The 57,671-nt window shown below is 41.9% G+C and carries 46 protein-coding genes (3 of these 46 cut by a window edge); 28 read left to right on the top strand and 18 right to left on the bottom strand.

Annotated features, from left to right (window positions below; translation table 11 throughout):
- A protein-coding gene (locus ACHLI0_RS04295) for a TolC family protein (RefSeq protein ID WP_490748527.1) crosses the window boundary here: on the bottom strand, positions 1-14 show its start. 1,306 nt of this gene lie to the left of the window's left edge; only the first 14 of its 1,320 coding nucleotides appear in the window; the start codon lies at positions 12-14; its stop codon lies beyond the left edge, outside the window.
- Positions 1-435 carry the 5' portion of a MarR family winged helix-turn-helix transcriptional regulator gene (locus ACHLI0_RS04300; RefSeq protein WP_072066319.1) on the bottom strand. The gene continues 6 nt to the left of window position 1, outside the view, so 435 of the gene's 441 nt are visible here — the first part of the coding sequence; the start codon lies at positions 433-435; its stop codon lies beyond the left edge, outside the window. The genes ACHLI0_RS04295 and ACHLI0_RS04300 overlap by 20 nt, the downstream gene beginning before the upstream one ends.
- A gap of 201 nt (positions 436-636) precedes the next feature.
- Here ACHLI0_RS04300 and ACHLI0_RS04305 point away from each other — a divergent pair, with 201 nt between their 5' ends.
- Genes ACHLI0_RS04305 through creD form a run of 3 tightly spaced genes read left to right on the top strand, consistent with a single transcriptional unit; the run spans position 637 to position 2,913 of the window.
- The gene (locus ACHLI0_RS04305; protein WP_165360459.1) at positions 637-1,236 is read left to right on the top strand and encodes a hypothetical protein; all 600 of its coding nucleotides are present in this window, start codon (positions 637-639) and stop codon (positions 1,234-1,236) included.
- Positions 1,237-1,533 carry a winged helix-turn-helix domain-containing protein gene (locus tag ACHLI0_RS04310; RefSeq protein WP_008763041.1) on the top strand — a complete coding sequence of 99 codons (297 nt, stop codon included), beginning with the start codon at positions 1,237-1,239 and terminating at the stop codon, positions 1,531-1,533.
- Positions 1,534-1,557: 24 nt separating this feature from the next.
- Positions 1,558-2,913, top strand: a complete 1,356-nt coding sequence (gene creD / locus ACHLI0_RS04315; protein WP_490748528.1) for a cell envelope integrity protein CreD — start codon at positions 1,558-1,560, stop codon at positions 2,911-2,913.
- A gap of 124 nt (positions 2,914-3,037) precedes the next feature.
- Here creD and ACHLI0_RS04320 read toward each other — a convergent pair whose 3' ends face one another.
- Positions 3,038-3,622, bottom strand: coding sequence for a hypothetical protein (locus ACHLI0_RS04320; RefSeq protein ID WP_490748529.1), 585 nt, complete (start codon positions 3,620-3,622; stop codon positions 3,038-3,040).
- Positions 3,622-3,903: a DUF2089 family protein gene (locus ACHLI0_RS04325; RefSeq protein WP_008763038.1), complete on the bottom strand. Its 282-nt coding sequence runs from the start codon at positions 3,901-3,903 to the stop codon at positions 3,622-3,624. The genes ACHLI0_RS04320 and ACHLI0_RS04325 overlap by 1 nt, the downstream gene beginning before the upstream one ends.
- A 203-nt stretch (positions 3,904-4,106) precedes the next feature.
- Between ACHLI0_RS04325 and ACHLI0_RS04330 the strand changes: the two genes are divergently transcribed.
- Complete coding sequence (locus tag ACHLI0_RS04330; RefSeq protein ID WP_490748530.1) at positions 4,107-4,574, top strand: macro domain-containing protein; 468 nt, start codon at positions 4,107-4,109, stop codon at positions 4,572-4,574.
- Between the two features lie 537 nt (positions 4,575-5,111).
- Here the strand turns inward: ACHLI0_RS04330 and ACHLI0_RS04335 are convergent.
- Positions 5,112-5,555, bottom strand: a complete 444-nt coding sequence (locus ACHLI0_RS04335; RefSeq protein ID WP_055218440.1) for a GNAT family N-acetyltransferase — start codon at positions 5,553-5,555, stop codon at positions 5,112-5,114.
- 252 nt (positions 5,556-5,807) lie between these two features.
- On the opposite strand from ACHLI0_RS04335, the gene ACHLI0_RS04340 reads away from it, so the two are divergent.
- Positions 5,808-6,788: a linear amide C-N hydrolase gene (locus ACHLI0_RS04340; RefSeq protein ID WP_490748531.1), complete on the top strand. Its 981-nt coding sequence runs from the start codon at positions 5,808-5,810 to the stop codon at positions 6,786-6,788.
- Between the two features lie 102 nt (positions 6,789-6,890).
- On the opposite strand, the gene ACHLI0_RS04345 is transcribed toward ACHLI0_RS04340, so the two are convergent.
- The gene (locus ACHLI0_RS04345; RefSeq protein ID WP_490748532.1) at positions 6,891-7,706 is read right to left on the bottom strand and encodes an MBL fold metallo-hydrolase; all 816 of its coding nucleotides are present in this window, start codon (positions 7,704-7,706) and stop codon (positions 6,891-6,893) included.
- 244 nt (positions 7,707-7,950) lie between these two features.
- On the opposite strand from ACHLI0_RS04345, the gene ACHLI0_RS04350 reads away from it, so the two are divergent.
- Entirely contained in the window at positions 7,951-10,185 is a 2,235-nt protein-coding gene (locus ACHLI0_RS04350) for a S9 family peptidase (RefSeq protein WP_490748533.1), read from the top strand.
- A gap of 46 nt (positions 10,186-10,231) precedes the next feature.
- Here the strand turns inward: ACHLI0_RS04350 and ACHLI0_RS04355 are convergent, their stop codons facing one another.
- The gene (locus ACHLI0_RS04355; protein ID WP_008763033.1) at positions 10,232-10,579 is read right to left on the bottom strand and encodes a winged helix-turn-helix transcriptional regulator; all 348 of its coding nucleotides are present in this window, start codon (positions 10,577-10,579) and stop codon (positions 10,232-10,234) included.
- A gap of 167 nt (positions 10,580-10,746) precedes the next feature.
- Here ACHLI0_RS04355 and ACHLI0_RS04360 point away from each other — a divergent pair, with 167 nt between their 5' ends.
- Both ACHLI0_RS04360 and ACHLI0_RS04365 read left to right on the top strand, forming a co-directional pair.
- A complete protein-coding gene (locus ACHLI0_RS04360; RefSeq protein WP_008765001.1) occupies positions 10,747-11,274 on the top strand; it encodes a DJ-1/PfpI family protein in 528 nt (175 codons plus the stop codon).
- 457 nt (positions 11,275-11,731) lie between these two features.
- A complete protein-coding gene (locus ACHLI0_RS04365) occupies positions 11,732-14,851 on the top strand; it encodes an ATP-binding protein (protein WP_490748534.1) in 3,120 nt (1,039 codons plus the stop codon).
- A gap of 39 nt (positions 14,852-14,890) precedes the next feature.
- Here ACHLI0_RS04365 and ACHLI0_RS04370 read toward each other — a convergent pair whose 3' ends face one another.
- Genes ACHLI0_RS04370 through ACHLI0_RS04390 form a run of 5 tightly spaced genes read right to left on the bottom strand, consistent with a single transcriptional unit; the run spans position 14,891 to position 22,176 of the window.
- On the bottom strand, positions 14,891-15,691 hold the full coding sequence (locus ACHLI0_RS04370; RefSeq protein ID WP_490748535.1) for a LytR/AlgR family response regulator transcription factor: 801 nt from the start codon (positions 15,689-15,691) through the stop codon (positions 14,891-14,893).
- Positions 15,684-16,739: a sensor histidine kinase gene (locus tag ACHLI0_RS04375; protein ID WP_113748398.1), complete on the bottom strand. Its 1,056-nt coding sequence runs from the start codon at positions 16,737-16,739 to the stop codon at positions 15,684-15,686. The genes ACHLI0_RS04370 and ACHLI0_RS04375 overlap by 8 nt, the downstream gene beginning before the upstream one ends.
- A gap of 16 nt (positions 16,740-16,755) precedes the next feature.
- A complete protein-coding gene (locus ACHLI0_RS04380; RefSeq protein ID WP_490748536.1) occupies positions 16,756-18,060 on the bottom strand; it encodes a TolC family protein in 1,305 nt (434 codons plus the stop codon).
- Between the two features lie 2 nt (positions 18,061-18,062).
- The gene (locus ACHLI0_RS04385; protein WP_490748537.1) at positions 18,063-21,095 is read right to left on the bottom strand and encodes an efflux RND transporter permease subunit; all 3,033 of its coding nucleotides are present in this window, start codon (positions 21,093-21,095) and stop codon (positions 18,063-18,065) included.
- A gap of 10 nt (positions 21,096-21,105) precedes the next feature.
- Complete coding sequence (locus ACHLI0_RS04390; protein ID WP_490748538.1) at positions 21,106-22,176, bottom strand: efflux RND transporter periplasmic adaptor subunit; 1,071 nt, start codon at positions 22,174-22,176, stop codon at positions 21,106-21,108.
- Between the two features lie 195 nt (positions 22,177-22,371).
- Between ACHLI0_RS04390 and ACHLI0_RS04395 the strand changes: the two genes are divergently transcribed.
- The 19 genes from ACHLI0_RS04395 to ACHLI0_RS04485 all read left to right on the top strand — a co-directional run bounded on the left by ACHLI0_RS04395 (position 22,372) and on the right by ACHLI0_RS04485 (position 47,991).
- Complete coding sequence (locus ACHLI0_RS04395; protein WP_490748539.1) at positions 22,372-23,673, top strand: Na+/H+ antiporter NhaC family protein; 1,302 nt, start codon at positions 22,372-22,374, stop codon at positions 23,671-23,673.
- 108 nt (positions 23,674-23,781) lie between these two features.
- On the top strand, positions 23,782-24,336 hold the full coding sequence (locus ACHLI0_RS04400; protein WP_055218463.1) for a 30S ribosomal protein S16: 555 nt from the start codon (positions 23,782-23,784) through the stop codon (positions 24,334-24,336).
- Positions 24,337-24,511: 175 nt separating this feature from the next.
- Positions 24,512-25,507 (top strand): GntR family transcriptional regulator, encoded by a 996-nt coding sequence (locus tag ACHLI0_RS04405; RefSeq protein ID WP_258973032.1) that lies wholly within the window; start codon positions 24,512-24,514, stop codon positions 25,505-25,507.
- 72 nt (positions 25,508-25,579) lie between these two features.
- On the top strand, positions 25,580-27,355 hold the full coding sequence (fucI, locus tag ACHLI0_RS04410; RefSeq protein WP_055218466.1) for an L-fucose isomerase: 1,776 nt from the start codon (positions 25,580-25,582) through the stop codon (positions 27,353-27,355).
- A gap of 109 nt (positions 27,356-27,464) precedes the next feature.
- On the top strand, positions 27,465-28,103 hold the full coding sequence (locus tag ACHLI0_RS04415) for a class II aldolase/adducin family protein (protein WP_008763022.1): 639 nt from the start codon (positions 27,465-27,467) through the stop codon (positions 28,101-28,103).
- A 15-nt stretch (positions 28,104-28,118) separates the two neighbouring features.
- Entirely contained in the window at positions 28,119-29,549 is a 1,431-nt protein-coding gene (locus tag ACHLI0_RS04420) for a rhamnulokinase (RefSeq protein WP_490748540.1), read from the top strand.
- Between the two features lie 7 nt (positions 29,550-29,556).
- A complete protein-coding gene (locus ACHLI0_RS04425) occupies positions 29,557-29,949 on the top strand; it encodes an L-rhamnose mutarotase (protein ID WP_202578493.1) in 393 nt (130 codons plus the stop codon).
- 17 nt (positions 29,950-29,966) lie between these two features.
- Positions 29,967-31,283: an L-fucose:H+ symporter permease gene (gene fucP, locus ACHLI0_RS04430; RefSeq protein WP_490748541.1), complete on the top strand. Its 1,317-nt coding sequence runs from the start codon at positions 29,967-29,969 to the stop codon at positions 31,281-31,283.
- 186 nt (positions 31,284-31,469) lie between these two features.
- A complete protein-coding gene (locus ACHLI0_RS04435; protein WP_055218474.1) occupies positions 31,470-32,021 on the top strand; it encodes an RNA polymerase sigma-70 factor in 552 nt (183 codons plus the stop codon).
- 59 nt (positions 32,022-32,080) lie between these two features.
- Entirely contained in the window at positions 32,081-33,067 is a 987-nt protein-coding gene (locus ACHLI0_RS04440; RefSeq protein WP_490748542.1) for a FecR family protein, read from the top strand.
- A 197-nt stretch (positions 33,068-33,264) separates the two neighbouring features.
- Positions 33,265-36,597, top strand: a complete 3,333-nt coding sequence (locus ACHLI0_RS04445; protein WP_490748543.1) for a TonB-dependent receptor — start codon at positions 33,265-33,267, stop codon at positions 36,595-36,597.
- A 13-nt stretch (positions 36,598-36,610) separates the two neighbouring features.
- Positions 36,611-38,206 (top strand): RagB/SusD family nutrient uptake outer membrane protein, encoded by a 1,596-nt coding sequence (locus tag ACHLI0_RS04450; RefSeq protein ID WP_490748544.1) that lies wholly within the window; start codon positions 36,611-36,613, stop codon positions 38,204-38,206.
- Between the two features lie 23 nt (positions 38,207-38,229).
- Entirely contained in the window at positions 38,230-39,213 is a 984-nt protein-coding gene (locus ACHLI0_RS04455; protein ID WP_490748545.1) for a glycoside hydrolase family 18, read from the top strand.
- An 18-nt stretch (positions 39,214-39,231) separates the two neighbouring features.
- Positions 39,232-40,554: a DUF1735 and LamG domain-containing protein gene (locus ACHLI0_RS04460; protein ID WP_055218482.1), complete on the top strand. Its 1,323-nt coding sequence runs from the start codon at positions 39,232-39,234 to the stop codon at positions 40,552-40,554.
- A 27-nt stretch (positions 40,555-40,581) separates the two neighbouring features.
- A complete protein-coding gene (locus ACHLI0_RS04465) occupies positions 40,582-42,111 on the top strand; it encodes a BT_3987 domain-containing protein (protein ID WP_055218484.1) in 1,530 nt (509 codons plus the stop codon).
- 196 nt (positions 42,112-42,307) lie between these two features.
- The gene (locus tag ACHLI0_RS04470) at positions 42,308-43,228 is read left to right on the top strand and encodes an endo-beta-N-acetylglucosaminidase (protein WP_055218486.1); all 921 of its coding nucleotides are present in this window, start codon (positions 42,308-42,310) and stop codon (positions 43,226-43,228) included.
- A gap of 1,424 nt (positions 43,229-44,652) precedes the next feature.
- On the top strand, positions 44,653-46,353 hold the full coding sequence (locus tag ACHLI0_RS04475; protein ID WP_490749550.1) for a hybrid sensor histidine kinase/response regulator transcription factor: 1,701 nt from the start codon (positions 44,653-44,655) through the stop codon (positions 46,351-46,353).
- Between the two features lie 177 nt (positions 46,354-46,530).
- Entirely contained in the window at positions 46,531-47,187 is a 657-nt protein-coding gene (locus tag ACHLI0_RS04480; RefSeq protein WP_055218491.1) for a DUF4840 domain-containing protein, read from the top strand.
- A 105-nt stretch (positions 47,188-47,292) separates the two neighbouring features.
- Entirely contained in the window at positions 47,293-47,991 is a 699-nt protein-coding gene (locus tag ACHLI0_RS04485) for a DNA alkylation repair protein (protein WP_490748546.1), read from the top strand.
- An 82-nt stretch (positions 47,992-48,073) separates the two neighbouring features.
- Here ACHLI0_RS04485 and ACHLI0_RS04490 read toward each other — a convergent pair whose 3' ends face one another.
- The 4 genes from ACHLI0_RS04490 to ACHLI0_RS04505 are packed head-to-tail and all read right to left on the bottom strand — an operon-like array spanning position 48,074 to position 52,441.
- Entirely contained in the window at positions 48,074-49,423 is a 1,350-nt protein-coding gene (locus tag ACHLI0_RS04490; RefSeq protein WP_490748547.1) for an ABC transporter substrate-binding protein, read from the bottom strand.
- 23 nt (positions 49,424-49,446) lie between these two features.
- On the bottom strand, positions 49,447-50,244 hold the full coding sequence (locus tag ACHLI0_RS04495) for an ABC transporter permease (RefSeq protein WP_055218498.1): 798 nt from the start codon (positions 50,242-50,244) through the stop codon (positions 49,447-49,449).
- Positions 50,238-51,038 (bottom strand): ABC transporter permease, encoded by an 801-nt coding sequence (locus ACHLI0_RS04500; RefSeq protein WP_008762998.1) that lies wholly within the window; start codon positions 51,036-51,038, stop codon positions 50,238-50,240. The genes ACHLI0_RS04495 and ACHLI0_RS04500 overlap by 7 nt, the downstream gene beginning before the upstream one ends.
- Before the next feature lie 11 nt (positions 51,039-51,049).
- The gene (locus ACHLI0_RS04505) at positions 51,050-52,441 is read right to left on the bottom strand and encodes a polyamine ABC transporter ATP-binding protein (protein WP_490748548.1); all 1,392 of its coding nucleotides are present in this window, start codon (positions 52,439-52,441) and stop codon (positions 51,050-51,052) included.
- A 139-nt stretch (positions 52,442-52,580) separates the two neighbouring features.
- Between ACHLI0_RS04505 and ACHLI0_RS04510 the strand changes: the two genes are divergently transcribed.
- Entirely contained in the window at positions 52,581-53,681 is a 1,101-nt protein-coding gene (locus ACHLI0_RS04510; RefSeq protein ID WP_490748549.1) for a redoxin domain-containing protein, read from the top strand.
- Between the two features lie 335 nt (positions 53,682-54,016).
- Here ACHLI0_RS04510 and ACHLI0_RS04515 read toward each other — a convergent pair whose 3' ends face one another.
- Both ACHLI0_RS04515 and ACHLI0_RS04520 read right to left on the bottom strand, forming a co-directional pair.
- Complete coding sequence (locus ACHLI0_RS04515; RefSeq protein WP_008762995.1) at positions 54,017-56,581, bottom strand: glycosyltransferase family 1 protein; 2,565 nt, start codon at positions 56,579-56,581, stop codon at positions 54,017-54,019.
- 38 nt (positions 56,582-56,619) lie between these two features.
- On the bottom strand, positions 56,620-57,671 hold the 3' portion of the coding sequence (locus ACHLI0_RS04520; RefSeq protein ID WP_016267245.1) for a glycogen/starch synthase. The gene runs 610 nt beyond the window's last position; only the last 1,052 of its 1,662 coding nucleotides appear in the window; the start codon falls outside the window, past its right edge; it ends in the stop codon at positions 56,620-56,622.

Raw genomic sequence — 57,671 nt, forward strand, 5'->3', positions numbered from 1 at the left:
GTTTTCAAGAACATCGTATACTCCCTTTAATTCCGATAACATGACTTTAATGCTTTCTATGCCAATCACCTGTTCCGCGTGTACATAAACCTGATCCAGTATGGGACGAATCTGTTCCTTAAACTCCTCTCCTTCCGGAGTCAGATAAACCAGCTTGTTGCGGCGGTCTGCCGGATCTTCCTTCCGGTAGACATACCCTTTCTTCTCCAGATTGTTCATCAGATTGGTCAGACATGCTTTGTCTTTTGCGATACGTTCAGCCAATATTTGCTGGCTAATGCCTTGTTCATGCCATAAACAGCTCAGTACCTGAAGCATTTCGAATGTGATACCTGCGTTGTTCTTTCTCAGTGTCCGCTGCATCGACCTACGGAAAGCCATGCGGGTGCGGAAAACCTGTAGCATGAGTTCTCTAAACTCTGCTCCTTCTCTTATCATAAAAGTGCTTTTTACCTTTTTCGGGCGCAAAGGTATGTATTTCTACCGAATTAGTCAAACGTTTGACTAATTTCATGTAAAACGACTCTATAAATTGTTCCATTCACCCACACTAATCTCTAATTTTCAAAATAAATGAGCAGAATCTTTGTTCATCTGAAATCTTTTATTTTACTTTGCATCACAAAGTACTTTTATATGAATAAAGATAAAGCATTAGAATCAGTAAATGAGATAAAAGAGTTGATGGAAAAGTCCTCCAAGTTTATCTCGATCAGTGGATTAGCGGCTATCATGGCCGGAGTTTACGCACTAGCGGGTACATACATCGCCACATGCCTTGTTACCCCGGACACAACATTAATCACAGCCTTGAAGTTGATGATTATAGTGGCCATCCTTGTATTGGCAGCTGCCGCCGTCACTGCCGGCATACTGTCTTACAACAAATCCAAAAAGCTGCGACAAAAGTTTTTCAGCAAGCTGACCTATCGGGCATTATGGAATTTTTCACTTCCGATGCTGACCGGAGGCGCTTTATGTATTTCTCTGCTGCTGCATGGATATTATGACATTTTATCCTCGGTCATGCTTTTATTCTATGGACTGACTTTGGTCAATGTTTCTAAATTTACCTATGCCAATATAGCTTGGTTGGGATACGCTTTTATCTGTCTGGGAGTCATAGATAGTTTTTGGGAAGGCCACGCCTTACTGTTTTGGACGATAGGTTTCGGTGGATTTCATATCCTCTATGGAATACTGTTCTATTTACATTACGAAAGAAAGCAGTCATAAATGATAGAAGCATTTCAAAATATAAATAAGGCATTCGAGAGCAAGGTCCGGCTAGGGATTATGGCTGTTCTGATGGTCAATGAGGAAGCTGATTTCAATTTTCTGAAAGAACAACTCTCACTGACGGACGGCAACCTTGCCAGCCATACCCGTGCGCTGGAAGAACTCGGCTACATCGAATGCAGCAAAGGCTTTGTAGGACGAAAACCACGAACAGTTTTCCGGGCCACAAAACAAGGCAGAGAAGCCTTCAAATCTCATATAGAAGCCCTGGAGAATTTTCTAAAGTCAACATAATAATTCACTAAACACTATTATCTTATGGACGGTTTCAATGAAAAAACAACTGAGCAAGTGCAGGAACAACAACCGCTGGGATGCCTCCGCCACTTCTCTAAAACAATCAAGGTTATCATTATCGGAGGATTAATCATTCTTCTGATGATACCGATGTTCATGATCGAAGATCTTATTTCCGAGCGGGGACGTACGCAGGAAGAAGCTATTAATGAAGTAAGCGAGAAATGGAGTCTTGCACAAACCATTACCGGTCCCTATCTGAATATCCAGTATCCGGTAACGACAGAGAACAACGGGGAAAAGAAGGTATCAATCAAGGACCTTTTCTTGTTTCCGGACGAACTTCTGGTCAATGGACAATTGAAAACCGAAATACTCAAAAGAAGTATTTATGAAGTGAACGTGTATCAGTCGGAACTGACTTTGAAAGGTTCATTCAGTCCCGAAGAGCTGATAAAAAGCAGGGTGGATATGGAACAACTACAATTTGACAGAGCTGCCATCTGCCTGAACCTGACGGATATGCGGGGCATCAGCGAGCAGATCAGTATCACGCTGGGAGATTCTGTTTACGTCTTTGAACCGGGAATGGACAACAGAGGGATAGGCGCTACGGGAGTACATGCCATTACCGACTTATCCGATCTGAAGAAGAACAAGAAACTGCCTTATGAGATTAAAATCAAGCTGAAAGGTTCGCAGTCCATCAACTTTATCCCACTGGGTAAAACGACCCGTGTCGATTTGAAAGCCAACTGGAATACTCCAAGCTTTACAGGAAACTATTTGCCCAACAACCGTGAGATTACAGAAAAAGAATTCTCGGCACAATGGCAGGTACTGAATCTGAACCGCAACTATTCGCAGGTCCTGGTGAATTACAACAATACCAATATCAAGGATATTGAGAACTCCAGTTTCGGCGTTAACTTCAAGATACCGGTAGAGCAGTATCAGCAGTCCATGCGTTCAGCCAAATATGCTATTCTGATTATCCTACTGACATTCGGTGTCATTTTCTTCACTGAAATCATGAATAAAACCCGTATTCATGCGTTACAGTATTTGCTGGTAGGTTTAGCACTCTGCCTGTTCTATAGTCTGCTGCTCTCCTTCTCCGAACATATCGGCTTTAATCCTGCTTATTTGTTATCTGCGGCACTGACTATTATATTAGTTGGCGGATATATGTTGGGAATCACCAAAAAGAAGAAACCGTCATTGATCATGTCCGGACTATTAAGTGTACTCTACCTTTATATCTTCGTTTTGATTCAACTGGAAACCTTCGCGTTATTAGCAGGCAGTTTGGGACTATTTATCATTTTGGCAATGGTAATGTATTTCTCCAAGAAGATAGACTGGTTTAATGAGTAAAATTAATTATGGTGTAGTAATTACCATGATTGAAAATAGTGTCACTATCCGCTCGTTATAGTGACACTATCACAGAGACATAGTGACACTATCGTGACGGGATAGTGTCACTATATTTAAGCCATTAATACAACCATTCTATCAACAATCGACACAAGACGTCACCACCAATAATTCCTATAAGTGCGACTATCCATAACTTCCATTGTTTCAAGTTACAAGACACTTTTAAAGCATTGAACATCCAAGTCAAAGCAAGTATCAGAAACGGCAACCCCAACAGTGTAAGAATCATTGCCAGGATAAAATAAGGCTGTGCCAGCATTTCTTCGGGAGACATATTCATGTTCATTTGCGACATCATCCGCATGGCCGGCAACAGGCTGATCAGATTCATTCCAAGCAACGGCAGCTGAGCAAACAAAACAGTACCCAGTACATCTATCACACGAATACGGGAATGAGACAGAAAAAGACCTCCCAAATAAAAGAGCAGTGCAGGAATCAGCCACACAATCAGATGCTCCGCCAGATAACACCACCAAGCCGGATTGGGTGCCGGTCCGAAATGAAGCAAACCATGATAATGATACCTCGATATCCAACATAATAAGGTAGATGCTATTAAGCCTAGAAAGCCCCATATCAACGCTTGACCACCTGCAATCCGAATAAACGGATTCGCAATTAATTTTACTTTGTTTTTCATCACATATCCATTTTAGTTAGTTTATCTATTATATCGTCCAACATATTCCGAACTGTAGGGTAGCTGACTCCTATGTTCTTTGCCATATCTTTCAAACTGCCGCTCGACTTTACAAAATCAAGAACAAATTGCTGCTCTTTCTCCGACAAGCGCGCCAATAAAGGCAATTCAAAATTGCCACAAACTTCCGTATTGCATTCTTCACAAAACAACCGTCCTACTTTCAATGGAGCATCACAGGATGGACATTGCAATGGTAACCGTTTCTTTACTTCATTCATATCATCTTCATTTATGATGCAAAAGTAGAAATAAGTTCGAATAAAACAAACTATTATATCAATAATATTAATATAGAATTTAATTTTATTTATTATCGCTTTAATTATAATCAAATTTATATTCATTCAAAGAAGAACTTTCCATTATTATTCACCATATCTCTGTTTTTTTCTATCTTTGCTTTGATTAAAAAGATAAAACGATGGAAATACTATATATAAAAGGAGATGCCACAGCACCGACTGGTTCAGGTGTCAAAGTGATTACTCATATTTGCAACGATATCGGAGGATGGGGAAAAGGGTTTGTACTGGCACTTTCTAAAAAATGGAAAATGCCGGAAGAAGCCTATCGCCAGTGGTACAAATCACAGGAAGAATTTACTTTGGGAGCTGTACAGTTTGTAAATGTTGAAAATGAGTTATATGTCGCCAATATGATAGAACAACATGGCATTTATAAAGACAGTAAAGGACTCCCTCCCATCCGTTATGACGCTGTTCGGCAATGTTTGAAGGAGGTAGCCCTGTTTGCAATTGACCACAAGGCAAGTGTACATATGCCCCGTATTGGCTGTGGACTGGCAGGTGGCAAGTGGGAACTTGTGGAGCAAATCATTAAAGAAGAACTCATCACCAAAGAAATAGCTGTAACCGTATATGATTTATAAATAAAATCAGAGCTATTCGGTGAATAATCCGCTTTTCTTATGAAACACTTGACAAACGGCTTTTAATGTTGTATCTTTGAGGAAAGAAAACTAAAAAAGAATGAGTTTTATTAGAAAAATAGATACATAGCATACACGTAAACTGATATATCTTTATATCAGAGCAACCATAACATGGGGCAATAGTCAGATGATTATTGCCCCATGTTGTTTATATTTCCGCTTAATTTATTTTATATTTTCTTCCAAAACTCAAAAAATAGTTTTTAATAAACTCGGATACCGTTTCTAATAAACGTGCAAAAAATTTATTAGAAACGGTATCCGAGTTTATTAATAACGGGAATAATAAATGTAAGAATAATAGACCTTTCTTTTCAGATGAAGAAACCATCAATATTACGGGTTCTTCTATTGATAATATAAACATACAGTTCTATTATTTCATCCACACAATCGGATAACCTAAATCTCTTTTGATAGCTTCCATACTCTTTCACCAACCGGTCTATATCCATCTCCATCACAAAGCAAATACTAAAATGTCTTTTTCAGATATACCATATCCACCAGTTGCTTGCCGTCTTCGTACATAGGATGGTCGTAATTGTCGGTAAAGAAATTCTTTAGCCGATGGGAAATGGTGAAGCCACAATGTTCGTAGAAAGAAAGCGTAGAAGGTGCATCGCCTGTACCGACCAGCATTTCAGAGCATTTCCCCCGATAATGTTCAAATAAAAATTGAATCAAGCGTTTTCCATATCCCTGCCGCTGGAAAAAAGAGATCGTAGCTATGTTCTTGATTTCATAAATTCCTTCCCCTTCACGGGTTACGACACAGCACGCTTTCAGTCCGTTATCATACAGGACGAACATATCGCCGCGTTCCAGATAGCGGTCGATCATACTCTCCTGTTCATCAGCCAAAAGCAATAGTTCCAGGAACTCTTTTTTATCCGAAATTACTTTTTTTATCTCCATATTTTAAAACTTTGAACCTTTCATCAGTATCTTGCAAAGGTATAAAAATTCACCTGATAAACAATTTTCCGAAAGTATATCTTGAAAAACCGGCTCAGCAATCTCGCGCTATCAATACAAACGCTGAACTTTAAGGGCATATTCTTGTTAACTTCTCACTATCGTGACTGATAGTTCTGTGACAGAATTCCGAACAGGTTACATCTCACAGATGAATAACCAATAATAAACCTATAACTAAAAATCGAAATTATGTGTACGAGAGTCGTTTATTCAGGAAGCAATGGTATGGTAGCAACCGGTCGTTCTATGGACTGGAAAACAGATATGCACAGCAACCTTTGGGTGTTTCCCAGAGGGATGAAACGGAACGGAGAAACCGGAGAGAACTCGCTGGAATGGACCTCCAGATACGGTAGCGTAGTGACTTCCGCTTTCGAGATCGCCAGTACGGACGGTATGAATGAGAAAGGGCTGGTCGCCAATCTGCTTTGGTTGCCCGAAACCGAATACCCCGTAAGAGATAAGAATAAACCGGGACTTGCCATTACAGCCTGGGTGCAATATATGCTGGACAATTTTGCCACCGTAGAAGAAGCCGTAGCATACATTAACGAAGATACCTTTCAGGTCGTTTCGGATATGATGCCGGACGGTTCCCGTTTGGCTACTTTACATTTATCTATTTCGGATGCTACAGGTGACTGTGCCATTTTTGAATATATCGGTGGGAAACTCACGGTATATCACAGTAAGGAATACAAGATTATGACCAACTCCCCTACTTACAACAAGCAGCTGGCACTGAGCGAATACTGGAAATCAATAGGAGGACTGAGCTTTCTGCCCGGTACGAATCGCGCTGCCGACCGCTTTGCCAGAGCCAGCTTCTACATCAACGCATTGCCCGCGACCGATGATGAAAGAATAGCTGTTGCCAGTGTATTCAGTGTTGTACGCAATGCTTCTGTTCCTTACGGGATATCCACTCCCGAAAGTCCCGAGATTTCCACTACGCAATGGAGAACCGTTTCGGAGAGCAAGAACCTGAGATACTTTTTCGAATCAAGTCTGACTCCGAATACCTTTTGGGTAAATCTGCAGGATTTCGATTTATCGGAAGGGGCTCCGGTGTTCAAACTTTCTATTGCCAATGGGGAGATGTATCATGGAAATACAGCCAAGAATTTTAAAACAGCGCCGCCTTTCAAATTTATGGGCGTAAAGGGATAAAATAAAATGATGGCGGTTAAACCGGCTCTTTATTTCATTCTAAAGAAGAATCAAGAAGGCAGCAAATCGCCCATTCTGTTTAATTTCGCTATATCAGCTATATCAGAGAAGTATTTTCTCCAAGTCTTCGGGAACATATACGGTTCCCGAAAACTCCTGAGCAGTTTCTTCCGTATAATTCTTTTTGCGGGTATCCAGCGTCTTATCTTCCGTATGATATAACAAGATATTCTTTACCGCTAATTGTTGGGCCAGCCTGCCTGCATCCAGTGCGGTGCTATGATGTTTTTCGTAAGGTTTAAAACGCTCACGGTCTTTGTACAGACAAAAAGCCTCGCATAGCAACCAATCAGCTCCTTCCACATAAGTACGATTCTGATCATTATACGGTTCGTCTCCAAGACAAACCAAGGATTGTCCATCGGGTAACGAAGCACGGAAACCATACTGTTTTTCTTTGGTTGAGGCAATATCGAAACACTGCAGGTATAAATCTCCAAGCCGGAGGCTGTCGCCATTCTTGACTTCATGAAATTCGATATGCTTATTTATGGCAGTAATGATCGAAGCCGGCAGCGTCATACGGCATATCTGATCCAGCACCAACAAGACTTTGTCATGACTATACACATGAAACTTACCGGTGTAATGTCCGTTTGCAGCTCGTTGCGCAATGATACGTACCATCCAGACAGCTCCCAATATATGATCGGTATGAGCATGAGTTACAAACATTTCATGTATATTATCAATTGGCAGATTCACTTTCTCCAGTTGGTTTAAGATTCCATTACCCCCACCAGCATCCACCAATAGTATTGTTTCTTTTGTCTTGAGGATGAAACAAGTATTATAACATCTCGTCGTGGTTGCATTGCCCGTTCCGAGCATAATCAATTCCGTCTTAGTCACTTCCATTCTATTTTTATTTTATATCATTCCCTATCAATCGGAGAGTGCAAAGATACAAAAAAAGAAATTTCCGAGATACTTATTCACGTACCACACCGCTGACTTCCATTTCAAGAAAGTAATCATTCTCCAATTTAAAGGTGTACTAAAGGACCAAACAATCATCCAAATCAATAGAAAAATAATACAATGCATTTGTTTTCTCTTATTATTATCGTTTACTTTGTTGGCAAAATTTAATCAACGAGCCATGAAAAACCTACTATTAGCAGCCATGCTTTTCTGCACAAACATAGCCATTGCACAAGGTACTATAGAAGATTACCGTCGTGCTTACTCAACAGGAGAAAAATTCAGCGCAAACAAAGTATTCTATTCCAATGTCAATCCGGAGTGGATTGGTGAAACGCATTATTTCTGGTATGTACGAAATACTCCCGAAGGACGTATCTATGTATTAGTGGATGCCGACACTCAAAACAGAAAAGACTTGTTTGACCACAAACTCGTGGCAGCAGCTTTAAGTGAGGCATCGGGACGCAAAATAGAAGCCACTTCCCTTTATCTGGATCGTCTGTCTGTCAACAACGGACTGGATACGCTACGTTTCGTTTTCAACAATCATCGCTGGGTGTATGTCATCGACAAAAATCAGCTGACAGATGAAGGTGCTCTGCCCACTCCACGCAAACAACGCCACTGGATGGAAACAGATGATGAAAAGACGGCTGCTCCCGTCTCCTCTCCTGACAAGAAATATACAGCATTCATTAAGAATCATAATATATATGTAAAAGAAACAGCTACCGGAAAAGAAAAACAGCTAAGTCTGGACGGTACCTTGGGAAATTATTACTCAGCCTATATCCGCTGGTCTCCAGACAGCAAAAAAGTTGCTTCCTGCAAAATTCGTCCCATAGAAAAACGCTATGTATATTATGTGGAATCCTCCCCAAGCGATCAACTTCAACCCAAACTCCATAAACAAGAGTATGCCAAACCGGGCGATGAGCTTCCGTTCAAGATACCCTGCATATACGATGTGGAAACAGGACACAGTGTGATTCCATCGACAGATTTATTCTCTCAACAATATTACATTACGGCCCCCGAATGGAACAGCGACAGTCAAGCCATCACTTTCGAATACAATCAGCGCGGACATCAGGTCTACCGGGTATTGGAATTTTCTGCCGCAACAGGAAAGGTACGCCCGTTAATAGAAGAGACAAGCGACAAATACGTTAATTATTCCCGTCGTTTCCGACATGATTTACAAGATGGAAAACGAATGATATGGATGAGTGAACGCGACAACTGGAACCACCTGTATATGTATGACCGTACTACAGCCCAGCCTATTCGTCAGATAACCAAAGGCGAATGGTACGTACGTGATATCCTCCGGGTAGATGAAACCAACCAACTGATTTATTTCTCGGCAAATGGCGTACAAGCTAAAGAAGATCCCTACCTGATCCGTTATTATCGTATCGGCTTCGACGGTAAGAATCTCACTTGTCTCACTCCGGCAGAAGGAATACATAATGCATGGTTCTCAAAAGATATGCAATATCTGGTTGATGTATATTCTATGGTAGACAAAGCTCCTGTAGCCGTACTCCGGGATGCCAAAAACGGAAAAGTCATCATGCCACTTGAAACGGCTGATATCAGTCGTCTGGAAGCTGAAGGTTGGAAAGCCCCCGAAGTATTCACCGCCAAAGGTCGTGACGGAAAAACGGATATGTGGGGAATCATCATTCGTCCCAGCAACTTTGATCCTGACAAAAAATATCCCGTTTTGGAATATATCTATCAAGGACCGGGCAATCAATACGTACCCAAAACCTTTATTCCTTATAACTACTTTATGAGTGGTATTGCCGAACTCGGTTTTATTGTTGTCATGGTAGATGGTATGGGAACTTCTTTCCGTTCACGTGCTTTCGAAAACGTATGTTACAAGAATCTGAAAGATGCCGGATTGCCCGATCATATTGCCTGGATAAAATCCGCTGCCCAAAAGTACCCTTATATGGACATAGATCGTGTCGGAATTTATGGTTGTTCCGCAGGTGGACAGGAATCAATGACAGCAGTACTGTTTCATCCCGAATTTTATAAAGCAGCATATTCTGCCTGTGGCTGCCACGACAATCGTATGGATAAGATATGGTGGAATGAACAATGGCTGGGTTATCCGGTTGGTGAACAATATAAAGAAGGATCGAATGTTGAGAATGCTCACTTGCTCAGTCGCCCGTTAATGCTGGTAGTAGGTGAAATGGATGATAACGTAGATCCGGCTTCTACCATGCAGGTAGCAAATGCGCTGATCAAAGCCAATAAAGATTTTGAGTTAGTAGTTATTCCCGGTGCTCATCATACCATGGGAGAAAGTTTCGGTGAACATAAACGCTATGACTTCTTCGTGCGCAATCTATTAAATACAACTCCGCCGAAATGGAATGAAATAAAATAGTGAATACTTTATTAGAACAGTATCCACTACTTTATTCATAATCAGGTCAGTTACTTTTTCTATGCTCCAGAATCGTATCCATATTTTCCAAAGCCCAGCCCACTAATCCTTCAATATGCGGAATCAAAGTTCCTCCTGTATCTGTCAGATAATACTCTACACGGGGAGGTACTTCCGCATATATTTTCCGTTCAATCAAACCGTCAGATTCGAGCGTACGAAGAGTAACAGTCAGCATCCGCTGTGAAATATCCTCTATCGTTTTATGAATATCGCTAAAACGCATCGTACCGTTCGCATTCAAAGTAATCAGTACCAGCATCGACCATTTGTCTCCCAAGCGGCTTATGACATCTCTTACGGGGCAATTCCCTGTCGGGTGAAAGTTTTTCATCTTTTTAACGTTTTGTATTATACTGAGTTTCAACAATAGTTACTTCCATGTAACTACCTTATTCTGAGGTACGTTCTTGTATTTCTCAATTAAGGTAGATACATTTGCATCACAAAAGTAATAAACTTACTAAAAATAACTATTGTTTCATTTAAATAATTATGATTATGGCAAAGAAAGTAGCAGTTTTAGCAGTGAATCCGGTAAATGGTTGTGGTTTATTCCAATACTTGGAAGCCTTTTTCGAAAATGGCATTTCCTATAAAGTATTTGCCGTATCAGATACGAAAGAGATCAAAACCAATTCAGGAATGGTCCTAATAGTAGATGATGTGATTGCTAATCTAAAAGGGCATGAAGACGAATTTGATGCACTTGTATTCTCCTGTGGAGATGCAGTACCTGTATTCCAGCAGTATGCAAACCAGCCATACAATGTGGACTTGATGGAAGTCATCAAGACTTTCGGAGAAAAAGGAAAGATGATGATCGGGCACTGTGCCGGTGCAATGATGTTTGACTTTACAGGTATAACAAAAGGTAAAAAAGTCGCTGTCCACCCGCTGGCCAAACCTGCCATTCAAAACGGAATTGCCACGGATGAAAAATCTGAGATAGATGGTAACTTCTTTACTGCACAAGATGAGAATACGATCTGGACAATGCTACCGAAAGTCATAGAAGCATTGAAATAGTCCCGATAGTATATCAAGGATATAAATCTACACATAAAAAGTATTATTCATACAATTGAACAGTGAAATCATCCATTCCTTTAAAACCAACGGCCCGTTCCTCGGTGTGCGACGGGTCCTTGGTTTTAAACCAACGGCTCGTTGGTTTAAAAGGAAAAAATAAGCATCCATACAATATTAATAATCAGCGATTTACGAATTCTGCTTTTAACAAGCAAATAGTACAGCCTCATTCATCAATAAAAACAAACAAATAACAAGCCAATTATTGATAAAAAACAAGCATATCCCTTTTCATGCATCTACCTATCACTCCTCCTCATTTAGAAAAGTCTATTGTCTCCCATTCTTTCCGTATTATTTTTTAATTGGATATTATCGTTTTTCAGATTGTTTTTACTACTTTTGTCCGTATCAAATCAACAAATAATATATCGAACACAAACATCATTCTTCCATGAATATAAGAAAACATCTGCTATTGTTTTTTCTATGCTTCATATCTATTACTCCTATTTTAGCACAAAGAGACCACATAGATATTTCAAACTATATCTTATGCATCAATTCCTATGCAGAATCTTCTCCTTGGAGTAACAGGATGATCTCAACCGTATCGGAATACGTTCAAAAGAACCCTAAACTGGCATTATATGCGGAACATATGACTACTTTAATGATCGATAACGATACGATTTTGGGGGAATTCAAGAATATGATCTCTCAGAAATACGAACATCACCGCCCACGGCTGCTAATATTATTGGGAAGCCCTTCTCTATTACTACGTGACGAATATAGAGAGCTTTGGGGAGACATCCCTATTGTACTCTGTTCGGAAGAAAAGTTCATAGGTCCTAAAGACACCTACATCTACAAACAGCCGATTACACAGGCGGAGCGTATTCCGGTCTCCCAACTTGCCGATCCTTACAATCTGGTGCTTTTATACTCAAACCTTTATTTGCAGGAAAATATCCAACTGATCTCTCACATAATCCCCGATATGAAGAAATTTATGTTTATCGGTGACGAGAGAGAAATCAACCAAACCAATAATCTGGATATACAGATAAAGTTAAAAGCCATAAATCCTGATATTGAATACCAGTACATCACGCCACAAAAAATGACAACAAACCAATTACTGGATTCATTGTATCGTATCGATCCGAACACAACCGGAATTTTATTTGCTTCCTGGTTCTACAAAACTACATTTGCAGGTAACACTTCATTGATCTCCAATGCTCACAAACTTATCGTAACAACTACAGCTCCTATTTTCACCCTCAATATGGCTGACATTACAGAAGAAAACGGTGGTATGATAGGTGGTTATACCTATAACCAAAAGCACTACAGCCAGCAATTAATTCATACTATTTCAGAAATACTTGCAGGAAAGCAGGCTAGAGAAATTCCCTTTTATATGCCATCGGATGGCGCGCCTATTATCAACTATACGATATTACTCCGCAAAGGGTTCTCTCCTTCCATGTGTCCGCCAAACACACATTTTCTGAATAAACCGCCTGGATTCTGGAAACAGAACAAATATTTCATTATGGGTACCTTATCCTTTATGATATTACTGGCAATCGTATTCTTTTATCGTATCCATAGTCTGAATTGCATCAAAAAAGCACAGCAAAAGGAAATTGACGCAATGGCCAATTATAAGAATCTGGTCAATAACATGCCTATTCTCTATATGCAGGAGGAAGTGGTTGCTGACAAAAATGGTATTCCCATAGAACTGATTTACCGCAATGTGAATGCGCATTTCGAGAAGAACTTTTTCCGCAAAGAGGAAGTTGTCGGAAAAAAGGCGAGTGAAATATTCCCGGAATCAATGCCGGACTTCCTGCACTTCACCCAAATAGCCTTATCTGAAAATAAGGTAATAACATTCCCCTACTATTTCAAAAAAATAGATACCTTCTACGATATAGTACTTAAAGCAAACCGGCAAAATAATATGATTGATGTATTCTGTCTGGACAGTACAGAGCTACACAGGGCTCAACAAAAGCTAAGTACCATCAACAACAAACTCGCCATGTCACTTGACGTGGCTAATATCGTGCCGTGGAAATGGGACTTGCGGAGTAAAACGATTTTATGCGACATCAACAAACCGATAGAGCTTAGTACGCAAGGAAAAGAAATAACTGAAGAGCAATTGGCAGTACCCGATCATCAATACTTCTCCAAAATATTTAAAGAAGACCGGAAACGCGTAGAACAGGCTTATCAGAACTTAATAGAAGGTCATTCGGAAAAAGTAAAAGAAGAATATCGCATAGTCAGTACACAAAAAGGATTTCATAGAATAGAATGGGTGGAAGCCCAGGCTGCCGTTGAAACGCGGGATGAGAATGGCAAACCACTGACTTTGGTCGGTTCTTCGCTCGTTATCACCGAACGGAAAAAGATGGAGATGGAACTGATTAATGCCAAAGACCGTGCCGAAGAATCCAATCGCCTGAAGTCCGCCTTCCTTGCCAATATGAGTCATGAAATCCGTACTCCTTTAAATGCCATCGTCGGTTTTTCCGGTATACTGGCCTCCACAGAGGAAGAAGAGGAAAAACAAGAATACGTCAGTATCATTGAAAACAATAATACGTTATTATTGCAGCTCATCAGCGACATCCTCGATTTATCAAAAATAGAAGCAGGAACACTGGACCTGCACTATTCCAATGTCGAGATCAATGACTTAATGAGAGATCTGGAGAACAGTTGCCAACTGAAACTTAAGTCGGATGCTGTAAAACTGGAATTCGTAGCTCCCGCAGAACCTTGTTTTGCGCATATAGAAAAGAACAGACTATCCCAGTTAATCATTAACCTGGTGACTAATGCCATCAAATTCACCGTTCAGGGCAGTATTCGATTTGGATATGAACGTCAAAATGATGAATTGTACTTCTATGTAACTGATACAGGTTGCGGCATTCCCCAAGATAAGCAAGAAAGTGTTTTCGGACGTTTTATCAAATTAAATTCCTTTGCGCAAGGTACGGGATTGGGACTCTCAATCTGTCAGACACTCGTTGACCATATGGGAGGCAAAATCGGAGTAGAATCAGAAGAAGGAAACGGCTCTACATTTTGGTTCACGTTGCCTTACAAACAAGCGGTAACTGTAGAAAAGCCTCTCCCCAAAGACGTACAAACCATTACCATAGAAAAAGATAAACTGGTCATTCTGATTGCTGAAGATAATGAAAGCAACTATAAGTTGTTCGAATCTATTCTAAAATATGATTATCATCTGATTCATGCGTGGGATGGCCAGGAAGCTGTAAATATGTTCAAGGAATATAATCCGCAAATTATATTAATGGATATCAATATGCCTGTTCTGAATGGGTATGAAGCAGCCGAAGAAATCCGCAAGTACTCTGCCAAAGTACCGATTATCGCCATTACGGCTTTTGCATACGCTTCGGACGAACAACGGGTGATGGAAAGTGGTTTCGACGGATATATGCCGAAACCTATCAATGCCCGTCAGTTGAAAGCGCAACTGACAGCTATTATGCAAAAACGTATCGTATTGTTATAAAAAGAGGGCTCAATTCACCTTTGAAAGATTACAAAACAATTAATAATTCAGCCACATTCTGAATGAAGCCATCTTGTCTTTACTCACCACTATCTTATCTTTGAAAGGTGGTTGTACATGAACGACTGCCTTTCCTAAGAAATAGGATTCAATACGCTGAATGGCATCAATACAGACTAATGTCTGACGATTCGTCCTGAAAAAGTGATCCGGATCGAGTTGTTCGCTCAATCGGTCTAATGCCAGATCGATGAGATGCTCACGATTCTTATGAGTCACGGCAAAGGTGAGCTTATTTTCCGAATAAAAGTAGGCGATATCACTCACCTGTAAGGTGAAAAGTTTCTCGCCGCCGGAAATAAGAAAACGGGTACGATACTTTTTCTGCACAGAAACGGAGGTCTCCTGTGCAGCAGAAAGTTGCTGCAATATTTCCAGCATCCGGCTTTCCTGATTGAATTCATGGATATAATTCTTCGTCAATCCTTCAAAACGATGAATGGTCTGCATCAGGCGGTCTTCATGAATCGGCTTCAAAAGATAGTCAATGCTATTCACAGAGAAAGCACGCACGGCGTATTCATCATAAGCTGTAGTAAATACAATCATACTCTCCGGATGCGCCTGTTCTATAAAAAGAAAAGAATTACCATCCGTCAACTGAATATCCAGAAACAGGATATCCGGATGAGGATGCTGCCCGAACCATTCTACTGCCTCTTCAATATTACCGGGCAATAACTGTATCTCCCAATCGGGACGAAGAGACAATAACGTATCCCTCAGCAGACGGGCTGCCGGAATTTCATCTTCTATGATGGCTGCTTTTATCTTATTCATAGAGCAAAGGTATTTTTACGGTAAACTCTTTCCGGTCATTTTCTACCACAATGTCACGGTTGCACAACAACATATATCGGGCAGAAAGGTTCTTAAGTCCCATTCCGGAAGTCACCACCGTTTTTTTAGTTTGTATCCGGTTTCTGACAATCAGTTCCCGTTCCTTTTCCATATAAAGAAGTTCGATAGTCATCGGCTTCCCTGTATGAATGACATTATGTTTGATTACATTCTCCGCTAACAATTGAATGGTAAGCGGAGGCAACTGAGCCTCCATACAAGTCTTCGGAATACGGTTATCAATATGAATGCAATCGCCCAAACGAACCCTATGCAGAAAAATATAAGAGTTCAGAAAATCCAGTTCCTCCCGCAATGTTGTCAGCCGTTGATTCTGACACTGAAGAATATAGCGATACACATCCGAAAGATGCTGGGTGAACAATTCCGCATTAGCCGGATTGTAGCGAATCTCAGAAATCAAGGTATTCAGGCTGTTAAACAAGAAGTGAGGATTCAACTGATTCTGTAGAGCAGTATAGCGTGCCGTATTATTCTCTTTTTGCAAGGCAGCCGCTTTCTGTTGTAATCTTAACGTATTCCGCATTGAGCGATTGGCCAGCAACAATCCAAGGATGACGAGCTCTACCAGCCATACGGTAATAAGAATCCGCCAGCCTCCGTTGGGAAACGTAAACGGGTAAGAAGCTCCTGCCAACAACTTGGCGGTTACCATTAAACCGTAGTTTAGCAAAAGAAACATCCCCATTACGATAATATAGACTGAAACCAGCTTCCAACGCCGATGCAGATTCAACGCATACTGATTATCGATCCATGAGCTCAACCTGATGGTAGCATATCCCAGCACATTAAAAGCCAGTATGAAGAACCCCAGTGTACTGACTGAATGTAGCATATCGGCAACCCGATCAGAGAAGGTTGCATAATTTATCAGTAACAGGAAAGAGAATATACCCAATCCTGAAAACAGCGCTATATATAATAAGGTGTTCAACTTTACATTCATACAGTTGGCTCTTTTCATACAAAGTTAGTGCTTTTTATCGACAATCATATGCGTGAAGCGCTTTTATTAACTCCGAATAGTGTCCTTGTGCCGCAGCTTTGGCTTGCACATAATTCACCTGCGATGTCTGCCGATAGGTTTGCGCATCAATCACTTCCACCACTGACACCTTTCCTTCATTATAACGTTCTATTGCTTTCGCTTCATTCTCTTCTGCCTTCACCAGTGAACTTTCGCTCAAACGAACCCGTTCCATAGCTTGTGACAGGGCTTTACGTGCCACTCCTATTTCCAGTTCAACCTGATCCATCACTTTATTCAGATTATCTTCTGCCATACCTACCCGAAAGGAAGAAGCACGCTTCTCACTTTTACGCTTTCCCCATTCAAAAATAGGAACTGAGACCTTTGCATAAACAGCATAATTGGGATCCAGATCTTTCTTGAAATTATATCCGGGAGAAGAGTAACTCCCGTCTATTCCCACATAAAACTGAGGTTTGAACTGTGAATCATTCAACTTTTTCGTACTCTCGGCCATACGAATCCGGTCATAAGCCATCTGAATTTCAGGACGTGCCATACCGGTAGACAACCATGTAGAATCATCGACAACCACCACCGGTATCTGCGAATCCAGTTCCGTATGATGTTCCAGCCGGACACCAATCATAGAATTCAATGCCATCCGTCCTGTTTCAAAATTACTTTGTGCCTGAAGCAACTGATATTCCGCTTCGTTCAGTTTTACTTCCGCCATCAGTAAGTCCTGCGGATCAACCAGCCCCACCTCTACCCTTTCTTTGATTGTTTTAACCAAAGCAGCTATTGAGTTACGAAAATCTTCGGCAACAGTCACAATCTCCTGCCGGGCTACAGCACTCCAGTATTGAATATCCGTCTGATAGCAAACAGCATCATTCAATGCCTTTGCCTGATTGGCGGCAAATGATTGCTGATGTTGTGCCATACGGATGGATTCCAGCACGCGTCCCCCTGTATAGACCGGTTGCAGAATGGAAAGAGAACCACCATAGTTCAGTTGTTTCCCTTCCACTGTTCTTGACAATCCTAAAGAAGGAACATCCAGAGTCAATTCCAACGGATTCCCCGTATACTGAAAGTTAGCTGCTCCGGAAAGTTTCGGTTTCAAATCTGCCCGTGCCGATTTTTCCACTTCCATACTGGCAGCTATATTCTTCTCAGCCGCTTTCAGGTCGTGATTGTAATCCAATGCCATAGTCCGGTACTTTTCAAGAAGAGGACTTTGCTGGGCAAAGGCAGATAAAGACCCCAAAGCAAAACCACACAATAACAAGCTATATATCCTTATTTTCATCTTTATTTTCCTTTTACTTTATAAAACATTGAATATAATGCAGGCGTGACAAACAAGGTCAGCCCCGTAGCGAACGTCAGTCCGAAAATAATAGTCGCAGCCATTCCGCCGAAAGCGACATCAAACAATAGCGGGACCATACCGAAGATGGTGGTAGTTGCCGCCATCAATACCGGACGGGTTCGGGAAACCGTAGCCTCAACAATAGAGGTATACAAATCAATTCCACTACGATGCTGCACATTGATTTCATCAATCAGTACAATCACATTCTTGATGATCATTCCAAGCAACCCCAGCCAACCGGCTATCGGAAAGAAACCGAAGTCAAAGCCGGTCAAGAGCATCCCCACCGCAATACCTATCAAAGACAGGGGCAGGACACAAAGAATGATAACCGGTTCACGGAAATTACCGAACAGCCCTACCAGGATAACCACTAATGCAAGGAATGCCAACGGGAAATATTTAGCAATGGCCTGCATCGCCTCACCCTGATCTTTATACTGGGCATCCCAAAAGAAAGTATATCCTTCGGGAAGCTGGATATTCTCTATTTCTTTCCGGATTTCTCCATGTACTTCCGCCATCGTATGCCCCGGTTTCACGCCACACATTGCAGCCATTGACAACTGACGGTTATAAGTTCTCACCTGTGGAAACTCCCAGGTTGTCTCTATCCGTTCCGTTACCTGTGAAAGCGGAGCCGACCTTTCTCCATTCCATATCGAAAAGTCTCCCAAAGAATGGGCGTCCGTTATATCCACATTACCCGATTTCAAAAGAACGGGAACTTTTTTCTCATTATCCCGATAGACACCGACAGGCAAACCATCATTAATCGATTTCACCGATTCCATCATCGAAGCTTTTGTAATCCCTAATGCTCCGGCCTTCACCGGATCATATACCGGACGGATAACCATCGACATGTTTCCCCATTCGTTCCGGGCATCCGCAACTTTAGGATTTCGTCGCATTATCTCAATGGCCTGCCCTACCAGAGAATCAAGTACAGCAGGATCCGGTCCGAGGAAACGAGCCTCGATCACCGCTTCCGTTAACGGACTTAGCTCGAATTTATTTACTTTAATCAACGGTTCGGGAAACTTCAACGAAACAGAGTCCTGCAAACGGGCATGCAGCTGACGGGAAAGTTTCGAAGTCTTGCATTTCACCAAAATTTGTGCATAGTTGGATTGAGGTCCAAAAGAAACGTTTGACAAGTAATAACGTGGCGGAGTCCGTCCTACATAAGTAGATACCATTTCCGTTTCTTCCTGTCCGCGGATATACTCCGCCATATCCATCACCATCTTATCTGTTTCTTCAATCCGTGTCCCTTCGGGCAACCACATATCCAATGTAAAATACTGCTTATCCAATGCGGGAACAAAGACCTTCGGAATGAACTTGAAACTCCATGCCGACAATACCAGCATAATGACCATACACCCAATCGTTGCATACCGGTGACGAATCACCCATCTCAATGCAGAACGAAATTTATCGTAATACTTACCTGCAAAAAGAGCCGCCTTAAGTTCGTTGGGTCTTGGCCGACGGACAAACTCCTGAATAAAGAAAGGAGTCTGCGTCAGCGCAAAGACCCAACTGAACATCAGCGAAACGCCGATAACTACAACTAAGGATGACAGTAACTCGCCGGTAATATGCGGCGAATAATATATAGGTAAAAAAGTTAGAATCGCAATGACTGTCGCCGCCAATAAGGGCAACGAAGTTGAAGAACAGGCCCGCAATATGGCTACCCGTTTCCGCATTCCCCGCTGCATATTGACCAATGCCGAATCGGAGACCACAATGGCATTATCTACCAACATTCCCATAGCTATGATAATGGCAGCAAGTGACATACGTTGCAAGGCAATTCCTTGTGAAAGCATCACAATCAAGGTCGCAAAGATGGAAAACACCAATCCGCTGCCAATCAAAATACCATTCTTGAATCCAATAAAAAACAACAAAATAGCTACTACCGTTACCACAGATATGATCAGGTTCAGAATAAATCCCTGATTGGCCACTGCCGATTCATAACCCTGATCATAAATCGTCTGCAGTTCAAAACCTTCGGGCATTGTCTCTGCAAAATGGTCAATCTCCAGTTTTACCGCCTCTGCCATATCGACAACATTTCCTGTGGGTATCGTAGAAATAGCAATACCTACCGCAGGTTTTCCGTCAATCCGCATTTTATTACTTGGAGGCGTCTGATAACTCTCTTCAATCTCTGCAATATCAGCCAGCCGGAAATGCTCTCCTGTACGTGATACGATAGTCATATTCCGGATATCATCCAGAGAATAAAAATTACCGGTAGATTCAATCCGTATCCTGTTCACGCCGGCATCAATCCCTCCGGCATCCACTACCCTGTTCTGTGCATCGAAGGCACGTGAAATATCCGTAGTCGTGATTCCACTCCGTGCCATAACGGAAGGATTAAGAATGACGTCAATCGTTGGAGACTGTACACCATAAATCTCCACTTTTGCCACATCCTTCACCCTGAGCAGTACATTCTTGATAAGCTTCGCCTGATTTTCCAGTTCCCGATATGAATATCCTTCACCTGTCAGACCATAGAAGACACCCAGCACATCACCGAAATCATCATTCACCACTGAAGGACCGGCTCCTGCAGGAAGTTTCGACTGTACATCATTGACCTTCCGACGAAGTTTATCCCACAACTGCTGCATCTCATCCGCCCGGATTTCTTTCTTTACATACACCGTGATCTTGGATAAGCCTGCCCGATTTTCAGTTTTCAGATAATATAATTCGCCTAATGACTGTATCGATTCCTCCAATACATCCGTCACCTGAGATTGTACTTCGGAAGGGGAAGCACCCGGATATGGAGTCATCACCAATGCCTGTTTGATAGTAAACGGAGCATCTTCCAGTTTCCCCATCTTGATATAAGAAAACAATCCTCCTCCCAGCACTAATATCAACAGCAGAATAGTCACCGACTTCTTCTGCAAGAAATATTTTACCAACTTCATATTCTTCTACTTACTTTTGAGCGGTAACCGCCCTTTTTTCTTTCTGAGAAATAATATCTACAGGCATTCCGTCCGAAAGAAAACGTAATTTACTCACCGCTACTTTATCTCCTGCCTGCAATCCGTCTTTCACTTCTACTTTTCCATTGGGAAGCAATTCGCCTAAAATGACTTTTCTCTTTACGACTTGTCCTGTCGTTTGATCCACCATCCATACATAATCTCCTTCAGTGGGACGATGATTAAGGGCCGTTTGCGGAACGGTCACCACAGGAACAGATGATGTAGCAGGAAGGTCCAACAACATTTTTCCTGAGATACCGGCCGGCCATTCTCCTTGTTTGTTGAGCAGCAATGCCGTCATCAGGAAAGAAAGATTATTGCGCGTCGTACTCTTTGAAACCTCTATCACTTTAGCCGGATATACTGCTTCGGGACGAACATCAAAACGAATCCCCACTTCCTTGATTTCCTTCGCTTGAAATGCGATCTCCTGAGTAACATACGCTTCTATCTTCAACTGAGTGATATCGATAAAAGAAACGACAGACTGAGTCGCTTTCACATCCTGATATTTTTCAATGTAGACTTCCCCTATATATCCGTCAAAAGGAGCAATAAGTTTCGTATCTTCAAGTTCATTTACGGCTGTTTCATAAGCAGTTTTGGCAGAAGTATAGTCTGCACGTGCTTTTTCATAGGCACTGGCAGACAGGTTGTTTTTCTCATACAACACTTTGATTCGCTCAAACTCAGCTTTTGCCTGATGATAAATAGCTTCCGCCCGTTCCTTACGAATACGAAAATCACGGGAATCAATTTCAGCTATGATATCTCCCCGATGATAGTAATTCCCCGCATACACTTCGAAATGGTCAATCGGTCCGCCCACCCGAAAAGAGAGTTCGGTCTCCTTGAATGGTTTGGCAATAAATGAAAATTCACGCTCTGCAGAAGGAACCAGCATTTCCGCTTCCGCCACTTTTACCCGTACAGGCTCGTTTGTTTTCTTCTCACCCTTACTACACGATGTGAGCAGGCAAAGACAAAAAATACACAATGAAAAATTAGTCGTTGTCATTCTATTCTACATTAGTTACGTTGTCAACGGCACGAAAGTAACGGAAAGAAGAAAAAAGAACCGGAATTTAATTTCCGAAGCGGAAAAAGAAAGAGCTAAAACGGAAAAAGAAAAGATGAAAATTTGAGCCTTTTATCGTACTTATGTGTTTCCTTACTATCTTTGCAGTTCGAATATATACCACAATATCAATTTATGACTGAAGAAAAAATACATAAAGAACGTCATGGCAGCTGGTGGGCACTGAGTCCGTTACTCGTCTTTCTCTGCCTTTATCTGGTAACTTCCATTCTTGTTAATGACTTTTATAAAGTACCCATCACTGTGGCTTTCCTCGTGTCTTCCTGTTACGCAATTGCCATTACGCGAGGATTGAAGCTCGACCAGCGTATCTACCAGTTCTCCGTAGGAGCCGCCAACAAGAATATCCTTCTGATGATATGGATATTCATCCTTGCCGGAGCTTTCGCACAAAGCGCCAAGCAGATGGGAGCTATTGATGCAACCGTCAATCTGACACTGCATATCCTCCCTGATAATCTGCTATTGGCCGGGATATTCATTGCCGCCTGTTTTATCTCATTATCCATCGGAACCAGCGTAGGGACAATTGTAGCCCTTACTCCCGTTGCTGTCGGCCTGGCCGAAAAGACAGAAATCGCCCTTCCGTTTATGGTAGCAGTCGTTGTCGGAGGTTCTTTCTTTGGAGATAACCTGTCGTTTATATCCGATACCACCATTGCCTCAACCAAAACTCAGGAATGCGTGATGCGTGATAAGTTTCGGGTAAATTCCATGATTGTAGTTCCGGCAGCGATTATCGTACTGGGAATCTATATTTTTCAAGGACTATCCATCACTGCACCCGCGCAAGTACAGACTATCGAATGGATAAAAGTCATACCTTATATAATAGTACTGGGAACAGCCATTGCCGGAATGAACGTGATGCTGGTATTAATAATAGGTATCCTGACCAGCGGTATCATCGGCATAGCTACCGGGAGTTTTGACGTATTCGATTGGTTTGGAGCAATGGGTACGGGTATCACAGGCATGGGTGAATTGATTATTATCACATTACTGGCAGGCGGTATGCTCGAAACAATCCGTTATAACGGAGGTATCGATTTCATCATCAAAAAACTGACCCGTCACGTCAACAGCAAGCGTGGTGCGGAACTGAGTATCGCCGCTCTGGTAAGTATCGCCAACCTATGCACTGCCAACAATACGATTGCCATCATCACCACAGGGCCGATTGCAAAGGATATTGCAAAGAGATTCCATCTCGACCGGAGAAAAACAGCCAGTATCCTGGATACATTCTCCTGTCTGATACAAGGCATCATACCCTATGGAGCACAAATGCTGATCGCTGCCGGATTGGCCAACATCTCTCCTATCAGTATTATCGGCAATCTCTATTATCCGTTTACGATGGGAGTCTGTGCCCTGCTCGCTATCCTGTTCCGATATCCGAGGAGGTATTCATAAGAAAAAGAAAGGAAATATTTGTCAATCAAAAGAAAAGCTGTATCTTTGCGCCCGCTATTACGAGTTAGTAGCATAATTCAAATCATTAATTAAAAACAATTATTAAAAATGGCAACTAGAATCAGATTGCAAAGACACGGACGTAAAAGTTACGCGTTTTATTCAATTGTAATTGCAGACAGCAGAGCACCACGTGATGGTAAATTTATTGAGAAGATTGGTACTTACAACCCAAACACCAATCCTGCTACAGTAGATTTGAATTTCGACGCTGCATTGGCATGGGTACTGAAAGGTGCACAACCAAGTGACACTGTACGTAATATCCTTTCTCGTGAAGGTGTTTACATGAAGAAACATCTTCTTGGCGGTGTTGCAAAAGGCGCATTCGGAGAAGCAGAAGCAGAAGCTAAATTCGAAGCTTGGAAGAACAACAAACAGTCAGGTCTGGCTGCTTTGAAAACTAAACAAGACGAAGAAAAGAAAGCTGAAGCTAAAGCACGTCTGGAAGCAGAAAAGAAGATCAACGAAGTGAAAGCAAAAGCACTCGCTGAAAAGAAAGCTGCTGAAGCTGCTGAAAAAGCTGCTGCTGAAGCACCTGCAGAAGAAGCAACTGAAGCTCCGGCTGAAGAAGCTGCTGCAACAGAAGCTGCTGCTGAATAAATTTCGGCAGGTTCCTAACAAGAAATTTGGAAAAAGCTATAAATCCTCTTCGGTTCGCCGAAGGGGATTTTTTTATTTCCTGCTATAGAACATATTAAAATAGTTCTCTATTTCTGAATAAATTTCCTTTCTTTGCAACAGCATAGCTCAGCACAGTCATTTATCTTATAACAGTATGAGACGAACTGATAAAAAGAAAACATTCGGTCAACAGTCCAGCAAGGTTACGCAATTAGCGGATACATTAAGCCAGGCGATTTCCATGAAAAAATTTCGTGAAGGAGATTCTTTGCCTTCCATCAATCAGTTAAGTGCAGAATATGGAGTATCACGCGATACCGTTTTCAAGGCTTTTCTTGATTTGCGCGAACGGGGACTGATCGATTCAACTCCGGGAAAAGGATATTATGTAACCAGTCAGGTGACCAACGTCCTGCTCCTGCTCGACCAGTACACTCCTTTTAAAGAAGCCCTTTACAATAGTTTCGTCAAACATCTGCCTATTAATTACAAAGTAGACTTGCTGTTTCATCAATATAATGAACGGCTTTTCAATACCATTATCCGCGAATCTGTCGGAAAATATAATAAATACATAGTGATGAATTTCGATAATGAGAAATTCAGTATGGTTCTCAATAAGATTCATCCAACAAAATTATTGCTTCTTGACTTCGGTAAATTCGAGAAAGAAAAGTATTCTTATATCTGTCAGGATTTTGATGAAGCTTTCTATCAGGCATTACTCATGCTGAAGGAGAGACTACGGCACTATCCACAACTTGTTCTGTTATTCTCTAAAAATCTGAAGCATCCCCAAAGCAGTAAAGAGTATTTTACCCGTTTTTGTGAGGAACAAGGATTTTTATGCGAAATTCAGGAAGATATCGAGAATCTGACCATACGCAAAGGAGTAGTCTACATAGCCATCAAGCAACAAGATGTAGTGAAGGTTGTGAAACAAGGAAGACTAGAAGGACTGAAATGCGGAAAAGATTTCGGTCTGTTGGCATACAATGATATTCCTTCCTACGAAGTGATTGACGAAGGAATTACTTCATTGAGTATTGATTGGGAGATGATGGGAAATGAAGCGGCAAACTTTGTCCTGAACAATGTCCCGATACAAAAGTACCTGCCTACCGAAGTAAGACTCCGAAAGTCCCTGTGATTTTTTTTGCCGTATTTACAGCACAGTTCAGCACAGATATTAACCACTAAATAACAAAAAAATTAAGAAACCATGAAAAAGTATCCGAAAATCGGGATTCGTCCCACTATCGACGGTCGCCAGGGCGGCGTTCGTGAAAGCCTTGAAGAAAAGACAATGAACCTTGCCAAAGCAGTAGCTGAGTTAATCAGCAATAATCTGAAAAACGGCGACGGAAGTCCTGTAGAGTGTGTAATTGCCGACAGTACAATCGGTCGTGTAGCCGAAAGCGCTGCTTGTGCAGAGAAATTCGAAAGAGAAGGCGTAGGGTCCACTATCACCGTTACTTCCTGCTGGTGCTATGGTGCGGAAACAATGGATATGAATCCTCATTATCCGAAAGCTGTCTGGGGCTTCAACGGAACCGAACGTCCGGGAGCAGTATACCTTGCAGCCGTACTGGCAGGACACGCACAAAAAGGACTTCCCGCATTCGGTATCTACGGACGCGACGTACAAGACCTCGACGATAATACAATCCCTGAAGACGTAGCAGAGAAAATTCTTCGTTTTGCACGTGCCGCACAGGCAGTAGCGACGATGAGAGGCAAATCTTATCTGTCAATGGGCAGTGTATCAATGGGTATCGCCGGCTCTATCGTCAACCCCGACTTCTTCCAGGAATATCTGGGAATGCGCAATGAGTCAATTGACCTGACGGAAATCATCCGCCGCATGGAAGAAGGCATCTATGACCACGAAGAATATGCAAAAGCAATGGCATGGACTGAAAAATACTGTAAAGTGAATGAGGGCGACGACTTCAAGAACCGTCCGGAGAAACGCAAAAACCGCGAACAAAAAGATGCTGACTGGGAATTTGTCGTGAAGATGATGATCATCATGCGTGACTTGATGACCGGAAACCCGAAACTGAAAGAAATGGGATTCAAGGAAGAAGCTTTGGGACATAATGCCATCGCTGCCGGCTTCCAGGGACAACGCCAATGGACAGACTTTTATCCTAACGGTGACTATCCGGAAGCACTGCTCAATACTTCTTTCGACTGGAACGGTATTCGTGAAGCATTCGTAGTGGCTACCGAAAACGATGCCTGCAATGGAGTAGCCATGCTGTTCGGACACTTGCTGACCAACCGTGCACAAATATTCTCTGATGTACGTACGTACTGGAGTCCTGAAGCCGTAAAACGTGTTACCGGTAAAGAACTGACCGGCTTGGCAGCTAACGGTATCATCCACCTGATCAACTCCGGTGCAACAACACTCGACGGTTCCGGCCAGTCATTAGACGCAGAAGGAAATCCTGTCATGAAAGAACCATGGAACCTGACTGATGCAGACGTAGAAAACTGCCTCAAAGCAACGACCTGGTATCCGGCAGACCGCGATTACTTCCGTGGCGGCGGCTTCTCGTCCAACTTCCTTTCAAAAGGTGGAATGCCTGTTACTATGATGCGTCTGAACCTGATCAAAGGCTTAGGCCCTGTCCTGCAGATCGCAGAAGGATGGACTGTTGAGATCGATCCAGAAATCCATCAGAAATTGAATATGCGTACCGATCCGACATGGCCGACTACGTGGTTCGTTCCTCGTCTGTGTGATAAATCCGCTTTCAAGGATGTATATTCTGTAATGAACAACTGGGGCGCTAACCACGGAGCCATCAGCTACGGTCACATCGGACAAGACCTGATTACGCTTGCCTCTATGCTTCGTATCCCTGTTTGCATGCACAATGTAGATGAAAACGAAATTTTCCGTCCGGCTGCATGGAACGCATTCGGTATGGACAAAGAAGGAGCAGATTACAGAGCTTGTACAACTTACGGTCCTATCTATAAATAAACAAGAATCTTTCGTCCTATTTGATTTAATAATTTAACTTTGCCGTATCATAGTGGAAGCAGTCTTCAAACACAAGCTTCCACTATATGATGGCTTAAATAAAAACACTATGATAACTGACGAACACATCGAACTGTTTCTGGCACAGGCACACCGCTATGGAGACGCAAAATTAATGCTCTGCAGCAGCGGCAATCTTTCCTGGAGAATCGGAGAAGAAGCACTGATTTCGGGTACAGGCTCCTGGGTCCCTACCCTTGCCAAAGAAAAAGTTTCTATCTGTAATATAGCCAGCGGTACACCGACGAATGGCGTAAAACCATCTATGGAAAGTACATTCCATCTTGGCGTTCTCCGCGAACGGCCGGATGTAAATGTAGTACTCCATTTCCAGTCGGAATATGCCACTGCCATCTCTTGCATGAAAAACAAACCGACAAATTTCAACGTAACGGCAGAAATACCTTGTCATGTCGGGTCGGAAATTCCCGTAATTCCTTACTATCGGCCGGGATCTCCCGAATTGGCCAAAGCGGTAGTAGAAGCAATGCTGAAGCATAATTCCGTCTTATTGACCAATCACGGACAAGTAGTATGCGGAAAAGACTTCGACCAAGTTTACGAACGGGCTACCTTCTTCGAAATGGCTTGCCGCATCATAGTTCAGTCCGGCGGTGATTACTCCGTACTGACACCGGAAGAAATAGAAGACCTGGAAATATACGTATTAGGAAAGAAAACCAAATAAGTATCCGGGAATACCATGAAAGATACCACAAGAAACACATATTTGGCAGTAGACTTTGGAGGAGGAAGCGGTCGGGTCATCGCCGGCTCCCTTCTCCAGGGAAAGCTGGAATTAGAAGAAATACACCGCTTTACCAACCGGCAAGTTAAACTCGGGAATCATGTTTACTGGGACTTTCCCGCCCTGTTCGAAGATATGAAAACCGGACTGAAACTTGCTGCACAAAAGGGATATCATGTCAAAGGAATCGGCATAGATACCTGGGGAGTAGACTTCGGCCTGATTGACAAAAAAGGAAATTTACTGGGCAACCCCGTCTGCTATCGGGATGCCCGAACAGACGGAATGCCGGACAAGGTATTTCAAATACTGGATACACAAAAGCATTACGCCTGCACAGGCATACAAGTAATGCCTATCAATACGCTGTTTCAGCTTTACAGCATGCAACAGAATCAGGACGTACTGCTAGAAGTTGCACAACAGCTTCTCTTTATGCCCGACCTCTTCAGCTATTACCTGACGGGAGTAGCCAATAATGAATATTGCATAGCTTCCACCTCCGAACTGCTCGATGCACGCCAACGAAACTGGTCGATGGATACCATCCGTGCTTTGGGACTCCCCGAACACTTATTCGGAGAAATTATTCTGCCGGGAACTGTCAGAGGAACACTTAAAGAAGAGATAGGCCGTGAAACAGGATTAGGCACCGTCGACATTATCGCTGCCGGCTCGCATGACACAGCCAGTGCCGTTGCTGCCGTTCCGGCAACTGAAGGTCAAGTAGCCTTTCTCAGTTCCGGCACCTGGTCATTGTTGGGAGTCGAAGTGGATGAACCCATATTGACGGAAGAAGCGAGACTGGCTCAATTTACCAATGAAGGAGGCGTAGGCGGTCACATCCGATTCTTGCAAAACATTACCGGACTGTGGATTCTGCAACGCTTGATGAGCGAATGGAAGCTACGTGGTGAAGAACAAAGTTATGATACGATTCTTCCGCAAGCTGCGGACGCAGAAATTGACACGATTATTCCCGTGGACGATGCAGAGTTCATGAACCCCGAAAATATGGAAACAGCCCTTCTGAACTACTGCCGGAATCATTCACTTAAAGTTCCCGGAAACAAGGCAGAAATGGTCAAATGCGTACTACAGTCACTGGCCTCCAAATATCGCGAGGCGGTAGCACAGCTCAATCGTTGCCTCCCCTCTCCGATTCACCGGCTAAACATTATCGGAGGAGGCTCACAAAATAAACTGCTCAACCAACTTACTGCCAACGCACTCGGCATCCCTGTTTATGCCGGACCGGTAGAAGCCACAGCAATGGGGAATATCCTGACTCAGGCAATGGCGAAAGGAGAAATATCCAGCCTCCGGGAAATCAGAGAAGTAGTAAGCCGCAGTGTTACACCACAAGTATATTACCCTGAAAAATAAGAAAGATATGGAAACACCTCAAACTGGCTATCAAGTAAAAACCTACAACGTCCCTGTCAAGCGATATTGCCAGACTCTTGATCTACGGGATTCACCGGAGTTAATAGCTGAGTATCGGAAAAGACACAGTCAGGCAGAAGTATGGCCCGAAATCCTTGCAGGAATCCATGAAGTTGGTATCCTTGAGATGGAAATCTACATTCTCGGTACCCGTCTGTTCATGATCGTCGAAACACCCGTCGACTTTGACTGGGACACAGCCATGGCACGTCTGAACACTCTCCCCCGGCAACAAGAATGGGAAGAATACATGTCCATCCTCCAGCAGGCCGCTCCGGGAATGAGTTCCGCTGAGAAATGGATACCCATGGAGAGAATGTTCCATTTATATAATACCTAAAATAACAAGAAATTACCATGAAACACACTAAGCAGTCTATTATCTCAAAGGATGGCGTCAGCTATCTTATTCCATTCATACTTATTACCTCCTGCTTTGCACTGTGGGGATTTGCGAACGATATTACCAACCCGATGGTAAAGGCATTCTCCAAAATTTTCCGGATGAGTGCTACCGACGGGGCACTGGTTCAGGTAGCCTTCTACGGTGGATATTTTGCCATGGCTTTCCCTGCCGCCATGTTCATCCGCAAATTCTCCTATAAAGCCGGAGTATTGTTAGGACTCGGCCTGTATGCTTTCGGAGCCTTCTTATTCTTTCCCGCCAAGATGACAGGAGAGTATTACCCGTTTCTGATCGCTTACTTTATTCTGACCTGCGGACTCTCCTTCCTAGAAACCAGTTGCAACCCCTATATACTTTCTATGGGAACGGAAGAGACAGCTACAAGACGTCTGAACCTTGCCCAGTCTTTCAATCCGATGGGATCGCTGCTCGGAATGTACGTAGCGATGCAATTTATTCAAGCTAAACTGCACCCGATGGGCACTGATGAACGCGCTTTACTGAACGACAGTGAGTTTCAGGCCATCAAGGAAAGCGATCTTGCCGTGCTGATAGCTCCTTATCTCATTATCGGACTCGTTATTCTGGCGATGCTGCTTCTGATACGATTTGTAAAAATGCCCAAGAATGGAGATCAGAATCACAAAATAGATTTCTTTCCCACGCTAAAACGTATTTTCACCCAGACACGCTATCGGGAAGGTGTAATAGCACAATTCTTCTATGTGGGTGTTCAGATTATGTGCTGGACCTTTATCATTCAGTATGGTACACGCCTGTTTATGTCGCCGGAATATGGCATGGATGAAAAAAGTGCGGAAGTACTGTCCCAGCAATACAATATCGTAGCGATGGTTATTTTCTGTATCAGCCGCTTTATCTGTACTTTCATTCTGCGCTATCTCAATGCAGGAAAGTTGCTCATGATCCTTGCCATCTTCGGAGGCATTTTCACATTAGGAACGATCTTCCTTCAGAATATCTTCGGACTATATTGTCTGGTAGCAGTTTCTGCCTGTATGTCTTTGATGTTCCCTACCATTTACGGAATTGCACTGAAAGGTATGGGAGACGATGCCAAATTCGGAGCAGCCGGTCTGATTATGGCCATTTTGGGAGGTTCCATACTTCCTCCCTTGCAAGCAAGCATTATTGACATGAAAGAGATAGCTTCCATACCGGCTGTCAATGTATCATTCATTTTGCCATTCATTTGCTTTCTGGTAATCATCGGTTATGGCTACCGTACAGTGAAAAGAAACTGGTAAAAACTAACTTTAAGATAGTGACACTATCCTGTTGCGATAGTGTCAGCATCCCACTCATATAGTGACACTATCCGGACTGGATGGTGTCACTATCTTTTTTCTTTTTTATAAACTATTCCTTTTTTCTTCGTATCTTAATTTAATTTGTTTACATTTGTCTTCCGATTTCAATAATCTGTTAACCCGATGACCCCAAACCAAGACGAAAGACTTTTAGCGCAACAATTCGAAACAATATTCACGAAATATTATTCGGTAGTGAAATATTTCGCCCTAATGCTGCTTAAATCCGAAGAAGACGCAAAGGATATTACCCAAGATGTTTTCACAAAACTATGGACTAAGCCTGAATTATGGGCAGAAGTTCCTAATCCGACTCCTTATATCTATACTCTTACTAAAAGTACAACTCTCAATTTTATCAAACACAAAAAAGTAGAATTGGCTTATCAGGAGAAAATTATAGAAAAGTCTCTCATCGACGAACTTTTCCAATCAGAAGATACACTCAACCCCATCTATTATAAAGAAGCTCAACTAATCATCAAATTAGTTCTCGAACGCCTTCCGGAACAACGCAGAATGATTTTCGAAATGAGTCGTTTCAAGCATATGAGCAATCTTGAGATAGCCGAGAAACTAAATATTTCGAAACGAACAGTGGAACATCATATCTACTTAACTCTGCTTGAAATGAAAAAAATCATTTTTTTTGCATTTTTTTTGCTGTTCCCTTAAGTAAGCTGCCTTAGTTAATTGAAGTATTAATATAACAGTTATAACATTAATACCTCAATATGAAGAATTACTTTCAGAAAATAATAACATTATTCACCGGAAACGACTATCCGGAATCGACTCAGCAAGATTTCTACAAGTGGCTAGTAGATGAAGAGCATACTTCCGAAAAAGACGAAGCATTACAAAAATTATGGGATGAGGCTCATAAACGGGGAACCGCAACCGATATGCAGGAGTCTTATGAACTTTTGAAAAAGAATGCCGGAATACCTCCCATACAACGAAAAAGAACAATCCGACCAATTCATATATGGCAGACTGTCGCTGCGGTTTTATTTATAGCAACGGCTTCTTCCGTTTACCTTTCTACAATCGGTAAAGATGCAGAAGAAAACCTTATTCAACAATATATTCCTACTGCTGAAATTAGGACTCTCACTCTACCCGATGGAACTCAGGTACAACTGAACTCACAAAGTACACTTTTATATCCGCAAAACTTTACCGGTAAAGATCGTAGTGTATTTTTGATTGGTGAAGCCAACTTTAAAGTTAAACCGGATAAAAAACATCCGTTCATCGTCAAGTCCAATGATTTTCAGGTGACGGCGTTGGGTACGGAGTTCAACGTTTCGGCTTATCCGGAAAATCCGGTGTTGGCAGCCACATTGATTTCAGGAAGCGTATTGGTAGAATACAATGATTTAAAATCGCAGGTGATTCTAAAACCGAATGAGCAGCTGGCTTATAACAAAAATACTCATTACCATAGCCTGGACCATCCGGATATGAAAGAAGTTACCGCCTGGCAACGTGGAGAACTTGTGTTCAGAGAAATGTCCGTCAAAGATATCATCACAATCCTTGAACGTAAATATCCTTATACATTCGAGTATCAGCTCAAAACGCTGAAAGACGACAGATACAGTTTCCGGTTTAAAGACCAGGCACCACTATCTGAGGTAATGGATGTGATAGTAAATGTAGTAGGCCAAATGAACTATAAGATAAAAGGAGACCGCTGCTACTTAATCCCAAAGTAATGGGTATCCTCCCAAAAACAAAACAGTAAAAAAACAACAATATAATAACCTTTTTAACCACTAAAGACTCATGCAAAAAAGTATCCGGAACGGAGCCCTAACTCTATCCCGGATATGAAATCAAGATTCTCAATATTAGAGTTTTACTCTATTCAATTACCGTGAAATAATTTAGTTAATAACCTAATACTAAGAAAATGCTACAAATTTATGAATTTATAGTAGATCAAACCGCAAAGGGAAGAAGTTTTTTACTTTTTTTCTGTTTGTTAATGATGCAAGCACCCTCCTTTGCACAAAGTAGTGCCAAGATCACAATTCAGAAGAAAAATATATCTGTTATCGAGGCACTTAAGGAAGTAGAAAAACAATCCGATTATTCTGTCGGATACAATGATTCGCAACTGAGAAACAAGCCTGTTTTAAATCTTGACCTAAAAGCTGTGGCATTAGAGAATGCCCTTAAACAAATCCTCCAAGGAAGTGGATTTACTTATCAGTTCAAAGATAAGTATATCATGATTATTCCCGACAAAAAGCCAAAAGAAACTCCTGCAAAAAAAGTAAGTGGAATGGTCATTGACGAAAACAATGAACCACTGATCGGAGTGAATATAAAAGTAGAAGGAAGCTCCGTAGGTGCAATCACCGATATTGATGGAAATTTCAATATAATGGCTCCCCAAGGTAGTACATTAAGCTTCACTTATGTGGGATATACACCTCAAACTGTGAAAATAACAGATAAGAGCATCTATGAAATAATATTGGCAAGTGATACTAAACAGCTGAACGAAGTGGTAGTCACCGCTCTAGGTATCAAACGCGAACAGAAAGCGTTAAGTTACAATGTACAACAAGTCAAGAGCGATCAATTGACTACAATCAAAGACGCTAACTTTGTGAACAGCTTGAGTGGTAAGGTAGCGGGTGTCATTATCAATAGCAGTTCTTCCGGTGTCGGCGGTGCCAGCAAAGTAGTGATGCGCGGTACAAAATCCATCGAAAAGAGTAATAATGCACTTTATGTAATCGACGGTATACCTATGTATAACTTCGGAGGTGGTGGCAGCACAGAATTTGGTTCAAAAGGAGAGACGGAAAGCATTGCCGACCTCAATCCGGATGACATCGAAAGTCTGTCCGTTCTTACGGGAGCAGCCGCAGCCGCCCTTTATGGCAGCAATGCTGCGAATGGCGCTATTATTGTCACTACAAAAAAAGGGAAAATAGGGAAATTACAGGCCAGTGTTTCTACCGGCATCGACTGGTTGAAACCATTCGTAATGCCCGAATTTCAAAACCGTTACGGGACAGGAAGTAACGGTAAATCTGACGGTTCCACCGTATGGAGCTGGGGACCTAAGATGGGAAACAGTCCTGGCTACACCCCCAACGACTTTCTAAAAACAGGAGCTGTTTACAACAATTCAGTCACTTTATCCACCGGTACGGAAAAGAACCAGACTTTCTTCTCTGCCGCTGCGCTGAACTCCGACGGAATGATTCCCAACAATAGGTATAACAGATATAATTTTACTTTCCGCAACACTACAAGTTTCCTCAATGACAAGATGAAGCTAGACGTAGGAGCTAGCTACATCCTGCAAAACGACCGTAATATGACTAATCAGGGACAGTATTCCAATCCTTTAGTTCCTGCTTACCTTTACCCGCGTGGTGATAATTTCTCTACAGTCAAGGTCTTTGAACGCTACAACGAAGCTCGCAAAATCAACGAACAGTTCTGGCCATCGGGCGAAGGTGACCTCCGCATGCAGAATCCTTATTGGATAGCCTATCGTAATCTACGTGAAAACAGTAAAAAACGTTATATGCTCTCTGCCGGATTAACTTACGACGTGCTCGACTGGTTGAGTTTATCAGGACGCATCCGCATAGATAATTCAAACAACACGTATGAACAAAAATACTATGCAAGTACCATCACTACACTTACCGAAGGTAGCGAACAAGGATACTACGGCATAGAAAAGAGTGGAAACAGCCAGACGTACGCTGACTTTCTTGTAAATATTAACAAGAGAGTGGGCGACTTCACTATCGTAGCCAATATTGGTACATCATTAAGCGACAACAGCTATGATATGCTAGGCTACAACGGTCCGATACAGGAAAAAGGAATACCTAATGTATTCAACGTATTCGACCTTGATAACACAAAGAAACGCGCCACACAAGAAGGATGGGAAGAAATGACCCAATCCATATTTGCAAGTGCGGAAGTGGGATGGAAAAGTATGCTCTATCTTACTTTAACAGGACGTAACGACTGGGCTTCACAATTACTGGGTTCGTCACAAACCTCTTTCTTCTATCCCTCCGTCGGACTTTCCGGCGTGATCAGCGAAATGGTCAAACTCCCCGAATGGATTGATTATTTGAAAGTGCGTGGATCATTCAGTTCTGTAGGTATGCCCTATCCCCGATTCCTAACCATTCCAACTTATAAATACGATACCACCATATTAGGATGGCTGCCAAAAACGCATTATCCTATCGGTAAGCTTTATCCGGAACGTACGGATTCATGGGAAGTCGGCTTAGACGCCACTTTCTTCAAAGACCTTCGCCTAAGTGCTTCATTCTACTATGCCAATACTTATAACCAAACCTTCGACCCCAAAATATCCGCCTCTTTCGGGTATTCTAAATTCTACGTACAGACAGGTTATGTACGTAATATGGGTATGGAAGGAATGTTAAGTTATGGACACCGCTGGAATGAATTTGGCTGGAATAGCAACTTTACTTTCTCATGGAATAAAAACAAGATCATAGAACTGGTAAAGGATTTCCACCATCCCGAAACTGGTAAAATCCTCAATATACCCGAACTTGAGATGAACGGTCTGGGCTATTCACGTTTCATCTTGAAAGAAGGCGGAACTTTGGGCGATCTCTACTCTAAAGCCGACCTTGTACGTAATGACAAAGGTTATATTGAGATGGACGCCAATGGTGCTCTGGCCAAAGATGCCAACGTAGAACCGATCAAATTGGGAAGCGTGTTACCTAAAGCCAACTTTGCTTTCAGTAATGAGTTCACATACAAAGGTGTTTCTGCCGGCTTCCTGCTTTCCTGCCGGTTGGGAGGTATCGTTTATTCTGCTACGCAAGCAGCTCTCGACCAATACGGAGTATCTGAAGCCAGTGCAAAAGCCCGCGACGCAGGCGGTGTAGTTATCAACGGACGCACTATGATCAATGCCCAGCAATGGTACGAAACAATTGGCAGTTCCAGCGGACTCCCGCAATACTATACTTACAGCGCGACTAATATTCGCCTGCAAGAAGCACATATCGGATATACTATTCCCCGCCGTTGGTTGAAAAACATATGTGATATCAACGTGTCTTTGGTAGGGCGTAATCTCTGGATGATTTATTGCAAAGCACCTTTCGATCCCGAATCAGTCGCTACTACCAGCAACTATTATCAAGGGATAGATTACTTCATGATGCCGAGCACCCGCAACATCGGGTTTAATGTTAAGTTTAACTTCTAAAACCATGAAATTTATGAAAAACCTGCGATATATGCTGATAGCAGTATATTCAGCCTTCCTGCTTCTGCCTTTGGGAAGTTGCATGGATACGGACATGAACCGTAATAAATACGAAGTGGACAGCGAAGAAATCGGCCGTGAAAACTACGACCTCGGCTCCACTATCAGAGGCCTGCAAGGCTTAGTAATACCTGCACAAGAGCATCTTTACCAATTCATGGAAGCCATGTGTGGTGGTTCTTATGCAGGATATTTCGGTGAAACGCGTACCGGATGGCTGGAGAAATACTCTACCTATAATCCTAAAACCGACTGGTTGAAGGCACCATTTACAGATGTTATATCAGAAACATATCCTAAATATTATGCCGTTTTACAACATGAAGATGCCCCTGTAGCCCTTGCATTAGCCAAACTGCTACGAGTAACTATCATGCAACGTGTGACGGACATTTACGGTCCTATCCCTTATAGCAAAGTGCTTGTATCCGGAGAAGGTTCTGAAAGCGATGGACTGAATGCGGCTTACGATTCACAGAAAGATGTCTACATGCGTATGTTTCAAGAACTTGAAGAAGCCGATCAAGCACTTGAAGACAACATGACAGAAGGCAATAGCGGATTTGAAAAGCTGGATGATGTCTACTACGGAAAACTACAGCAATGGCGCCTTTTTCTCCATTCACTACAACTACGCATGGCTATGCGCCTATGCTACACCGATATGGCTGCCGAAGCCCAAAGCATTGCCGAGAAAGCCGTAACGGCAGGAGTGATCGAAAAGAACGACGACAATGCCTTATTCCATGTAGCAGAAAATCGCTCAGCACTCTGCTTCAACGATTGGAAAGACTATCGTATAGGAGCCGATATTATCTGTTACATGAATGGTTATGCAGACCCACGTCGGGATAAATATTTTACCAAGGTGAAGAATAACGATCAGGAAGGTTATTACGGCATGCGTATCGGCATAAATTCACCATTTTCTGATGACGACATGATAACATCGTACTCCAATCGTTTGATGACCGCCAGCGATCCTTATGTATGGATGACTGCCTCCGAAGTAGCATTCCTGCGAGCTGAAGGCGCATTACGCAAATGGAATATGGGCGGTGAAGCCAAAGATTTCTACGAAACAGGGATTAAGCTTTCTTTCGAAGAACATGGAGCCAGCGGAGCAGAAGACTATCTGAATTCAATAGCTTCTCCAAGTGGCTATACTGACCCGCTAGGTTCGTACAGCACAGGTACCCCCGCCAACATTACAGTAAAATGGAATGAAATGGGAGAACAGGCATTCGAAGAGAATTTGGAACGTATCATTACCCAAAAGTGGATTGCACTTTTCCCCAACGGCATTGAATCATGGAGTGAACACAGGCGTACCGGATATCCCAAATTATTGCCTGTTGTCGTGAACAAAGGCCGCAATGTCAGTACCGAAGCCGGCATGCGCCGACTCATGTATCCCAACGAAGAATACACCCAGAATTCTTTTCACCTTAACAATGCCATTAATGTATTGATAAAGGAAAGTAGTAATAATCAGGGGGGAGATACCGGTGGCACTCATGTGTGGTGGGATCGTAAAGCAAACAAGTAAGAATCTTTAAAAACTAAGATAATATGAAAAATAAAAACCTTATATTCAGTTTCTTTACCGTCGTCACTCTCACGATTGGTGCAGGCTGTCTGTGGACATCGTGTGACGATTGGACCGAAACGGAACAGGTGGATTACGGAGTAACTACCCCCGATGGTCAGAACCCTGAACTATATGCCCGCTACACACAAGCTGTTCGCAACTATAAAAGTCGCAAACACTATGCCGTATGTGTACGCTTCGACAATGGACATAGCGGAGACGGAGAAAAAGACTTTCTTCGTTCGATGCCAGATAGCATTGATGCCGTCATTCTGGAAAATGCGGTAACACTTAATTCAGCCGATCTGGAAGACATTCCTGTATTGCAGACTAATTTTGCAACAAAGGTTCTTTTTAGTTTCAATCTGACCAGTATCAAAGAGAACGCAGAAAGTTCGGGACAAGAAATCAAAACACTTCTGACTCCCGCTTTAGAACAAATGGTATCCGCCATTACCGACAATGGACTTGACGGAGCCTCAATCTCCTACACCGGTGACATCGGACTTGGTAATAACACAGCAGTCAATACAAGTATAGCTGAGATGCGTCAGTTACTGCTTGACAAGATTACACCGTTAGCAAAAAATGGGAAAATCTTTTTTCTGGAAAGTAATCCACTTTTTATTCCCGAAGCGAACCGGGATGTATTCACCCGCTACGTACTCAATACTACGTCCTCTAAAAATGCCAGCCAGTTACGTCTTCTGATTAATGAAGCTATCTATTATGCAGGTATTCCCTCGGACAAGCTGCTCATTACCGGCGATCCGGAGCTAATGACTACGGACAATAATGACGGGCTTGTCTCACAAGTGCCTTTCTTCGCCATACAGGTAATAGACTGCGGACCTATCGGCGGCTTAATGATACAGAATGTCGCTGCAGACTATTCGCACGCTAACATCACTTATAAGGAGACACGTGGTGCCATACAGACTTTAAACCCTTCACCTTTAAAATAAACACAGGAGGAATCTAAGATGAAAAAGCAAAAAATACGATTCGCAATTTTCATGTTGTTACTTGCTGTCACTGCTTGCGACAATGCCGATTATAGTAAAAGTGCTCCTTTCGACAACGGTGTCTATTTAAGTGTAGCCGAAAGTAAAACGTCGGAGACTATGACATTCAACAAAACGATTATTCAGCGCGAAAAAAGCTTCACAGCCCGGCTGGCATATCCTGCCGGTACTGATGTTACAGTCAACGTAGCAGTTGACCCTTCACAAGTAGAAGCCTATAACTCACGAAACAATACCAGCTATGATATATTGCCGACCAAACATTACCGATTGGAGAGCAACGAAATGACAATACGCGCAGGCAAAATCAATTCTGCTCCGTTACATATTTATTTCGAAAACCTGACAGAATTGGAGATTGATAAAGCATATCTCTGCCCAGTGTCTCTTAACTCTGCACAAGGTGTAGGCCTATTGGATGGCTCAACCACCTACTGGTATATAGTGAAACGCTCCAGCGCCATCACTACCGCTGTTGACTTACGCTATTGCTACGTCGAAGTTCCCGGATTCTATGTACCCAAATGGGGAACAGAGCCTGCCGGCAATGCTGCTCATCTGAACAATTTGAAGGCTGTCACCTTTGAAATAATCACCCGTATAACCAATTTCGACGAAGCCAATACAGACATTTCCAGTCTGATGGGCATCGAGCAATATTTCTGTTTCCGGGCAGGCGATGCAGGCTTTCCACGTCAACAGTTGCAGATACAGACTCCGGCAGGAAAGTTCCCCGAAGCCAACAAAGCCAAATTACTGAAAGAAAATGAATGGTACCATCTCGCACTAACGTACGACATTGCCACCAAAACAATCATTTTCTACGTCAATGGAAAAGAACAAAGCCGAAGCACTAACTATGGCAACAGCGAATTCTCCGAAATAAAACTTGCCAACCGCAAACAGGAAAGTTTTCCCGGTGCAAGCGACGGTGACTGGCTTTTCTACATAGGACGTTCTTATAATGACCGCTGGCTTATCGACCGTCAACTAAACGGTAATGTCTGTGAGGCACGTATCTGGGATGTAGCACGTACACAACAGGAAATATGGAAAAACATGTACGACATTGAAGATCCGGAAAATGAAGCACACCTCGCTGCTTACTGGAAATTCAATGAAGGAAGCGGCAATGATATCAAGGATTACTCCAAATATCATAACGATGCACACATCGTACGTTATTGGAAAGATTTCAATAGCAAAGAAGAATATGACGTGAAAAATGAAGAACTATGGCCAAGCGGCATAGAAGTTCCGCAAGTGAATAGAGAAGATTAGAAATGAGAAACTTATAAAAATCAAAATATGAAACAAATATTGAAACATATACTGATTCTGGCATTTGCGGCAGGTTTTATTGGGACTGCCTGCGAAAATAACGATCTTACTATCGATGCCGGCACATTCCCCGAAACCGGAGGTATAGGTCTTTCTATGGGTATATTACAAAGCGATAATTATGCGATGGAAAATCCACAGATAAACATGGACCATGCCAGTTTGAGCGATCAATTTCACATCAGCTTAACAGAACCGGCTTCACAGACAGGAAATTATACCGTAAAAGTAGACGAATCCAAAGTACTGGACTTCAATTCGAAACACGGAACGAATTACCCTCTGTATCCTACAGAATACGTAGATTTAGGTAACAGTGGAAAAATGACAATAGAGAAAGGAGAACAGCAGTCAAACTCTGTCTCTATTGCTTTCAAATATGATGAATCTATAGAAGATTCTGTTATTTATGTACTCCCTCTGACAGTAGAAGAGAACAATAGTTCCCCGGCCATATCTAGTGAACGCAAAACATTATATTATATAATTAATGTATGGGGAATGGCTCCTGCCGAATATAACGCTATAAAGAAAAACTTCATTCAGATAGCAGGGGTAGATCCCGAATTCACCAATCCTCTACTGCTCAACAAACTCTATTTTGAGTCTATGTCTCTTTCATCACCAGAAGTAGATTACTACAATCCATTCGATATAATCAACCTACAGTTCGCTACCGTCAAGGCAGACGATAATCTGTTGCCATCCTTATATCTAAAAGATGATCTGGCATACGTACTAAAGAAACGTGAAAAGTACATCGTTCCATTGCAACAGTTAGACCACAAAGTTTGCCTTGCCATTAAGGGAGCGGGAGAAGGAATTGGTTTTTCCAATCTGGGGGAAAAAGAAATGATGATATTTGTAGAAAGAATAAAACAAGTGATTGATATATATCATTTAGATGGAGTCAATCTATATGATGCTAATTTTTCCTATGAAGAAAGTAACGAAAACATTAATTACTCAAACAATCTATGCAAATTCGTAGCATCTTTACGAGATAAGCTAGGAAACAAGATCATAACCTATACACAAACTGCTGAATCTCCGGAAGGAATCACTAATGACGCTAATTTGAAATTAGGAGAACTTGTAGATTATGCTTGGTGTGATCAATTGAACACAATTATTGATCCTTGGAGTACTCCTGAAAAATGGACACGTCCTATTGCAGGATTAAACAAAGAAAAATGGGGAGCTTTGAATACTGATATACATATATCAAGTGAACAAACAAGTGTTTTAGATCAAGTGATAGATGTATTCAATTTACCTTCAATAATGGAAACCGTTGGAATAAACCATGTATTTGTAGTGAATCGAGTTGATTATGTTACTGCGGGAGTAGAGCCTTACGCTCCAACTTATATGGCTTATGGAGCTATGTGTAATTTGTGTGATATGGAAAAAGAGTATTTTGTTATGGGTATTAACTCTCCAAACAATAACCAATACCTTAGTATACATGATCCTCTCATGCCTAAAGATTATTAAGATATAACATTCATATTTATAAAGCATCTGTGAATATGAACAAACTGAGAAAGGAGATGCAGAATATTTACGCATAAAAATCAGACTATGAAGGAGGAACTTCCACCAAACACGTATCCTATCAATGCCAAAGAGATATCTTCCGCATTGATTATAAGAAAAGAAAAATCATTAAATCAATTTTAAAATTTACATTATGAAAAACTTGTATAAAATTTTAGCGTCATCTATCGCTATATTTGCATTTTGCGCATGTTCACAAGAAGAAATTCCAGCAAACCAAGCAGATGGTACTCAACCAGAAGCGGTCACTCGTTCGGCCACAGGTATTAAAAACATCGTTTATATTGAAGTAAATGATATCAACCCTCTTAATGCAGGGTCATATATTATGGATGATGCTCCATTTTTCGATTATGTAATTCTGTTCGCTGCCAACATAAGAGGTGTAGGCTCAGACGCTACTTTATATAACAATCCAAATGTACAGTACATTTTGGACCACAAAGACACTCTGATTAAGCCTCTTCAAGACAAAGGTATCAAAGTTTTACTCGGTTTATTGGGTGACCATACAGGGCTCGGATTCGCAAACATGAATTCAGCTCAGACTGAACAATTCGCAACTGCAGTTGCTAATGCTGTTAGCCAATATGGATTAGATGGTGTAGACTTTGACGATGAATGGGCTGAATACGGAAGAAACGGTTATCCATCAGGAAGCACAGGTTCTTTCTCTAATTTAATTACTGCGCTCCACAACAAGATGCCAGGCAAAACGATTACTGCATTCAATTATGGCTATGCCTATGAGCTTACAAATGTAAATGGCTATATAAACTATGGTATTTATGCATTCTTCAACTCCCCATCGTGGAGTACAGGTTTTGGTATGCCGAATAGTAAATTTGCACCTTATACCATTAATCTGAATAGTGCTCCGTCTGCTGCTAGTGCTCAACTTTATTCAGGACAAGTTGCAAGTAAAGGTTATGGTGCTATCGGTTACTATGACCTTAGAGCCAACAATATCGTAAGCGTATTGAATGGTGTTGCAAAAGGAGCTTTCAAGTCTACTTGTACTTATGACGGTAATTCTTATCCAAAGAATTATTAATCAAAGGATTTAAAGCATCATACTTGATGAAGTATTAAAATACACTTCTCCCTCTTTAAACAAAAGAGGGGGAAGTAGTTTAAAGTGAGAGAGTAATGTATTTCTTCACATGTTCCTTTTTAGTGAAGGAAACATGTGAAGAATTACTCATACAACATTTATTAGATAATATATCCTTCGGAAGCTACTCACTCTCCCAACGCTCATATAATTAACTGGAGGGAAAGTTACGGGCAAAAAAGAAGAGAAGTAGCAACCGAGGATAATCAGATGAATGCTGTGACATTTTTGTATCTAATCTAATTATTATAAGGGGAAAAACAAAAATGTCACAGCATTACTAATCAGCACTTTAAGTCCCAAAACAGTTCTTTTTTCTACAAGTTTACAAAAATCATCTATATACTTTTCACTTTTTCATAGAAGAAAACTGCACTTTTTTCACTCCCCCCTATCCAATCATAAAGAAACAATAAAGTTACAGTCGAGTAATCAGACAGGCAGACTTGTGTAACAAGTCAGCTACAGTTATGCATCCCTGTAGCTACACAAGTGCAACAGAATAAAACATAAGCAACAAACAGCTAATAGCTGGCGAGAATTTATTAATTCATATGGTAGAATGCTTCAAACCAATCTGATAAATATAGGAAAAGATATATAGCATTATACTAATTTATTAAGCATACTTCATAGAACCATACTATAAATCTACGTATCAATCTCCCAAATCTGGAATAAAAACAAAGAATTCCATGACTGTTTTGATCTAATTATGATTTTATTAAACATAAATTAATAATAGACAGAACCTTCAATAAGCAAGCATTATCATTTTCCACGAACAATAAATATAACATTGTATTAAAAATATACAAGTTTTCAATACATTTTATCGCAAACATCATACAAAAAGTAACAAGTCTCTATTTTTAATCAGATATTATATCAATTTTTTATAACTATGACGTATATTTACCTCATAAGAACAAGCAATATTATATTATAAAAAAATACGTATATATTATCCAAAAACCCAAAAATGAGAGAATCTGAATTGGTACTAAATGGAAGTTATTCCAAAAGTACCCAACCAAAAGCACGGGCACCTCCTGAGCAGCCCGCATTACTTACAATATATTTAACATTTATGTTTAATAAAAAATAATCAAATTAATTATTGTTACTTGGAGGAGATTTGCCCTATTCCTTTCAAAAGGGTTCAAACATTAGAATTAAAACTCTACATACTACGCATTCCCGATATCAGCCTTCAAAGAACAAATAATTTTGAGATCATGTTATTTGAACTTATTGATATACAATCATGAGACCATAATACTGTGCATTTTTCCTCACTTCAAACCCGAACGAGAGGAATAGATCAATTTCACCAAGTGACGTTACTAAAAAAACAGATTAATATGAAATATTTAATTATAACGTCATTATACACTCCTATTATCGCAGTTACAACCACCCAAAGTGAATTATTCCCAATTTTATTTTCAACAGCAGGAATACTTTTATTGTATTGGTTCTTGTCTCATTCTTTTGCCATGCGGAAAGAAATTGCTTTCTTAAAAGAAGAAAATCAGTATTTCATGGACTCCTTCCGAAACATTCGCACCCCAATCACATTGCTTCATACGCCTTTAAAGTCAACCTATAGTAATAACTGTCCAGACAATATCAAAAAAGAGCTGTCACTGGCTATCCGCAACATAGATTGCCTTAATGATCATTTAACCAGATTAATGGACCTGAAGCAAATAGCCGCTCATTCCCAAAAAATGAATATTACGGAACATGAATTAGGAAATTTCCTTAAAAATAAAATATCTTCTCTGAAAGATCACGCAGCAAACAGACATATTAAATTAGAAATCCAAACAGAATTCAAATATGCAAGCGTGTGGATAGATCAAAGTAAAATATCTCCCGTAATAGAGAAATTCATAAAGAATATAATAGATCATACAGAATATTCAAAAAAAGTTATTATACACGCATCTTTATGCAACAAATATTGGATAATAAAAGCGAGTTATACTGGAAATGAAAACCTAATGAAATGTTATAAATGCTCCGGTAAACATCTTATTAAACAAAAAACAGAATCTAAATATTACTTTGCAAAAAGTGCTTTATGCAAAAAACTGACAGAAATATGCAATGGAGAAATATTAATCAATAATTCATGTCATACGATCACATTACGTTTTCCTGTAAAACCCTCTTATGAAAATGTATCCGAACGCAGTTTGGTTCATATAGAGAAGAATATAGAGGAAGAAAAGATTGATGCCTTATTCCACAAAAGTTCACAGAAAAGAAATTCATCCAGACCAGTCGTGATTATGGTCGACAGTAACGAAGAATTCAGATCCTATCTGGAGACCTGTTTATCAGAGGAATACATAGTCAGAGGTTTTGAAAACGGAGCGGACGCATTGGGATATATCAAAAATGAACATCCGGATCTGGTAATATGCGATACAGTGCTCAACGGAATGGGCGGTGATGAACTTTCTTCAAGGCTGAAGACGTCTAAAGAAACATCTATTATACCGGTCATCCTTTACGGATCGCATATAGATGCCGACCAACGCAGTAAAAGGGAAGCGTCATTAGCAGACACATTCATGCATACTCCTTTTCATGTGGAGGATTTAAAGATAGAGATTGCTGTTCTTATCAGGAACAGCCGCCTTCTTAGAAAAGCATTCCTGCACAAAGTATTCGGAGAACATTTTCTGCAAGTACAACCAACCGAAATGATCAAGGAAGCTACTGAAGGAAGCAAAAGCCTATTGATCAATGAAGTAAAAGAGTATATTCTTGAACGAATAGAGAAAGAGGATTTGACTATCGATGCGATTGCCTCACATTTGAAAATGAGCAGAACGAAATTCTACAATAAGTGGAAGTCAGTGACCGGCGAGGCCCCGACCGTCTTTATTGAAGCCGTTCGAATGGAAAAGGCACACGAGTTGTTAGAAAGCGGGAAATACCCTGTCGGAACCATACCGGAAATGATCGGATTGAAGGATGTAAAAAACTTCCGCAACAGGTATAAAGAATACTTCGGAATTACACCTAAAGAATCGATCAAGAAAAAATAGTCGGAATAGAACGGACAACTAAAAGCATGTCCGAATGTACTCCAGCACGGTCTTCACGGAGAAAGTGACTGGAGTACTTTTTTATTTCCATGATGCAGTATTTCGTCATTTCCGGTATTTACTCTATGTACGTACACCTTAATTTTGAGAATTAATAACCTAATTTGTTTAACAAGTATGAAAACTTTAACTAAAATGAAAAAAGTATGTTGCTTAAGTCGTTTTGTTTTATTGGTAATGGCATTGGGGATGACCAGTATCTTTACCTCTTGTAGTAGTGATGATGATGAAAATATTCCGGTATATTCTCTCAAAGATGTAGAAGGCACCTATTCCGGCAAAATGCAGACAACCTCTATCGCTCCTTTGGAAAATGCAGAGAATGAAGCTGAAGACGGAGTCACCGTAAATGCCGAATTAAAAGATAATCATATATTAATCAGCAAATTCCCGGTAGAGGATCTGATCAAAAGCATTATCGAAGATCCGGACGCAGCCGAAGCCATCATCAAAGCGGTAGGAGATGTAGAATACAAAATCCCTTATCAAGCAGCTTTCAACGACAATAAAGACAATATCTTACTTCAAATGTCACCTGAACCCTTGGTATTGGAAATTGCAATGGAACCACAACCCATAAGAAAAACTGAAGGGGAAGAAGAAACTCCTAAACTCACCGTAAAAGTGACAATCAAAGCTGACGAAAAAGGCAGTTATGCTTACGAAGGTCAGAAACTGAAGTTTGCTATTCAGGCAACAGAAGTTACAGTAAATGAAGAACGGTTTGATAAATTTCCGGCAACTACCTTTACTTTTGATATGACCAAGAAATAAGGTGACTGTTTAATTATTTACAGAATAAAGTGTAAAAGAGAGTGTGTCTGCGAAAGAAGACGCACTCTTTTTCATATATTTGCATCAATAATAAATCTACAGCCAATGACAACAACAGAAAGCGTCCGAAAAGAACTGAAAACTCTGGAAGACCCTGCATACAGGGAATTTCACTCCTCTTTAATTCCCGGTGCCGATAATATTCTCGGTGTACGCATCCCGCAACTCCGGATAATGGCTAAAGGGCTCGCCAAGAAAGAAGGCTGGCGTACATTCGTTGAAGCAACCGATACACAGTATTATGAAGAGACAATGCTACAGGGAATGATTATCGGACTCGCTAAAATGGAGCTGGAAGAACGAATCCACTATATTCGCCTCTTCGTCCCGCGTATCAACAACTGGGCCGTATGCGATATTTTCTCAGGTGAGCTGAAAAAGATGGCGGTAGGAAAAGGGAAAGAAACAGTATGGCAGTTTATCCAGCCTTATCTGAAGTCAAAAGAAGAATATGAAATCCGGTTCGGAATTGTGATGCTGTTTCATTATGTAGATGAGGATCATATCGATTCATTGCTAGAATATGCCGATTTATTCACTCATGAAGCCTATTATGCACGTATGGCAATGGCATGGATGATATCAATCTGTTTCATTAAATTTCCGGATAAGACGATGAAATATCTGAAGCGAAGCAAACTGGATAACTGGACATACAATAAATCATTGCAGAAAATCATTGAATCTCTGCGTGTAGATAAAGAGACGAAAGACATCATCCGTTCTATGAAAAGAGTAGGATAAAAAACGGTGGATGACAAACGATGCCCGGTTTTAACCGTATCATTCGTTTATCATCCACCGCTTATTACCGAGTGTTTTTAACTTACCGCTTCACATTCTTTTTTCTCTTTCTTCTGCTTCTGCGATTTTGTTGTTTCCGACGGCTGTAGCGTTGCCATCTCTTATAAATCATCCATCCGCTCATCAAGGCTACGACAACAAAAATCAGAATAGTAATGCCTACCCCCAAGTTGTCACCTTTGATGCGTGACCAGATATCCAGTACCTCTTTGGTTTTATCTCCGAAGTCACGAATCATAGCGCAGCGTTCCACCACCTTACGGTCGGGATATTGAATCTTGTCAATCTGTATGCTGTCGGCATCCGGACCGAAGAAATAACTTAAATCCGCATAATAATCCAGAGTCGTATCCACTTTCTCTTCCAGAATCTCCAGTGTAGCGATAGAACTCACATATCCACAGAAATCCATATTACGCAACGCAATGTCCGGACGGCACATAAAGTTGATAAAGTAGCTGGCAGCCACCGGATTCTTCGCATATTTAGGAATCACCCAGCCATCATACCAGATATTACTTCCTTCTTTCGGAACCACGTAGTCAAGGTCCACTCCTACCGCATTCGCCTCTTCAATCGCCCATATCGCATCGCCACTCCAGGTCATATTCAGCCATGCTTTATTCTTCGTCATCATCTCCTTACCGAAGTCCGCTTCCCAACCGGCAATATTCGGTTTCATAGCTTTCAGATACTTTTCGGCTACCTCCATAGCACGTGGTGAGTAATCATTCATCAGGTCTTCCACCGTCACCGTCCCTTCTTCCAGCTCTTTGGCATGGGCATAGATAACGGCTGTTCCGTAAGCGTCACGGTAACTGTCTTTCATCAGAATCTTTCCTGCATATTTCTTATCCCAAAGACATTCCCAGGAGAAAGCGTCGGAATCGGGAACGTATGCCCGGTTATAAAGAATACCTGCGGTCCCCCACATATAACAGACAGCGTAACGGCTTGCTTCTTCACCCGGCTGACTCAGTTTATTAATCTGTTCGCGAATAAATGGTGACACATTATTCATGTAATTAGGGGAATGGGCGAAAGTGGTGTCAATAGGCAACAACAGATGCTTTTTCAGCATTCTCTCAATGATATATTCCGAAGGACAAACCACATCAAAATCCTCATGTCCCTTTTCTATTTTCGTCAACATGATCTCGTTGATGTCGAATGTCTGATAGACGATGCGTATATCTTCACCTGTCTGTTCTTTATAGTACGCCTGGAAATCTTCGAGTACACCTTCTCCTATATAATCTGCCCAGTTATAGATCTTAAGAACTCTCTCGCGTGGCTCGCCGGAATTGTAGCAACCGCTCAGAAAACCAGCCAGCACCAGCAAAAACAAGTTAACAGAAACTATTCTTTTCATTTTATTTACGTAGCAGCACATTTTCATGATTCTTTCTTCTTCGTTTTTCCGGCACGGTAATTAATCACTATCAGTAAAGCCAGCACCACCACAAAAATAATGGCGGACAACGGGCGGAGCTCGGGAGTCAGACCTCCCTTGCGGGCATCGGCATAGATATAGGTGGAAAGCGTTTCCAGCCCTTGATTACCGATGGTAAATACAGTTACGGCAAAATCATCGATTGAAAGTGTCAGTGCAAGCATAAAGCCACTGATCATTCCCGGACGAATCTCCGGAATGATTACTTTCCGCAAAGCCTGCATAGGTGTAGCTCCCAAATCGAGGGCAGCTTCATAAATGTTCGGATTCATTTGTTTCAGGCGCGGCAGAACGCTTAATACAACGTAAGGAGTACAAAAAGTGATGTGCGCCAGTACCACTGTGGTATATCCCTGCGTGATTCCGAGAGATACGAATAAAAGGAAAAGCGATATACCGGTTATGATATCACCGTTCAGAATAGGAATACTATTCACAAAACCAATCGCCTTACGCGAGCGTGCTTTTAAGTTGAAGATGCCGATGGCAGCAATGCTGCCCAACAAGGTAGATGCCGTGGCAGCCAGCAGCGCAATGGTAATGGTATTAACTAGGGCATTCATCAGAGAATGATGGGCACCTGTATTAAACAGTGATGAATAAAGTTTGGTCGAAAACCCGGTCCAGTTACCTAATACCTTCGCCTCGGTAAAAGAGTAAATCACAATGATCACAATAGGGGAATATAGCAACAGCAGTAATACCCACAGGTAAGTCTGAGCGAATATCTTCTTTACCATAGCCCACCTCCTTCGTTCGTATTATCCTTATCATCGGTACTGAACAATGAAGTCGCGGCTATCAGCAGCAGCATGATCAGCGAAAGTGCCGCTCCATAGTTCCACATACTGTTATTGATATTCTCCTGAATGGTAGTACCAAAGAGTTTGATATTGTTCATCGTCAGCAGTTCGGCAATGGCGAATGTCGAAATGGTCGGCATAAACACCATCATGATACCGCTCATGACTCCCGGCATGGAAAGCGGGAGAACTGCCTTGAAAAAGACCTGTACAGGATTGGCTCCCAAATCCTGCGCCGCCTCAATGTAGCTATGGTCCATCTTCTGCAATGTATTATAGATGGGATAGATCATGAAGGGGATAAAGTTGTAAACCATACCGAAGATCAGTGCTCCCTCTCCCAGCGGAACGCTGAAAAAGTCGAATAAAGCGACGGTGGCAAGAGTACGCACCAGAATATTCACCCACATGGGCAGAATAAACAGCACCACCATCGTTTTGGAACGGTTCAGCTTGCTGTTGCTTAATATCCAGGCTGCGGGATATCCCAGCAGGATACAGATAAGAGTCGTAATAATGGCAATACCTATGGAATAGACGAAGGTATTGATAGCTTCGGGATGTTCGAAGAATTTCTGAAAATTGGCGAGTGTCAGATGACCGTTATCATCGGTAAACGCATACACGACAATTAGAACCAACGGTATGACCACAAAGATCGCCGAGAAAATAATGTAAGGAAGAGTCCAGCTCTTACGTGATGACAAAAATACTATAAACTTCTTATTCACTTCCTTTCCTGTTAATCGGTTATTTTAATTACACGAATCGCATCCGGAGGGATAGTAATACCCACACGGTCTCCGTCATCCCAGACATCGTTCGTATCTACAAACACATTCTCGTCCCAGTCAGACCATACAGTCAGGTGGTAATGATCACCTTTATAAAGGATGAACTTCACTTCTCCCGTCAGTGTACCGTCTTCTTCGTTATCCTGCAGGATCACTTTATCAAAGTCTACTTCGACCTTGACATCCATACCGGATTCCATTCCTTCCACAGAGACACATTCGAACGTACAGCCAAGGAATTCTACATGAGTAGCATCCTGCAACTTTCCTTCAAACGTATTGCATACACGTTCTTTCTTCATAATATGAATATCGAACGGCTTCACCAGCAGACCAACCTCCGCACCGACTTCAAAATGATGATAATCCTGAACAAGGAACTCATATCCGCCACAAAGCACAGTCATTTCATAGTGTACCCCTTTGAAGATCGAAGTCTGTACCACACCGGTCAGTTGCGCCATCTCCGAAACCGGGAAAATATAAAGGTCTTCCGGACGGATGACTACGTCCACTGGAGTGTTTTCACCGAAACCTTCGTCCACGCATTCAAACTCCGTACCACAAAAGCGTACCAGTTTATCATGAATCATCGTTCCGTTGAGAATATTACTTTCTCCGATAAAATCCGCCACAAATGAATTGATCGGTTCATTGTAGATATCAATCGGCGTACCGATCTGCTGGATTTTTCCTTCGCTCATCACGACAATCGTATCACTCAATGTCAAGGCTTCCTCTTGATCATGAGTTACGTATACAAATGTAATGCCCAGAGATTTATGCATTTCTTTCAGTTCCATCTGCATATCCTTGCGCATTTTGAGGTCGAGCGCAGCCAACGGTTCGTCGAGCAGCAACACTTCCGGCTCATTGACAATGGCACGGGCAATAGCTACACGCTGTTGCTGGCCACCGGAAAGAGAATCTACATCCCGATACTCGTAATCTGTCATACCAACCATCTTCAATGCGGCTTTCACCTTCTTGCCGATTGTCTGTTTCGGCGTCTTTTTCAGCTTCAGGCCGAAAGCAATATTGTCGTATACATTCAAATGCGGGAACAGGGCATATTTCTGAAATACCGTGTTCACCGGACGTTTATGGGGTGGAGTCTGTGTGATTTCCTTACCCGATATTCGGATTTCGCCTTCCGAAGCTGTCTGAAAACCGGCAATGAGACGCAACAATGTCGTTTTTCCGCAGCCGGAAGGTCCGAGAATCGTAACAAACTCGCCCTTTTTCACGTTCAGAGTTACATCATCCAAAGCTGTTTTGTCGCCAAAAAACTTCGATACATGGCTAACCTCAATGATGGATTTGTCTTCTTGCATATTCATACTAAAAGTTTGGGCTGCAAAGGTACACATTTCTACGATTTCCACCTACGTGTTAATCTAATATAACAGTGTTTTTCGATGCCAGACAGAAAAAAAATCTATCTTTGCATAAATATTTATTCACTAATTTTACAAAAGCATGAAAAAGTTAACTTATTTAGTTATTGCGACGGCAGCGTTGGGTATGGTAGCTTGTACCGGAAACAAAGCCGGATACGTTATCACAGGTACAGTAGAAGGCGCTGCTGACGGCGACACTGTTTACCTTCAGGAAGCAACAGGCAGAAATCTTACAAAACTAGATACCGCAGTCATCTCTAAAGGTACTTTCACCTTCGAAGGCACGCAGGATTCTGTAGTAAACCGTTATGTCACTTGCGAAGTGAACGGAGAACCTCTGATGATTGATTTCTTCCTCGAAAACGGCAAAATAAACATTGCACTGACAAAGGACAATGATTCTGCAACCGGTACTTCAAACAATGACGCTTACCAGGCAATCAGAACTCAAATCAATGATATCAGCAAAAAGATGAACGCTATCTACGAAGCGATGGGAGACTCTTCTTTGAGCGACGAGCAGAAAGAAGCCAAGCAAAAAGAAGGTGCCCAACTGGAGGAAGAATATGATAAAGTAATCAAAGAAGGTGTACAGAAAAACATCACCAACCCGGTAGGTGTATTCTTGTTCAAACAGACTTTCTACAATAACTCTACTGAAGAGAATGCAGCTTTGCTGGAACAAATCCCGGCTAATTTCCAGAATGACGAAACAATCGTAAAAGTTAAGGAACAGACTGAAAAACAAAAGAAGACTGCCGTAGGTACTAAGTTCATTGACTTCGAAATGCAGACTCCGGAAGGAAAAACTGTGAAACTGTCTGATTACGCAGGTAAAGGTAAAGTGGTACTGGTAGACTTCTGGGCTAGCTGGTGTGGTCCTTGCCGTCGTGAAATGCCTAACCTGGTAGAAGCTTACACTCAGTACAAAGGCAAAAACTTCGAAATCGTCGGTGTATCTCTGGATCAGGATGCTGCTGCATGGAAAGAGTCTATTAAAAAACTGAATATGACCTGGCCGCAAATGTCTAACCTGAAGTTCTGGCAGAGTGAAGGCGCACAGCTTTATGCAGTGAACAGCATTCCTCACACTGTTCTGATCGATGGCGACGGTACTATCATTGCCCGTGGTCTTCATGGAGAAGGTCTTCAGGCTAAATTGGCAGAAGTAGTCAAATAAATGAAGCTGATAAGAGACTTCACCTAATGAAGTAACACTTGTGCCATATCGTTGTCACACTTGTGCCACCGTGTTGGCACAGTTATGTCACGCCGTTGGCACAGTTGTGCCAATAGGATGGCACAACATCCGACAAGGTATCTTATTCCTGTTAACGCAGTAGGTTAATCTGATCCAAGTACAGGCACTTTTGCCGAAGATACTGATCTTATCCACGCCGTTACATTGAGATATAAAAAGATAGCCCCTGCAATTTCGATCATTCGAATTGCAGGGGCTTCTTTTATATAGGGACGTCAAGCAGGGAAGCGTCACTTCCCTACTCCGTCAAGCTATCAGATAAACCAACGCACGTAGCAGAAGTCCTGACGGTGCGGAAGTTCCGGATTCTTCGGGAACATACGGTAAGACACCTTGAAGCTACCGGCATTTGACAGGCTATGTTTAACCTGGAATGTGTAAAGGTCGCCTTCTTTCTTGATAACGCTGAACGGTTCTACAGAGTAAACGTGTTGTTTGCCATCCGCAGTTGTATAAGTAGTTACCAGTTCAAGACCTATAGCATCATTCAAGCCTTTTTCGTCGATTACGTAAGTAATAGTATATTCTTTTCCGCTTTCGATATCACCGGCTTTCAAATCTTCCAGCTTGTCGCAAGATACGATTTCGATAGAATCCCACTTGGCAACGACTTCTTCTTTCCATGCAGCAATTTCTTTTGCTTTTGCATTGTCATTAGCAGACAGCATATGGAAACGTTTTGCCAACTTATTGTAGAACTTATTGTAGTAGTCGTCCAACTGGCGTTTCATCGTATAGTGAGGAGCGATCTGAGCGATAGAATTCTTCACTACCTTAATCCAGCCTTCCGAGTAGCCTTTCTTGTTACGAGCATAGTACAACGGCAGGATTTCGGTTTCAAGAATGCTGTAGATTGTAGCAGCATCCAACTGATCCTGATGTTCCTGATTCTGATATGTACGTTTTTCAGTCAACGCCCAACCTGCACCTTCACGGTAACCTTCCAGCCACCATCCGTCTAATACAGAGAAGTTGACAACACCGTTCATCAAAGCCTTTTCACCGGATGTACCGGATGCTTCCAACGGACGAGTCGGAGTATTCAACCAAATATCAACACCGGAAACCAGACGACGCGCCAACTGCATATCGTAGTTTTCGAGGAAGATGATCTTACCCAGGAATTCCGGACGACGGGAGATTTCGATAATACGTTTGATCAACCCCTGTCCTGCTCCATCGTGCGGATGAGCCTTACCTGTAAACAGGAACTGTACCGGATAGTCAGGATTGTTCACAATCTTAGAAAGACGTTCCAGATCAGTAAACAGCAGGTGCGCACGTTTGTAAGTAGCAAAACGACGACCGAAACCGATCAGCAATGCATTCGGATTGATCTTATCCATCAATGAAACGATACGTGAAGGATCTCCCTGATTCTTCAGCCATGTATCACGGAATGACTTGCGGATATAATCTACCAGCTTGTTCTTCATCGTCATACGAGTCTTCCAGATCTCTTCATCGGGCACATTATAGATTGCTTCCCAAATCTTAGGATTCGACTGGTCGAACCAGAAGTTTTCGTTGAAATATTTAAAGTACAGTTCTTTCCACTCCGTAGCACTCCATGTAGGGAAGTGAACACCGTTAGTCACATAACCTACGTGCATTTCTTCGGGGAAGTAACCTTTCCAGATAGTAGAGAACATCTCCTGAGAAACTTTTCCATGCAGCCAGCTTACACCGTTTACTTCCTGAGCAGTGTTGCAAGCAAATACTGACATGCAGAAACGTTCGCCCTTATCCCCCGGATTATTACGTCCAAGGTCCATCAGGTCATCCCAGCTGATACCCATTCTTGCAGGGTAACCGCCCATGTATTTACCGAACAAACCTTCGTCGAAGTAGTCGTGACCGGCAGGAACCGGAGTATGAACTGTATAAAGAGAAGAAGCGCGAACCAGCTCGATAGCCTGATCAAATGTCAGTCCGGTAGCTACATAGTCGCAGATACGCTGAACATTGATCAATGCAGCGTGTCCTTCGTTACAATGATAAACGTCTTTTTTGATGCCCAATGCTTTCAGTGTCAGGATACCACCGATACCCAACAGGATTTCCTGTTTCAAACGGTTTTCCCAGTCGCCACCATAAAGCTGGTGAGTAATAGGACGGTCGAATTCGCTGTTCATTTCATTATCCGTATCCAACAGATATAAAGAAATACGTCCTACGTTTACGCGCCATACGTTAGCATGTACATAATAGTCCAGATAAGGAACATCCACTACCAACGGCTGACCATTCGCATCCATCACTCGGTCGATAGGAAGCTGACCGAAGTTTTGTGCTTCATAGTTAGCAATCTGCTGACCGTCCATAGACAACGTTTGAGTAAAGTAGCCGTAACGGTACAAGAAACCTACTGCACAAAGATCTACATTGCTGTCAGAAGCTTCTTTCAGGTAGTCGCCAGCCAATACACCCAAACCACCGGAATATATTTTCAGGACGCTGCTTAAACCATATTCCATGCTGAAATAGGCTACAGACGGACGATTCTCATCCGGCTTCACATCCAGATAATCTCTGAATTTTGTATAAACATCATTCATTCTTCTCAGAATTACCTTGTCTTTTGCCAAAGCTTCCAGCTTCTCATAGCTCATACGTTCCAGCAACAACACAGGATTCTGTCCACATTCTTTCCAAAGTTCCGGATCTAGATCTCTAAATAGTTCTGTCGCTTCAAAATTCCATGCCCACCAGATGTTGCGTGAAATTTCGGACAATTTCTCCAACTCAGCAGGGATACGTGATTTCACTGTAACCTCTTTCCAGTTCGGAGTATTCACATTACTAACTTTAATTTTCATAATGTTTTTGTTTACTTATTGATGAATAAAATGTTTTTTTAGCTTAACTGACGCTTCAGAGCATTGCGCAGAGCAATGTCATAAGCCTCATAATAATATTGAATGAAGTGCTTCCACAGTGCCTGCTCTGCAACATCTGCCGCACGTTTGCGGATTTCCTTCACTTCTTTTTCCGATTTATCCGCAAAGAGCGTAATCGTATCCTTGATACCATCCGCCACTTCCGAATCATTATAGTCCGAACGATGCAGCACTTCTACTCCATCATTGATGCCATGCTGATTCTTGAGACTGTTCACCCAAAGGCCAAAGCCTGCCAGATCAGTAGTAATTGTAGGTACACGGAACGCTACACTTTCCAAAGGAGTATATCCCCAAGGTTCGTAATAGGAAGCATAAACGCTCAAATCCTGTCCCAGCAATATATCATAATACTCTTTGTTCATAATACCATCACGACCGTCCAGATAGCAAGGTACGAAAATCACCTTTACTTTATCTTCGGGACGATTGCCCATTCCTAAATACTTCAGCATATCCAATACCTGGTCATGCGTCATATTGTGCAGCCAGTGAGTGATGAAAGGAACTTCAAGCGGTGTGTCGAACTTTTCTTTGCTTTTCAATCGCGCCTGCAAATCCTCACGGGGATCTCCCACCCAACCGGGTACATTGATGAATGCCAATACATTCTTATGCAGGTTTTTATCTCTGTTCAGACGGTTCAATGACTCCAGAAAGACATCGATCCCCTTGTTCTTGAATTCATAACGACCACTGGTACCGATGATTAACGTATCATCATCCAGATTTGTTCCCAACAATTTATTGGCTACGTTCAACATTAATGAGCGCGCACGCTTACGTTTTCCGGTAAATGTATTGCCTTTGGGTACGAAATCGTCTTCGAAACCGTTCATCAGTACTACATCTGCCGGTTTGTCGAGCAATTCCTTGCACTCGTTATTGGTGATTTCACTTACTGTCGTAAAACAGTCTACATGATGCGCCGTCTGCTTCTCGATGGAATGCTTCGACTGCATATTCAATTCCTGTGCCATCTGATCGCCATTATACGCAAACAGATAGT

The organism is Bacteroides sp. RCH18, assembly GCF_058231005.1.

Excerpts from the sequence above, each read along its gene's own strand:
- ACHLI0_RS04515 (WP_008762995.1), bottom strand. The coding sequence starts at position 56,581 with ATGAAAATTAAAGTTAGTAATGTGAATACTCCGAACTGGAAAGAGGTT.
- ACHLI0_RS04455 (WP_490748545.1), top strand. The coding sequence starts at position 38,230 with ATGAAAAATAAAAACCTTATATTCAGTTTCTTTACCGTCGTCACTCTC.
- ACHLI0_RS04325 (WP_008763038.1), bottom strand. The coding sequence starts at position 3,903 with ATGAATGAAGTAAAGAAACGGTTACCATTGCAATGTCCATCCTGTGAT.
- ACHLI0_RS04355 (WP_008763033.1), bottom strand. The coding sequence starts at position 10,579 with ATGAAAAACTTTCACCCGACAGGGAATTGCCCCGTAAGAGATGTCATA.
- ACHLI0_RS04395 (WP_490748539.1), top strand. The coding sequence starts at position 22,372 with ATGACTGAAGAAAAAATACATAAAGAACGTCATGGCAGCTGGTGGGCA.
- ACHLI0_RS04380 (WP_490748536.1), bottom strand. The coding sequence starts at position 18,060 with ATGAAAATAAGGATATATAGCTTGTTATTGTGTGGTTTTGCTTTGGGG.
- ACHLI0_RS04475 (WP_490749550.1), top strand. The coding sequence starts at position 44,653 with ATGAAATATTTAATTATAACGTCATTATACACTCCTATTATCGCAGTT.
- ACHLI0_RS04460 (WP_055218482.1), top strand. The coding sequence starts at position 39,232 with ATGAAAAAGCAAAAAATACGATTCGCAATTTTCATGTTGTTACTTGCT.
- creD (WP_490748528.1), top strand. The coding sequence starts at position 1,558 with ATGGACGGTTTCAATGAAAAAACAACTGAGCAAGTGCAGGAACAACAA.
- ACHLI0_RS04480 (WP_055218491.1), top strand. The coding sequence starts at position 46,531 with ATGAAAACTTTAACTAAAATGAAAAAAGTATGTTGCTTAAGTCGTTTT.
- ACHLI0_RS04495 (WP_055218498.1), bottom strand. The coding sequence starts at position 50,244 with ATGGTAAAGAAGATATTCGCTCAGACTTACCTGTGGGTATTACTGCTG.
- ACHLI0_RS04490 (WP_490748547.1), bottom strand. The coding sequence starts at position 49,423 with ATGAAAAGAATAGTTTCTGTTAACTTGTTTTTGCTGGTGCTGGCTGGT.
- ACHLI0_RS04305 (WP_165360459.1), top strand. The coding sequence starts at position 637 with ATGAATAAAGATAAAGCATTAGAATCAGTAAATGAGATAAAAGAGTTG.
- ACHLI0_RS04505 (WP_490748548.1), bottom strand. The coding sequence starts at position 52,441 with ATGAATATGCAAGAAGACAAATCCATCATTGAGGTTAGCCATGTATCG.
- ACHLI0_RS04420 (WP_490748540.1), top strand. The coding sequence starts at position 28,119 with ATGAAAGATACCACAAGAAACACATATTTGGCAGTAGACTTTGGAGGA.
- ACHLI0_RS04485 (WP_490748546.1), top strand. The coding sequence starts at position 47,293 with ATGACAACAACAGAAAGCGTCCGAAAAGAACTGAAAACTCTGGAAGAC.
- ACHLI0_RS04465 (WP_055218484.1), top strand. The coding sequence starts at position 40,582 with ATGAAACAAATATTGAAACATATACTGATTCTGGCATTTGCGGCAGGT.
- ACHLI0_RS04440 (WP_490748542.1), top strand. The coding sequence starts at position 32,081 with ATGAAGAATTACTTTCAGAAAATAATAACATTATTCACCGGAAACGAC.
- ACHLI0_RS04405 (WP_258973032.1), top strand. The coding sequence starts at position 24,512 with ATGAGACGAACTGATAAAAAGAAAACATTCGGTCAACAGTCCAGCAAG.
- ACHLI0_RS04340 (WP_490748531.1), top strand. The coding sequence starts at position 5,808 with ATGTGTACGAGAGTCGTTTATTCAGGAAGCAATGGTATGGTAGCAACC.
- ACHLI0_RS04445 (WP_490748543.1), top strand. The coding sequence starts at position 33,265 with ATGCTACAAATTTATGAATTTATAGTAGATCAAACCGCAAAGGGAAGA.
- ACHLI0_RS04435 (WP_055218474.1), top strand. The coding sequence starts at position 31,470 with ATGACCCCAAACCAAGACGAAAGACTTTTAGCGCAACAATTCGAAACA.
- ACHLI0_RS04415 (WP_008763022.1), top strand. The coding sequence starts at position 27,465 with ATGATAACTGACGAACACATCGAACTGTTTCTGGCACAGGCACACCGC.
- ACHLI0_RS04345 (WP_490748532.1), bottom strand. The coding sequence starts at position 7,706 with ATGGAAGTGACTAAGACGGAATTGATTATGCTCGGAACGGGCAATGCA.
- ACHLI0_RS04510 (WP_490748549.1), top strand. The coding sequence starts at position 52,581 with ATGAAAAAGTTAACTTATTTAGTTATTGCGACGGCAGCGTTGGGTATG.
- ACHLI0_RS04370 (WP_490748535.1), bottom strand. The coding sequence starts at position 15,691 with ATGAATAAGATAAAAGCAGCCATCATAGAAGATGAAATTCCGGCAGCC.
- ACHLI0_RS04360 (WP_008765001.1), top strand. The coding sequence starts at position 10,747 with ATGGCAAAGAAAGTAGCAGTTTTAGCAGTGAATCCGGTAAATGGTTGT.
- ACHLI0_RS04310 (WP_008763041.1), top strand. The coding sequence starts at position 1,237 with ATGATAGAAGCATTTCAAAATATAAATAAGGCATTCGAGAGCAAGGTC.
- ACHLI0_RS04470 (WP_055218486.1), top strand. The coding sequence starts at position 42,308 with ATGAAAAACTTGTATAAAATTTTAGCGTCATCTATCGCTATATTTGCA.
- ACHLI0_RS04385 (WP_490748537.1), bottom strand. The coding sequence starts at position 21,095 with ATGAAGTTGGTAAAATATTTCTTGCAGAAGAAGTCGGTGACTATTCTG.
- ACHLI0_RS04365 (WP_490748534.1), top strand. The coding sequence starts at position 11,732 with ATGAATATAAGAAAACATCTGCTATTGTTTTTTCTATGCTTCATATCT.
- ACHLI0_RS04450 (WP_490748544.1), top strand. The coding sequence starts at position 36,611 with ATGAAAAACCTGCGATATATGCTGATAGCAGTATATTCAGCCTTCCTG.
- ACHLI0_RS04390 (WP_490748538.1), bottom strand. The coding sequence starts at position 22,176 with ATGACAACGACTAATTTTTCATTGTGTATTTTTTGTCTTTGCCTGCTC.
- ACHLI0_RS04350 (WP_490748533.1), top strand. The coding sequence starts at position 7,951 with ATGAAAAACCTACTATTAGCAGCCATGCTTTTCTGCACAAACATAGCC.
- fucI (WP_055218466.1), top strand. The coding sequence starts at position 25,580 with ATGAAAAAGTATCCGAAAATCGGGATTCGTCCCACTATCGACGGTCGC.
- fucP (WP_490748541.1), top strand. The coding sequence starts at position 29,967 with ATGAAACACACTAAGCAGTCTATTATCTCAAAGGATGGCGTCAGCTAT.
- ACHLI0_RS04320 (WP_490748529.1), bottom strand. The coding sequence starts at position 3,622 with ATGAAAAACAAAGTAAAATTAATTGCGAATCCGTTTATTCGGATTGCA.
- ACHLI0_RS04375 (WP_113748398.1), bottom strand. The coding sequence starts at position 16,739 with ATGAAAAGAGCCAACTGTATGAATGTAAAGTTGAACACCTTATTATAT.
- ACHLI0_RS04330 (WP_490748530.1), top strand. The coding sequence starts at position 4,107 with ATGGAAATACTATATATAAAAGGAGATGCCACAGCACCGACTGGTTCA.
- ACHLI0_RS04425 (WP_202578493.1), top strand. The coding sequence starts at position 29,557 with ATGGAAACACCTCAAACTGGCTATCAAGTAAAAACCTACAACGTCCCT.
- ACHLI0_RS04400 (WP_055218463.1), top strand. The coding sequence starts at position 23,782 with ATGGCAACTAGAATCAGATTGCAAAGACACGGACGTAAAAGTTACGCG.
- ACHLI0_RS04335 (WP_055218440.1), bottom strand. The coding sequence starts at position 5,555 with ATGGAGATAAAAAAAGTAATTTCGGATAAAAAAGAGTTCCTGGAACTA.